At 61.3% G+C, this 57671-nt stretch carries 51 protein-coding genes and 7 pseudogenes (2 of these 58 running past the window's edge); 29 read left to right on the top strand and 29 right to left on the bottom strand.

Annotated elements, in window-relative coordinates; all coding sequences use genetic code 11:
• On the top strand, positions 1–135 hold the 3' end of the coding sequence (locus GR303_RS08840) for a VOC family protein (protein WP_161722320.1). It extends 234 nt beyond the left edge of the window; only the last 135 of its 369 coding nucleotides appear in the window; its start codon lies beyond the left edge, outside the window; the stop codon is at positions 133–135.
• A gap of 361 nt (positions 136–496) precedes the next feature.
• On the opposite strand, the gene GR303_RS08835 is transcribed toward GR303_RS08840, so the two are convergent.
• Entirely contained in the window at positions 497–838 is a 342-nt protein-coding gene (locus tag GR303_RS08835) for a hypothetical protein (protein WP_161722321.1), read from the bottom strand.
• 1021 nt (positions 839–1859) lie between these two features.
• Complete coding sequence (locus GR303_RS08830; protein ID WP_161722322.1) at positions 1860–2372, bottom strand: response regulator; 513 nt, start codon at positions 2370–2372, stop codon at positions 1860–1862.
• A 476-nt stretch (positions 2373–2848) separates the two neighbouring features.
• Between GR303_RS08830 and GR303_RS25440 the strand changes: the two are divergent.
• From GR303_RS25440 to GR303_RS08815, 3 genes and pseudogenes are all read left to right on the top strand, one after another.
• Positions 2849–3142: pseudogene (locus GR303_RS25440) on the top strand (PIG-L deacetylase family protein); the annotation flags it as partial.
• Positions 3143–3240: 98 nt separating this feature from the next.
• Complete coding sequence (locus GR303_RS24670) at positions 3241–3624, top strand: hypothetical protein (protein ID WP_246205422.1); 384 nt, start codon at positions 3241–3243, stop codon at positions 3622–3624.
• A 683-nt stretch (positions 3625–4307) separates the two neighbouring features.
• Positions 4308–4766, top strand: coding sequence for a translation initiation factor 2 (locus tag GR303_RS08815; protein WP_161722325.1), 459 nt, complete (start codon positions 4308–4310; stop codon positions 4764–4766).
• 1486 nt (positions 4767–6252) lie between these two features.
• Here GR303_RS08815 and GR303_RS08810 read toward each other — a convergent pair.
• Positions 6253–6495: a DUF6894 family protein gene (locus GR303_RS08810; RefSeq protein ID WP_161722326.1), complete on the bottom strand. Its 243-nt coding sequence runs from the start codon at positions 6493–6495 to the stop codon at positions 6253–6255.
• A gap of 429 nt (positions 6496–6924) precedes the next feature.
• On the opposite strand from GR303_RS08810, the gene GR303_RS08805 reads away from it, so the two are divergent.
• Positions 6925–7164 (top strand): hypothetical protein, encoded by a 240-nt coding sequence (locus tag GR303_RS08805; RefSeq protein WP_161722327.1) that lies wholly within the window; start codon positions 6925–6927, stop codon positions 7162–7164.
• A gap of 551 nt (positions 7165–7715) precedes the next feature.
• Positions 7716–8093, top strand: coding sequence for a hypothetical protein (locus tag GR303_RS08800; protein WP_161722328.1), 378 nt, complete (start codon positions 7716–7718; stop codon positions 8091–8093).
• Here GR303_RS08800 and GR303_RS08795 read toward each other — a convergent pair.
• The 4 genes from GR303_RS08795 to GR303_RS08780 form a co-directional block, all read right to left on the bottom strand.
• Positions 8079–8285 carry a hypothetical protein gene (locus GR303_RS08795; RefSeq protein WP_161722329.1) on the bottom strand — a complete coding sequence of 69 codons (207 nt, stop codon included), beginning with the start codon at positions 8283–8285 and terminating at the stop codon, positions 8079–8081. The two genes, GR303_RS08800 and GR303_RS08795, sit on opposite strands and share 15 nt — an antisense overlap.
• Before the next feature lie 290 nt (positions 8286–8575).
• Positions 8576–8815: a BrnA antitoxin family protein gene (locus GR303_RS08790; RefSeq protein ID WP_161722330.1), complete on the bottom strand. Its 240-nt coding sequence runs from the start codon at positions 8813–8815 to the stop codon at positions 8576–8578.
• 60 nt (positions 8816–8875) lie between these two features.
• Positions 8876–10534 carry a PAS domain-containing hybrid sensor histidine kinase/response regulator gene (locus tag GR303_RS08785; RefSeq protein ID WP_201751954.1) on the bottom strand — a complete coding sequence of 553 codons (1659 nt, stop codon included), beginning with the start codon at positions 10532–10534 and terminating at the stop codon, positions 8876–8878.
• A 5-nt stretch (positions 10535–10539) separates the two neighbouring features.
• Positions 10540–11361, bottom strand: a complete 822-nt coding sequence (locus GR303_RS08780) for an alpha/beta fold hydrolase (RefSeq protein WP_161722332.1) — start codon at positions 11359–11361, stop codon at positions 10540–10542.
• Positions 11362–11912: 551 nt separating this feature from the next.
• Between GR303_RS08780 and GR303_RS08775 the strand changes: the two genes are divergently transcribed.
• On the top strand, positions 11913–15170 hold the full coding sequence (locus tag GR303_RS08775; RefSeq protein WP_246205425.1) for a hybrid sensor histidine kinase/response regulator: 3258 nt from the start codon (positions 11913–11915) through the stop codon (positions 15168–15170).
• 314 nt (positions 15171–15484) lie between these two features.
• A pseudogene (locus GR303_RS24660) lies at positions 15485–15922 on the top strand (IS5/IS1182 family transposase); the annotation flags it as partial.
• Between the two features lie 31 nt (positions 15923–15953).
• Here GR303_RS24660 and GR303_RS08765 read toward each other — a convergent pair.
• Both GR303_RS08765 and GR303_RS08760 read right to left on the bottom strand, forming a co-directional pair.
• Positions 15954–16967 carry a magnesium and cobalt transport protein CorA gene (locus GR303_RS08765; RefSeq protein WP_161722335.1) on the bottom strand — a complete coding sequence of 338 codons (1014 nt, stop codon included), beginning with the start codon at positions 16965–16967 and terminating at the stop codon, positions 15954–15956.
• Positions 16968–17088: 121 nt separating this feature from the next.
• A pseudogene (locus tag GR303_RS08760) lies at positions 17089–17564 on the bottom strand (MgtC/SapB family protein).
• Positions 17565–17730: 166 nt separating this feature from the next.
• On the opposite strand from GR303_RS08760, the gene GR303_RS08755 reads away from it, so the two are divergent.
• Positions 17731–18774: a YihY/virulence factor BrkB family protein gene (locus GR303_RS08755; RefSeq protein ID WP_161722336.1), complete on the top strand. Its 1044-nt coding sequence runs from the start codon at positions 17731–17733 to the stop codon at positions 18772–18774.
• A 148-nt stretch (positions 18775–18922) separates the two neighbouring features.
• Here the strand turns inward: GR303_RS08755 and GR303_RS08750 are convergent, their stop codons facing one another.
• The gene (locus GR303_RS08750) at positions 18923–19750 is read right to left on the bottom strand and encodes an alpha/beta hydrolase (RefSeq protein WP_425515145.1); all 828 of its coding nucleotides are present in this window, start codon (positions 19748–19750) and stop codon (positions 18923–18925) included.
• On the opposite strand from GR303_RS08750, the gene GR303_RS25435 reads away from it, so the two are divergent.
• Both GR303_RS25435 and GR303_RS25430 read left to right on the top strand, forming a co-directional pair.
• A complete protein-coding gene (locus GR303_RS25435; RefSeq protein ID WP_425515146.1) occupies positions 19691–19885 on the top strand; it encodes a hypothetical protein in 195 nt (64 codons plus the stop codon). The genes GR303_RS08750 and GR303_RS25435 overlap by 60 nt on opposite strands.
• 189 nt (positions 19886–20074) lie before the next feature.
• Positions 20075–20521, top strand: a complete 447-nt coding sequence (locus GR303_RS25430; RefSeq protein WP_161722338.1) for a GFA family protein — start codon at positions 20075–20077, stop codon at positions 20519–20521.
• Between the two features lie 676 nt (positions 20522–21197).
• Here GR303_RS25430 and GR303_RS08740 read toward each other — a convergent pair.
• From GR303_RS08740 to GR303_RS08730, 3 genes are all read right to left on the bottom strand, one after another.
• Positions 21198–21506, bottom strand: coding sequence for a TFIIB-type zinc ribbon-containing protein (locus tag GR303_RS08740; protein ID WP_161722339.1), 309 nt, complete (start codon positions 21504–21506; stop codon positions 21198–21200).
• A gap of 202 nt (positions 21507–21708) precedes the next feature.
• Positions 21709–22185, bottom strand: coding sequence for an MgtC/SapB family protein (locus tag GR303_RS08735; RefSeq protein WP_161722340.1), 477 nt, complete (start codon positions 22183–22185; stop codon positions 21709–21711).
• A gap of 123 nt (positions 22186–22308) precedes the next feature.
• On the bottom strand, positions 22309–22530 hold the full coding sequence (locus GR303_RS08730; RefSeq protein WP_161722341.1) for a DUF2934 domain-containing protein: 222 nt from the start codon (positions 22528–22530) through the stop codon (positions 22309–22311).
• Between the two features lie 319 nt (positions 22531–22849).
• Between GR303_RS08730 and GR303_RS08725 the strand changes: the two genes are divergently transcribed.
• Positions 22850–23584 carry a PRC-barrel domain-containing protein gene (locus tag GR303_RS08725; protein WP_161722601.1) on the top strand — a complete coding sequence of 245 codons (735 nt, stop codon included), beginning with the start codon at positions 22850–22852 and terminating at the stop codon, positions 23582–23584.
• 56 nt (positions 23585–23640) lie between these two features.
• Here the strand turns inward: GR303_RS08725 and GR303_RS08720 are convergent, their stop codons facing one another.
• The 9 genes from GR303_RS08720 to GR303_RS08680 all read right to left on the bottom strand — a co-directional run bounded on the left by GR303_RS08720 (position 23641) and on the right by GR303_RS08680 (position 32662).
• Positions 23641–24048, bottom strand: a complete 408-nt coding sequence (locus GR303_RS08720) for a response regulator (RefSeq protein WP_343038411.1) — start codon at positions 24046–24048, stop codon at positions 23641–23643.
• 100 nt (positions 24049–24148) lie between these two features.
• Positions 24149–25297, bottom strand: a complete 1149-nt coding sequence (locus tag GR303_RS08715) for a PAS domain-containing sensor histidine kinase (RefSeq protein ID WP_161722342.1) — start codon at positions 25295–25297, stop codon at positions 24149–24151.
• 67 nt (positions 25298–25364) lie between these two features.
• Positions 25365–25742, bottom strand: coding sequence for a DUF6481 family protein (locus GR303_RS08710; protein WP_161722343.1), 378 nt, complete (start codon positions 25740–25742; stop codon positions 25365–25367).
• On the bottom strand, positions 25739–25930 hold the full coding sequence (locus GR303_RS08705; RefSeq protein WP_161722344.1) for a hypothetical protein: 192 nt from the start codon (positions 25928–25930) through the stop codon (positions 25739–25741). Before GR303_RS08705 ends, GR303_RS08710 begins: the two co-directional genes overlap by 4 nt.
• 119 nt (positions 25931–26049) lie before the next feature.
• A complete protein-coding gene (locus GR303_RS08700) occupies positions 26050–26259 on the bottom strand; it encodes a cold-shock protein (RefSeq protein WP_161722345.1) in 210 nt (69 codons plus the stop codon).
• A gap of 550 nt (positions 26260–26809) precedes the next feature.
• Positions 26810–27073 carry a helix-turn-helix domain-containing protein gene (locus GR303_RS08695; protein WP_161722346.1) on the bottom strand — a complete coding sequence of 88 codons (264 nt, stop codon included), beginning with the start codon at positions 27071–27073 and terminating at the stop codon, positions 26810–26812.
• Between the two features lie 315 nt (positions 27074–27388).
• Positions 27389–30796, bottom strand: coding sequence for a PIN domain-containing protein (locus GR303_RS08690; RefSeq protein ID WP_161722347.1), 3408 nt, complete (start codon positions 30794–30796; stop codon positions 27389–27391).
• Between the two features lie 233 nt (positions 30797–31029).
• Complete coding sequence (locus tag GR303_RS08685) at positions 31030–31500, bottom strand: hypothetical protein (RefSeq protein WP_161722348.1); 471 nt, start codon at positions 31498–31500, stop codon at positions 31030–31032.
• Between the two features lie 271 nt (positions 31501–31771).
• Positions 31772–32662, bottom strand: coding sequence for a LysR family transcriptional regulator (locus tag GR303_RS08680; RefSeq protein ID WP_161722349.1), 891 nt, complete (start codon positions 32660–32662; stop codon positions 31772–31774).
• Positions 32663–32792: 130 nt separating this feature from the next.
• Here GR303_RS08680 and GR303_RS08675 point away from each other — a divergent pair, with 130 nt between their 5' ends.
• From GR303_RS08675 to GR303_RS08635, 9 genes are all read left to right on the top strand, one after another.
• Entirely contained in the window at positions 32793–33782 is a 990-nt protein-coding gene (locus GR303_RS08675) for an aldo/keto reductase (RefSeq protein ID WP_161722350.1), read from the top strand.
• A 23-nt stretch (positions 33783–33805) separates the two neighbouring features.
• A complete protein-coding gene (locus tag GR303_RS08670) occupies positions 33806–34795 on the top strand; it encodes an aldo/keto reductase (protein WP_161722351.1) in 990 nt (329 codons plus the stop codon).
• A 19-nt stretch (positions 34796–34814) separates the two neighbouring features.
• On the top strand, positions 34815–35693 hold the full coding sequence (locus GR303_RS08665; protein WP_161722352.1) for an FAD:protein FMN transferase: 879 nt from the start codon (positions 34815–34817) through the stop codon (positions 35691–35693).
• A gap of 34 nt (positions 35694–35727) precedes the next feature.
• A complete protein-coding gene (locus GR303_RS08660) occupies positions 35728–36144 on the top strand; it encodes an FMN-binding protein (RefSeq protein ID WP_201751953.1) in 417 nt (138 codons plus the stop codon).
• Between the two features lie 168 nt (positions 36145–36312).
• Positions 36313–37404 (top strand): alpha/beta hydrolase, encoded by a 1092-nt coding sequence (locus tag GR303_RS08655; RefSeq protein ID WP_161722353.1) that lies wholly within the window; start codon positions 36313–36315, stop codon positions 37402–37404.
• A 190-nt stretch (positions 37405–37594) separates the two neighbouring features.
• Complete coding sequence (locus tag GR303_RS08650) at positions 37595–38695, top strand: aldo/keto reductase (RefSeq protein WP_246205458.1); 1101 nt, start codon at positions 37595–37597, stop codon at positions 38693–38695.
• Positions 38696–38838: 143 nt separating this feature from the next.
• The gene (locus GR303_RS08645; protein ID WP_161722604.1) at positions 38839–39267 is read left to right on the top strand and encodes a cytochrome P460 family protein; all 429 of its coding nucleotides are present in this window, start codon (positions 38839–38841) and stop codon (positions 39265–39267) included.
• Between the two features lie 25 nt (positions 39268–39292).
• The gene (locus GR303_RS08640) at positions 39293–40057 is read left to right on the top strand and encodes a DUF4405 domain-containing protein (RefSeq protein WP_201751974.1); all 765 of its coding nucleotides are present in this window, start codon (positions 39293–39295) and stop codon (positions 40055–40057) included.
• Between the two features lie 7 nt (positions 40058–40064).
• Complete coding sequence (locus GR303_RS08635) at positions 40065–41090, top strand: alpha/beta hydrolase (RefSeq protein WP_246205426.1); 1026 nt, start codon at positions 40065–40067, stop codon at positions 41088–41090.
• A 125-nt stretch (positions 41091–41215) separates the two neighbouring features.
• On the opposite strand, the gene GR303_RS08630 is transcribed toward GR303_RS08635, so the two are convergent.
• Positions 41216–42013, bottom strand: a complete 798-nt coding sequence (locus tag GR303_RS08630; RefSeq protein WP_161722356.1) for an AraC family transcriptional regulator — start codon at positions 42011–42013, stop codon at positions 41216–41218.
• Between the two features lie 121 nt (positions 42014–42134).
• Between GR303_RS08630 and GR303_RS08625 the strand changes: the two genes are divergently transcribed.
• The 4 genes from GR303_RS08625 (at position 42135) to GR303_RS08610 (ending at position 44986) form a co-directional block, all read left to right on the top strand.
• Complete coding sequence (locus GR303_RS08625; RefSeq protein ID WP_246205459.1) at positions 42135–43355, top strand: MFS transporter; 1221 nt, start codon at positions 42135–42137, stop codon at positions 43353–43355.
• Between the two features lie 78 nt (positions 43356–43433).
• Complete coding sequence (locus GR303_RS08620; protein WP_161722357.1) at positions 43434–44069, top strand: aminotransferase class V-fold PLP-dependent enzyme; 636 nt, start codon at positions 43434–43436, stop codon at positions 44067–44069.
• Positions 44070–44076: 7 nt separating this feature from the next.
• A complete protein-coding gene (locus GR303_RS08615; RefSeq protein WP_425515143.1) occupies positions 44077–44574 on the top strand; it encodes an aminotransferase class V-fold PLP-dependent enzyme in 498 nt (165 codons plus the stop codon).
• A gap of 82 nt (positions 44575–44656) precedes the next feature.
• Positions 44657–44986, top strand: coding sequence for a YciI family protein (locus tag GR303_RS08610; protein ID WP_161722359.1), 330 nt, complete (start codon positions 44657–44659; stop codon positions 44984–44986).
• Positions 44987–45281: 295 nt separating this feature from the next.
• On the opposite strand, the gene GR303_RS08605 is transcribed toward GR303_RS08610, so the two are convergent.
• Positions 45282–47051, bottom strand: coding sequence for an adenylate/guanylate cyclase domain-containing protein (locus GR303_RS08605; RefSeq protein WP_161722360.1), 1770 nt, complete (start codon positions 47049–47051; stop codon positions 45282–45284).
• 591 nt (positions 47052–47642) lie between these two features.
• Here GR303_RS08605 and GR303_RS08600 point away from each other — a divergent pair.
• Positions 47643–47944: pseudogene (locus GR303_RS08600) on the top strand (transposase); the annotation flags it as partial.
• A gap of 91 nt (positions 47945–48035) precedes the next feature.
• Here the strand turns inward: GR303_RS08600 and GR303_RS25425 are convergent.
• The 5 genes and pseudogenes from GR303_RS25425 to GR303_RS25420 all read right to left on the bottom strand — a co-directional run.
• A pseudogene (locus tag GR303_RS25425) lies at positions 48036–48742 on the bottom strand (transposase family protein); the annotation flags it as partial.
• A 194-nt stretch (positions 48743–48936) separates the two neighbouring features.
• Entirely contained in the window at positions 48937–51663 is a 2727-nt protein-coding gene (locus GR303_RS08590; protein WP_246205430.1) for a bifunctional diguanylate cyclase/phosphodiesterase, read from the bottom strand.
• Between the two features lie 337 nt (positions 51664–52000).
• Positions 52001–52858, bottom strand: coding sequence for a transposase (locus GR303_RS08585; protein WP_201751977.1), 858 nt, complete (start codon positions 52856–52858; stop codon positions 52001–52003).
• A 37-nt stretch (positions 52859–52895) separates the two neighbouring features.
• Positions 52896–53616, bottom strand: a pseudogene (locus GR303_RS08580) (IS5 family transposase); the annotation flags it as partial.
• Positions 53617–53677: 61 nt separating this feature from the next.
• Positions 53678–53884 (bottom strand): annotated as a pseudogene (locus tag GR303_RS25420) (integrase core domain-containing protein); the annotation flags it as partial.
• 691 nt (positions 53885–54575) lie between these two features.
• Here GR303_RS25420 and GR303_RS08570 point away from each other — a divergent pair.
• The 3 genes from GR303_RS08570 to GR303_RS08560 form a co-directional block, all read left to right on the top strand.
• The gene (locus GR303_RS08570; RefSeq protein ID WP_161722364.1) at positions 54576–56399 is read left to right on the top strand and encodes a hybrid sensor histidine kinase/response regulator; all 1824 of its coding nucleotides are present in this window, start codon (positions 54576–54578) and stop codon (positions 56397–56399) included.
• A gap of 26 nt (positions 56400–56425) precedes the next feature.
• Entirely contained in the window at positions 56426–57064 is a 639-nt protein-coding gene (locus GR303_RS08565) for a response regulator (protein ID WP_161722365.1), read from the top strand.
• Positions 57065–57484: 420 nt separating this feature from the next.
• A protein-coding gene (locus GR303_RS08560) for a hypothetical protein (RefSeq protein ID WP_161722366.1) crosses the window boundary here: on the top strand, positions 57485–57671 show its 5' portion. 116 nt of this gene lie beyond the right edge of the window; 187 of the gene's 303 nt are visible here — the first part of the coding sequence; it begins with the start codon at positions 57485–57487; the stop codon falls past the right edge of the window.

Genomic DNA, 57671 nt, shown 5'->3' with positions numbered 1-57671 from the left:
GCTCTGGAGGCGGGTGGCAAAGACAATGGTGCGCCTGGTCTGCGCCCGCACTACCACGCGAACTACTATGCCGCTTTCGTCATTGGTCCGGACGGGCACAACATCGAAATGGTTTGCCACAAACCCGAGGCCTAACCCTATCACTCATGTGATACGCGATCCTTCGTTCACCTGCGCCTGCTAAAACCCTACCTATGACTTACTCCCGTGACACCACCGCCGTATCAGAGCTCATCGGCCAGCCCGTCAGCACCTGGTCCGAGGAATGGCGGATCGAATGCGAGGCCGAGCTCTCCTGAAGACGCGGGACGCCTCCTTCAACGGCCGGAAGGACGAGAACGGCAAGTCCATCGACCGGACCTGATCGGCATCCAAGGATGGAAGGAGGCCGAGGAGACCCGGGCGGCGGGGAGCGGCTGCTGGAGGTGCGGTGTCACAACTGTTGAACTGTACGTTCCGCAACCCCCGTTCCGCGAAAATAGCTAGCTTAGAAGACCTACGATCCAGCAGGTCTCCTGAAGTGCGCAGGAACCTTCCGGACGCGGTGATACACGGCTAGTCCCACTCCCCAGACGATTAGAAGGCCAACGGCAAGCGCTAAGCCGAGGATGAACTGGACAGGCTCCTCGGCATACCGGACTGCCTCGCTCGAGCGGCGGAGGGTCAGGCGCCACACCTGGCCTGCCATAAGCGCCTGATAGATCTGGTAGCCGCACATGATCGGCAGCCCCACGATAAGGAAGATGAGGAATACGCCCGTTCGAACCGCCCTAAGGCGGCGGAACATGCGCTTGGCCCATTCAGGGGTTCCGTCGGTCTCGTCAATTAGCTCTGGCATGACCAGTCTACGCAAGTATTCAGCTGCTTTATGAGAGCAGCTTGCGAGGGGGGGGGTTAGACTGGCTGTCTACTAGGTTTCTGCCTCGACCGCCGCACAATTCTTCTGAATACGCCAGAAAGACACTCTATCCAGTTCCATAAAGGGGGTTATCGGAAATTTCGTGTGTCAGAGGCTAGTGCTTCTCCGGCCCCCAAATTCCGACATTGGTCATAATGAAAAACCACAGAAGCAGGACGCCCATGAGGGCGACATAGACGACCGCTCCGACTCCTCGACCAAGGATCTTCTTCCAAGCCGGTGCCGGAGAGGGGAAGATCATTAGTCCGACCACTCCGACAATAAGTCCGGGAACAATGGCCTGGAGCATTGGGTCCCATACATGGAAGATGGGCACTTTAGAATGGAAGCCCACCAGAGCGATCAAGACCCAAAGGAGCGGGAAGATCGCCATACATGCAACAGAGAGAACCACTCGGGCTGTAAGTGACGTCATGCGCCCTCTTGGAATTCCGTTACGTGAGCCCACTCGCTCACTCAAAGCTTAGCATAGGGGTAAGCAAACAGCCCTCAATCAATTGTCCGCAGTTCCATAAACGGCTTATGCGCACTTACGGCTTCTTCGTGTGAGCTACACATTGTTCAGGAACGCCCAGATTGTTCGACCATACTCGCGCAAGGAGTATCCCCTCGTCCGCAATGCGAACACTGCTCCGTAATAGGCGCCAACGAGAAGGCCGATGATTGCGAACAAGGGACTTATAGCAAATCCGTACCAAGCCACCTCGCGGACGCCGAACACGCCTTCCAGGATCCCGGCGATAACTATGAAAGCCGGAAAGCTGAGAACAATAGCTATCCCAGAGCACAGGAGAGCGCCGAGGACAACAAAGCAGGCAGTTTTCAGAGACAGCATGGATGAGGCGGCCGGTTCGACGCTCCATTATTGTACCATCGCAAGCGACAGGGCCACTCAGGTTTCGTAAACGGTCTTCTCAAAATTTTGCACCCGCTACAGGGTCTATTCCTCGGGCTCGGGAAGGGGCTGAGCCAGACCTCCGGCGGCGCCAATACCGGTGTGGGGCTGGCTGATCTTGATGGCAGCGGGAAGCACTTGGACCGAAGCTTCGGCAGAGACTGGGGGCTGGCCGGCAGGCAGCACCGTCCGCACGGCTGCCACCAAGTCTGCAGGCCTATATGGCTTGGGGATAAACAGCGCACCCGGCGGAAGATCGTTGGGCCCCGGTGCCATTCGGCCCGATGTCACTACAATGCCGATATGCGGCCATGCCTGCCTCACCACGCGGGCTAGGGTGAAGCCATCCAGGGAGCCTGGCATCTCCACATCGGTGACGAGGGCTCGAACGTCGGCAGTTGCCTCGAGCACGGTCAGGGCTTCATCTGCGTTGACCACCTCGACGACTTTGAAGCCGCCCTCCTCCCGGAGCACATCCGCGGCCATCATGCGAACGAGAGCCTCGTCCTCCGCCAGGAGGACAATCGCCGGCTGCAGGCCGTCCCGATTGATATTCATGGGCGCCCTCGTCCCCGTGTCCGCACACAGTCAGGAGTGCTGGGGCGCTCAGGGCTGGGTGGCTTGAAGCCTCAGCCTGCCGAGTGCAACCGGCGGCTGAACTCCTTTATAGCCCTCGAATTCGCTCCGAAGAAAGCGCGAAAGTGCCGCGCCCGATGGAGAGTTCCAAAAATGAGCTTATGCACAAAGCGCGGACTATCTTCTCACGCGCGCATGAGGTATGGCGCCCCCGAAAAGGGATCCAGAACATGCCTCACAACAGCGGGTAGCGTCATGAGCGCGAGCAGGAGCATCGGATCAAAGCCGTTCGAGCTCAACTGAATTGGGGAGAGCGAGCGACCCGCACCGGGCTGTTCTGGCTGACAATCATGGCGGCCATGGCATTCATGGCAGTGGGCTTCTGCCTCGTGAACTTGTAGAGGCCGAGGTCCTCCATCCGGCTCCTTTGCCTTACGAAGAAGAGCGATAAAGGCTACATGATTGCATCTCTGATGGGGCCATCCCTCTTCATCCAGCCGCACTACGATGACGTGCCGCTCTCCTGCGGCGGCACGGTGGCCCTGCTCGCGCAGGGTGGCTACCAGCCGCACATGGTAACGGTGTTTGCCAGCGAGCTGCTGCCGCAGATGGTGGGGGAGTTCGCCGCCTCGAAGCACGAACGCTGGAAGCTCACCGACCCCGATCAGGTGCTGGCGGCTCGCCGCAACGAGGATGCGGCCGCCGCCCGCGCCCTGGGCTGTGACGTGCGCTGGCTGGGGCTGCCGGATGCCATCTACCGCGACCGCTACACCTCTGACCGGGAGCTGTTTGGTCCGCTCCCGCCGAGGAGAAGGAACTCGCCTTCCATCTGGTCGAGGAGATCCGCGGCTTGCCCGAGTGGAGGGAGGGCAATCGTGTGTCCGTGCCGCTGGGCATCGGCTCACATGTGGACCACCAGCTTGTGTTCGAGGCCGGCCGCTGCCTGGCGGCCCTGGGGGTGGAGGTCTATGCCTATGAGGACTGCCCCTATGCCATCCACACGCCAGAAGGCCGGCATATCCGCCTGGCGGCGTTAGATGGTAAGGTGCGCGAGCCCGTTCTGGTGCCGATTGCCGAGACCCTGGAGCAGCGGCTGGAGGCGATTGCCTGCTATGCCAGCCAGGTGCCGGTGATCTTCCGCTTCACCCAGGATTTCCGCAGCGCTGTGAGAGAATTCGCACAGGAGGTCGGCGGAGAGCCTGGGCCGGCCGAGCGCTTCTGGCCCGTCACATAGACGGCCTTCTACGAACTATGATCGCACAATTCTGATCCTCAGTCTGGCTGCCATATGGCCATCGCCTGATTACAAGGAGGCGCTGGTGCAGCAATTGTGCTCTGATGGGGCTTGAAGGGAGAAGGTTGAAGACGATGCGCGCTGGCCCTAGGCTTCGACCCGGCGCCGAGCAGCTGCGCCTCAGGGACGAGGATCGGAGGGCGCGGGCCTGCCGCCTGAGGTGCGAGATCGCAATCTTTGTTGCTGGGCTCCTGCTCGCGACCATCCTTCACGGGCTGTGGGTGTATGCCGCCCGGACTGAGACGGTGGACGGCCGACGCATCGTCATCATCGACGGCGACACCATCGACGTTCACGGAGAACGGAGAACGCATCCTGAACATCGACGCCCCGCAGAGCTTCCGCTCGAGATGTGGCGCAGAGCTGAAGCTGGCCCTGCGCGCGAAAGAGCGTCTCGCCCAGCTCCTGCGCTCCGAGCCGGTTCAGATCGACCGGTTTTCTCGGGTATCGTCCGACCCTCAATGCCCAGCTCAGGAATGTATCCTGGAAAGCACAGACGCTCCAACAACGCGCAACGGCAGACATTATCACGTTGTCAGGACGATAATCCGCATTCTACCCTCCGGGTTGTAGGCTTCAGCTTGATGAATCAACCAAGAGCCGGGCCATCTTTGGGAGCGACAATGCGTCTTTCATTACTCACGGTCCTCGCAGGATCCCTGTCGTTGGGGGCCTGTGCCACGGTCACGCGTGGCACGACGGAACAGATCACCTTCGACTCCTCGCCTCCAGCCGCGATGCGGACCTCAACCGGGCTGACCTGCCCCACGACGCCTTGCACATTGCAAGTCGACCGCAAGTCAGAGTTCGTTGCGACGTTCTCCAAGGACGGCTACGAGAGCCAGGACGTGATGGTTCAGACCCGCGTTGCCGGCAGCGGCGCAGCAGGCTTTGCCGGCAATGTGCTTATCGGCGGCCTTGTTGGCATGGGCGTCGACGCGGCGACCGGAGCGACACTGGAGCACTATCCAAATCCTGTCACGGTAAGTCTCGTGCCCCTGGCGGTCTCCTCGAAGTACCGAGCCCGCAAACCCGCCCCTGCTCGAGGGCCGGTCAAGGAAGCCGCTCCTCCGACATCGTAGCCGATGAAGCTGCAACCTCAACAGCCCCGGTGACAAGCTGGGGCTTTCTTCTAGGCAAGCACCAGCAGGAGGGTGTCTCCCCCTCCTCAACTCTCTTCATCTCTCCACGCTACATTCTCGCCTTGGCCATAAGAGGATCCGCCATGTCTGACGAATCGGAACCGTCGCTGCCGATTGCCGGACGAGTTGTTACTTTTTGAACAAGAATAAGGGGCGGGCCTACTGTGATGACTGTATCAAAGACCATCTCGGATTAGCACGTCGTCAGCAGGCACAGCGCAATACCGAGCCGTTAAGCTTCACACCGCTGTACCGCCGCACTCAAGCCCCATGCGATAGCTGCGGGCGCGAGAAACTAGTCACCAAATCCGTTTGGCCTACTCCCGCGATACCGCCGGCAACTCTGAGTGCATCCGCTTTCCCGTGAACACCTCCTGAGGAATGGAGGATCGAGACCGGGGCCGCGCCGTCCTGAAGATGCCCAAGACTGAGCAGGGCGTGTTCTTCAACGACCGGAAGGACGAGAGGGGAAGGTGAACGACCGTGATCTGATCGGCATCCGGTGGCAGAAGGCGGCTGAAGGCCACTTGGAGACGATGCGCCGGCTGCAGGAGGCGCGGGAAGCCAAATCAGCCCTTTAGAGGTATGGTATTTTACATTTTCTACTTCTTACTGCCAAATAGAGATGCTTCGAAATGGAGGAGAAGTATGAGGATACTATCGATTCTCTTGTTCTGCCTTGCTGCAGTTGCTTCGGCGTCAGCTCAGAATCTTGAAGCCGATCTCGCTAAAATCCAGCAGCTCGAAACCACCAAGATCGAGAGCGAGCTCGGTCTACTAGCCGGCAAGTATTACCGTGGGCGCTGCTTCAGCCGCGACAGTGGCACTGACCTAGGTTTCGTATACGGCTCCTCCACTGGAGAACTCACGAATGAATGTCGTCGTTATGCCGTCAATCCAATAGTTGCCAATATCACAGAGATACCTTGTCCTCCTGATGGCTCACATGTTGGGTGTGAAGAGGGCATTGATGCCCAGCCCGTTTGTTCCCCTGGTAGCCCGGGTCAGAACTCGCAAACCGGCGCCAGAATAGCTGGCGTACTTCCCTTCCAAACTCGACGGGCCTGCGTCACAGTGCCGGGGAACATGCCAGTTAGGAAGGTGAGTTGTAGGATCGAGGGCGCTGGAAGAGACGAGTACTGCCGGTTTAGTCACGGAACTGACGGTTGCTCTTGGGCCGCCTCGCGCAGGTTTACCGTTGCTCAAGTCGGAGACAAGAAGACCTACTGCTGGACTGTTTGGAATGAATCCCACAACAGTGAGAGAGCAATAACGCTCTCCGTTGAATAGCTGAGCTTCCGGGTCCGTGACGAGCAATTCGTCACGGACCTACCTCCATATCCAGAGCATCCCTGAACACCCATGAGCACACACCCAAGGTGAAAGCGCAACCTACCCCTGAGCAACACGTATGGTATAGACATGGTTAAGCGCCCGGGCCCTGCTCCACCACCAGCGTCAGCCCCATGCGAAGCAGCACCCGACCGGTTTCATCCTTGACCACCGCCGCAAAGGTGCGTTGGTCGCCGTCCGGGAGAGCGTCCCGAGCCATTTCCGCGAGAGCCTTTTGAGCCTCCAGCTTGGCAGCCTCCAGGCTCGCAAGCTCGATCCCCTGCTGATCGGCAACGAAGAGCTCGCCGTCATCGGTATCGAAGAAGTAGCGCGGCATCGGCACCCCAGGGAACGGGACCTGTAGCCGTCAACTAACACGTGCGCCGGTTGTTCAGATTCCCGCGTCCTGACCTGGGCCATGCCCCCTCCCCGCACCCGAGGTGCGGTCCGCCTCTTGGCCGGCCTGATCGAGGGCCCGCGCCAGCTCGCCGAGCGACTGGGTCACAGCCTGTCTGCGAGCCAGCTCGGCCCGTGATTGCTCAACCCGGTGCAGCAGTTCGCCCGGTGGAGCTTGGTTTGCTCTGGAGTCGGTGCCGGAAGTCGTCGGCTGATCGGAGGAGTTCATCGTCGGTAGGGGGTGCAAACGCGGCAGTTGACGAGCGGGACCAGACCACCCGACGGGTCGAGGCATCAACAATGGCCAGACCCCCACGCGGCCGCGATTCCGCTCCTCAGCGTCATATCAAAAGCTCTGCCGGCTGGGGAGATGGAACCTCTGCAGGACGCCGAAACGCTGCAGGATCATCTCTCGGAGCCGTGCTTGATTTGGTGCGCTGCCACCATAGCTCAAAGCAAACTTATGTTAATCGATGCAGGCGGCAATCCATTGTTACTGCGGCTTCTCGAGATGCGGATGGTCCCGAAGAACCCTGTTGACCACGTGCTCCTGTGCATCGCGCTGGTGGCAGCCTTCGCGGCCGGGCTGATCTGCTCTGAACTCCCATGACCAGCCCGCGCGGGCTCCAGCCTCTCCGCTGCCATGGATGAGCGGCGTGGAGCGTCCTGGGACGCTTTCAGGTGTCCCCCAGACGGGCATTCTCCAGGCTGGGCACTGGCCTGATCTGTGCCTCCCAGACGAGGCGCCGCGAGCCGTCCTCTAAACAGCGGATGTGATACTGATACCCGGCGTCGCCCACCGGGAGCAGACGCTCGACGCGCCAAGTCCGATGCTCCTCCTGGGCCTCGACCTACGTCACGAGGTGGAGGAAGCTCTCCGCGGCGTTCTGTGGGGCTGTTTTCGGATTGAAGTGAACGCGATCATCGACCTTGAAGCGGTGCGGCATCGTCCTTCCCTGAGCAAAGCAGTCAGCCTTGGCACCTGGCGCACCATCTCCCTGGATCCAGGGCGGGTTAACCACTCCGGATCGCAGCTGGCGCTCAAGGCGGCGCAATGGGGGATCAGTGACGGAAAGCGGAGAAACAGTCTCGATCTTGCCCTCAAACGGCCTAGGTTCCCGATTTGCCTCAGCCCGAGATCCTGAGCGTCCCGGAGGTCCAATGCAGTCCGACCAGTCTCTCCCCGTCGAAGCGGTCCCGATCCGGGCTAGGCGCGCCCTTCTCGACGCCTTTGGCGCCCGCTGGCCCACAGTTCGTGAGGTGGCCCAGATCCCCGACAAGCAATGGCTTGCCACGCCTGGCGTGGGGCCCACCGTTCTCCGTTCCATCCGCCGGTTTGCTCCGTCGGCACACGAGCGGGACCATCTCCCCTGCGCCTGGCATCTTTCCGACGAGAAGCTGCTGGCGCGTCTTGAGCGCCTGCAGGACGAGTTTCGAAGCATTGAGCGGCTGGTCAGGATCAGGCTCGGCGAGCCGCCGCAAGGTGGGATCCGCAGCCGAAAGCCGAAGGTGCTCTCCGCCGGGTCACCGCTGGCTTGAGCGCACCGCCGTCCGTTCGGCATCGTCGAGCCTCTCGATGAGAACCATCAGCTGACGAGGGTGGTCCTCTTTGAGAATGTCCGCATAGATGCCTTGGAGAAGGTGTCCTATCACGGCCGCGGTATGGCTCGGCGGAAGCTCGAGGGTATTGGGAAGCCGCAGCCCCCGGATCTGCTCATCGTCAGCCAACATGGCCAGGCTCCACGTGCCTGGCATTCCCCTTGTCATCGGGGAGCCAACCCCGCTGGACGGATCGAGTTTCAGCGTAGCCGCCGGTATCAATCCTCGGCCTCGGAAGGCCTGCTCCGGAGCATGGCCCGGATCCTTCGCCAGAACCGTCTCTTGATGCGAGCAATCTCGCCACGGCGCCATCTGACGATACGCCTGGACCGGCGGTGGAAAGCCTCCCACTCATCGCCGTTGTTCTTCGAGCGGATGCTCCGGCGGGCCATAGCCTGACCTCCTGTTCCGGCTTCGTCGCCTCAGCCCTTGCCGGCGGCCTTGCGCAGGGCTGCGTTGATCCGCTCCTGCCAGCCCGGACCCTCCTCCTGGAAGAACTCCAGCACATCCTGGTCGATGCGCAGGGTGACGGTCTCCTTCACGCCAGGGACCGCGGCAGCCTTCGGAGGATCCTCGATCGGCTTCGTCGTGGCCTTCTTGAAGGCTGCCTCAGCGGCCTTCAAAGGATCGCTGGGGCGCCGTCCGCCTGGTGATCTCGACATCGCCTCTCTCCTGAACCTATCCTGCCCTAGGCTTTCTACTGCAACCTCGGCCGGGCCGGGTCAGCCCCTGTCGATCATCCGTCTCACCTTGGCGGCCAGTTCGGCATAGGTGAAGGGCTTTCCGATCAGGTGCATCCCGGGATCCAGTCGGCCATGGTGGACGATGGCGTTCGAGGTGTAGCCCGTGGTGAACAGAACCGGCAGTCCCGGCCTGCGCCGGGACACCTCGTCCGAAAGCGCGCGCCCGTTCATCCCTCCGGCCAGAACGACATCGGTGAAGAGCAGTTGGATCTCCGGATGCCGCTCGACGATTTCCAGAGCCCCTCGACCGTCGCCGGCCTCGAGGACGCGGTATCCGAGATCCCGCAGCGCCTCCGTGGTGTAGGTGCGCAGATCGGGCTCGTCCTCCACGACCAGAATGGTCTCCCCGGAGCCCTTCACCATCGCGGGGGCTTGAGAGGGGATCTCGGCAGGCTCCTCGTCGGAGCCGATCAGGCGGGGCAGGTAGATCTTGATGGTCGTGCCTTCGCCCAGCTCGCTGTAGATCCTCACATGGCCGTTGGACTGCCGGACGAACCCGTACACCTGGCTCAAGCCCAGCCCGGTTCCCTTGCCTGCTTCCTTGGTGGTGAAGAACGGCTCGAAGACCCTCTCCATCGTGGCCTTGTCCATCCCGGTCCCCGTGTCGGAAACGGCCACGAGCACATATTGTCCAGGCGGCACCGGCTCGGCCAGAGCTTCCACATAGGCCTCGTCCAGGCGGGCATTGGCCGTCTCGATGGTGAGCTTGCCGCCATCCGGCATGGCATCGCGGGCGTTCACGGCCAGATTGAGGATCGCATTTTCCAGCTGGTTCGGGTCCGCCTGGGAGCGCCAGAGGCCGCCGGCGAGAACGGTCTCCAGCACAACCACTTCCCCGAGCGTGCGCCTGAGAAGGTCGGACATGCCGGCCACAAGCTTGTTGACGTCGATGGGCTTGGGATCGAGCGGCTGACGCCGGGAGAAGGCCAGGAGCCGTTGGGTCAGAGTGGCTGCGCGTCGGGTCGCCTCCATGGCGTGAGTGGCGGCCCGCTGCAGGCGATCCGACCCCTCGGGCAGGCGGCGCTGGAGAAGCTCGATGTTGCCGACGATGATGGTGAGCAGGTTGTTGAAGTCGTGGGCGATGCCGCCGGTGAGCTGACCGATGGCCTCCATCTTCTGGGCCTGCCGGAGAGCCTCCTCGGCCTTCATGCGCTCGGCGACCTCCTGGGCCACGCGCTCCTCGAGGGTCTCGTTCAGGCGCTGGAGCGCCTGGGTGGCCTGCTCGGCCTTCTGGCGGGCCAGAAGCAGCTCCCGCTCATATTGGCGCCGGTCGGTGGCATTGAAGAGGGTGATGCGATGAACCATCGGGCGGCCATTCGCATCCCGCTTCTGGACCGTGTTGGCCAGAACCGGCAGGACGCGTCCGTCGGCGCAGGTCAGATCGAAGGCAATCTCGTTCACGAAACCCTGCATCCGCAGGAGCGGTGCGAGGTGCGTGTCATAGAAGATCCTGGCGCCGACGCTCAGGAGATCCTGGAAGCACTTGTTGCCGACGAGTTCCTTCCGGTCCATGCCGATCCAGGTGAGGAAGGTCTGGTTGGCTCTGATGATCGTGCCGTCCGGCAGGGTCGAGAGATAGCCGCAGGGCGCGCTCTCGTAGAGTTCCTCGGCCGTCTCGATCAGCAAGCCCTGGTCCATCGTCACTATGCGACAGCCTTTGCCGGAGCCGGATCGCTCAGGAATGCTTCCATGGCAGCGATCGTTTCCTCGGGCGCACTCAGGTTCGGGCAGTGCCCGGTCGCCCTCATCAGGACGAACTCGCTGCCAGAAAGGTTCTGGTGCATGTAGCGCCCGACCGACTCGGGAGCAATGGCATCCTGCGAGCACTGGAGAATGAGCGATTTGGTCTTCACGTTGGGCAGATCGGCCCGATTGTCCGACAGGAACGTTACGCGCGCGAAGTGCTTGGCGATCTCCGGATCGGTGCGGCAGAAGCTGTTGGTCAGCTCCTCGCCGAGCTCGGGCCGATCCGGGTTGCCCATGATCATCGGAGCCATGGTGCTCGACCAGCCGAGATGATTGCTGTCGAGGAAGTCGAGCAGGCCCTCGATATCCTCCTGCTTGAACCCGCCGACATAATCGCCGTCGTCGATGTAGCGCGGCGAGGGGCCGATCAGGACCAGCCGGTCGAACCGCTCCGGCTCCCTGATGGCGGCGAGAACTCCGATCATGGCGCTGACCGAGTGGCCGACGAAGACGACGTCCTTCAGATCCAGCTCATGGCAGATCGCCAGGACGTCTTCCGCGTAACCGTCCAGCGAGCCGTATCTCGCCCAGTCGAAGGCGACCGCACCCGACTGCCCATGACCGACATGATCGAAGAGGACGATCTTGTACCGGTCCTCGAAGGCCGGGGCAACGAGGCGCCACATGTTCTGGTCGCAGCCGTAGCCATGCGCAAAGAGCATGGGCTGCTCGCCATGTCCGAAGACCCTGACGTTGTGGCGTGTCAGAACGGTAGTCATGGGCGCTCCGTGCAATCAAAACCATGGGTAGGGGTCGCTGCCGACGTTGGCAGGTGCGAGCTTTGCAGTCCACGGAACGCATATAGATGAGTTGGTACGCTTTTCATCACACAATCTTCCGCACCAATGATGTTGATCGGATCTCCGAGCGTCGGTTTTCTGAAACATGGGTTAGGCTTTTGATATGACGTCCTCTGGGGAAATCAGCTGGATTTGGTCGGGATTTTAGAGCCTGGAACACAGCGCAACTTGGTATCATGAAAACATCCTGCTTCTTCGAGGCTCAGGCATCACGTCCGGGTCAATCCAGGAAATCCCTCACCACTTCAGAATGGTCCGGTGTTCCTCGGAACCGCAAAGCTAGAATGGCCTTCCTGTGCAACTCCTGACGTGACCGGCGGTAGTGCCAAGCTCTTGTCAACGCAGAGGCCGAACTTTAATTGTGCGCCGATTTTGGCCATCGGGTATCCGCTCCCATGTCATCGATCTCGACCATTTCTTCATCCGAGATAGCGATCGCCCTTGATCTCGAGTTTCTAGATAACAGCGAGATGGGCCGGCTGACCCGGAGCCATGATTGGTCACGTACTTCGCTCGGGCCGATCTCGGCATGGCCGCAGAGCCTGAAGACCACGGTCGGGATCCTCCTGCGCTCGCCGGTGCCTATCGTCCTGTTGTGGGGACCCGACGGGGTCATGATCTACAACGATGCCTATTCCAGCTTCGCAGGCGGCCGTCACCCGCTTCTCTTCGGCTCGAAGGTGCGCGAGGGCTGGCCGGAGGTCGCTGACTTCAACGATCATGTGATGAAGGTCGGCTTGAGCGGCGGTACTCTGTCGTACCGTGATCAGGAACTCACGCTCTACCGCAACGGTGCCCCCGAGCAGGTCTGGATGAACCTGGATTACAGCCCGGTCCTTGACGAGAGCGGCCGGCCAGCGGGTGTGCTCGCCGTCGTGGTGGAGACCACGGAGCGTGTCCTCGCCCAGCGGGCGCTGGCAAGGACTGAGGAACGCCTTTCGTATGCTCTCAATGCAGCGGGCATGGTGGGCACCTTCGACTGGCACATTCAAGCCGACACGTTCTATTCGGACGCGCGGTTCGCGGCCATGTTCTCGGTGGATCCCGACAAGGGTGAGACGGGAGCGCCGATCGGAGAGTACTTCGCGGGTATTCATCCAGAGGACAGGGAGAGGATCAGCGACGCCGTCAACCACGCCATTGCAACCGGGGAAAGGTACACGCAGGAGTACCGTCTGCTCCAGAAGGACGGCACGGTCCGCTGGATCGAGGCCCGCGGCGAGTGCCTTTACGATGAAGAGGGCAAGCCCGTGCGCTTCCCCGGCGTCGCAGTCGACATCACCGAGCGTCGGCGGACCGAAGCGACGTTGCGCGAGAGCGAGGAACGGTTCCGCAACGTCGCCGACAACTCGCCCGTGATGGTCTGGGTCACCGGGCCGGACGGCTCCTGCACCTTCCTCTCCCGCTCTTGGTACGAGTTCACCGGCCAGACCCCGGAGACGGCTCTCGGATTCGGCTGGCTCGATGCCACCCATCCGGACGACAAGGCGGAGGCCGAGCGGATCTTCCTCGCCGCCAACGCCAAGCGCGAGTCTTTCCGGCTGGAATACCGCCTCCGGCGCGCCGACGGCTCCTACGCCTGGGCGATCGACGCCGCAGCCCCACGCTTCGGCGAGGACGGCGAGTTCCTCGGCTATGTCGGATCGGTGGTTGATATTGACGAGCGCAAGCGCCTCGAGGTGCAACTAGCCGAGACCTCGCGCCGGCTCGATGCGATCCTGAACAACACTCAGATGGCGGTGTTCATGATGGATCACCGCCAGCATTGCGTCTACATGAACAAGGCGGCCGAGGATCTGACGGGCTACACGCTCGCCGAAGTGCAGGGCCGCCCCCTTCACGACGTCGTCCATCACACCCGTCCCGACGGCACGCCCTATCCCCTGTGCGAATGCCCCATCGACCGGGCTCTCCCCAAGAACAATCAGGAGCAGGGCGAAGAGATTTTCGTCCACAAGGATGGCAGATTCTACCCCGTGGCCTTCACTGCCAGCCCGATCCGCGACGAGGCAGGACGGCCCATCGGTACCGTGATCGAGGCGCGTAACATCGAGCAGGAGCTTCGGGCCAGGGCGGCTATGGAGGCATTCAATGCCACCTTGGAACAGCGCGTGACTGAGGCCATCGCCGAACGGGAGAAGGTGGAGGCCTTGCTTCGCCAATCCCAGAAGATGGAGGCGCTGGGCCAACTCACCGGCGGCGTCGCGCACGACTTCAACAACCTGCTCCAGGTGATCAGCGGCAACCTGCAACTCCTCGCCAAGGATATCGCCGGCAACGTGCGTGCTGAGACCCGGGTGCAGAATGCGTTGGCCGGTGTCTCGCGAGGCTCCAAGCTGGCTTCCCAGCTCCTCGCCTTCGGCCGTCGCCAGCCTTTGGAGCCGAAGGTTGTGAACATCGGCCGCTTCATCAAGGGTATGGACGACATGCTCCGCCGCACCCTGGGCGAGGAGATCGAGGTCGAGACGGTGGTTTCGGGCGGACTCTGGAACGCTCAGGTCGACCCGGGTCAGATCGAGAATGCCATCCTCAACTTGGCGATCAACGCGCGCGACGCCATGAACGGTCAGGGGCGCCTGACCATCGAGGCCGGCAACGCCCTGCTCGACGACCGCTATGCCCTCCAGCACGACGTGGCGGCGGGTCAATACGTCATGCTGGCCATCACCGATACCGGCTGTGGGATTCCACCCGAGATCCTGGACCGGGTGTTCGATCCCTTCTTCAGCACCAAGCCGGAGGGCAAGGGCACGGGCTTGGGCCTGTCGATGGTTTACGGCTTCGTCAAGCAGTCCGGTGGTCATATCAAGATCTACAGCGAGGTCGGCCAAGGCACGACGGTGCGGATCTACCTGCCGCGCGTCTATGAGCAGGAGGACGTTCTGACGGATCTCCGCACCGCGCCCGTACGGGGCGGGAGCGAGACCATCCTGGTGGTGGAAGACGACGAGGATGTACGCGAGACCGCGGTCGCGCTCCTGTCGGACCTCGGCTACCGGGTCCTCAAGGCCCGCGACGCCACGAGCGCCCTGAGCATCATCGAGAGCGGGCTGGAGATCGACCTGTTATTCACCGACGTGGTGATGCCCGGCCCGTTGCGCAGCCCGGAGCTTGCCCGCAAGGCGCGGGCCCGCCTGCCGCACATCGCGGTGCTGTTCACCTCCGGCTACACGGAGAACGCGATTGTCCACGGTGGACGCCTCGATCCCGGGGTAGAGCTATTGGCCAAGCCGTATTTGCGAGAGGACTTGGCACGGAAGATCCGCCACGTGCTGGCCAACCAGCAGCAGCGCAACCGAGTCGCATTGTCAGCGCCCGATGCTGCCCCCCCGGCCGCGCGGGTCGCGAGCACCAAGAGCTGGACCGTTCTGCTGGTCGAGGATGACGAGCTGATCCGGAGCAGCACGGCCGAGATGCTGACCGAGCTCGGCCATAGGGTGGTTCAGGCTGTGGACGCGACATCGGCGCTGAAGGCGCTGGAAGCGGATGCGGTCGACATCCTGGTCGCCGATGTTGGGCTTCCCGATCTGTCCGGCGCCGAGTTGGCGAAGCGTGCCCTGGAGCAACGGCCCGGCCTCGGAATCATCTTCGCGACCGGGGATGAAACCGTCTCGGCCGAGGACAGCCTGAAGCGGGCGGTGCTGTTGGTCAAGCCCTATGCCGAGCAGGAGCTGGCGCAGGCCTTGTCCAAGGCGGCCTCTCCCTCGCGTCTGGATGCAGCGGAGTAATCCACCGCTCCAACCCTGACGAAATGGAGTGCCGAGCAGCTCTGGTAATACAGGGACTGGAGATCGTCAGCAGAGGGCTGCTCCTCCAGTCCCGTGGGTGGCTCGCCGCTCTGAGTGCCGAGATCCTCGGGCTCAACGCCGGCTGTGGGTCAATAGACGAAGCCCCTGTCCTTCACCACGTCTGCTTACCCTGTGCAAGCAGACGCCCGCGTTAACATCCGAGACGTGCCGATACTGTTAATTTAGACGGGCATTGATCGGACTGCATTGGCGTAATTCCATTCTCCTGTTCCTTTGCGGAGGGCAGGACGGTAATGCGCGTGCAAGTGGCTCCGGCGCAGATCTTCTACGACTTCTGCCTTGATGTTCACGTTCCCGCCGATCACCTGCTGCGCCACATCGACCGCCTTCTTGGCCTAGAGAGCGTCCGCACGGCTCTGAAGCCGTTCTACAGCTCCATCGGACGGCCCTCTATTGATCCCGGTTGATGATGCGTATGCTGATCGTCGGATACTGCATGGTTCTGCGCTGGCGATGAGTGGATGGCTCAGGATCACGGCACCGATGCTTGCCGTGTCATTCAGGATTATCTTGCCACTCTGGATGATACTGCCGTCGGAGCCGCCAGTGAGAGCACGCCAAAGTTTGTCTCCCTGTCCGATCCGGTGGCGCACTGGACCGGCGCTCACAAAGAGCACGTGTTCTTCGCTCATGCAACCAACTACCTGATCGATACCCAGCATTGGTTGGTTCGGCGACGCATGGCTGAAGCATGCATGAGGCCTAAAGCCACCGATTCTGGCGGAACCTCCAATACAACCAGCCGCACACCGAGACAATGATCGCCAGCACGACGGCATAGCCGTATTGCCATCGCAGCTCGGGCATATGCTCGAAGTTCATGCCGTAGATCCCGGCCACGGCCGTCGGCACCGCCAGGATGGCCGCCCAAGCCGCCAGCTTGCGGGTGATCTCGGTCTGCTGCGCCTGTCCGGCCATTAGGCTGGTCTCGAACGCGAAGGCCAGCACCTCGCGCAAGGACTCGATCTCCTCCTGGACGCGGCGGATATGGTCAGAGACATCACGAAAATGCGGGGACATCACGGGGTCGATCCCCGGCAGCCCGGGTTGCTCCAAACGGCGGCAGACCTCTACCAGCGGAACCGCGGCATTGCGCAAGCGCAGGAGATCGCGCCGGAGTTGGTAAAGCCGTCGCACGTGAACTTGGGTTGAGGTCTCAGCCAGAATGCAGTCCTCGATCTCCTCGACCTCGGACTGGATTGCTTCGATCACCGGCATGTAGTTGTCGACGATGAAGTCGAGAATGGCATAGAGAATATAGTCCTCACCACCCGAGAGTGTCCCCGGATCGGCTTCGCAGCGCTCACGCACCGGGGTGTAGGTTGTCGAGGCGCCATGGCGCACGGACACGACGTAGCCATGCCCGACGAACAGATGGGTCTCGCCGAAGGCGATGCGCCCGTCCAGCATCTGGGCGGTCCGCGCCACCACGAACAAGGCCTCGCCATATTGTTCGAGCTTTGGCCGCTGGTGCGCCTTGAGCGCATCTTCAATTGCGAGGTCATGCAAACCGAACTCCGCCTGAAGCTGGCGCAGGAGAGCTAGGCCGGGCTCATGCAAACCGATCCAGACGACATGCCCCGGCCTCCGTGACCATTCGCCAACCTCCGCGATCGGAACCTCGGCCACGCGTCGGCCTTCCGCATATACGGCCGAGGCGATGATGCCTGGAGTGTCTTCCGGTTGAGCCAATACGAGCTTGAGGGATTTCGCCATGGTCGGCTAACGCACAGCCGCCTCATCCGGTGCCAAGGCCGATGCTGGAGCGCCTCCTCGTTCGAGCTATCCTCTCACACGTGATCGAGTCCAAGAGCCTGACATCCCAGGAACTCCCTTTTCACTGCGAGCCCGATGGTGGGCCAATATCGTCGTCAGGCGTCTTCTGGTGTTTCGCTGGGGACAGGACGCGGAAGGTAAAGATCCTGAACAGGGTGGCCAGGACAGCGACATCGTAGCTGCCAAGGCCAACCGCGGCCCCCACAGCTCCAGTCGCCCATAGCCCTGCCGCCGTGGCCGTTCCCTGTACAGCGCCGGACTGCTTGATGATGGCGCCGCCACCGATGAAGCCGACTCCGGTAATCAGGCCTTCGATGATCCGCGCCTGCGCCTCCGGCGAGTTCCCGGTAATGCCTTTGTGGCCTGAACGAAGTCGCAACTTGCAACCGCCACGAGCGGGAAGGTCCGCAAGCCAGCACTTCGTTCGCTTCGCTCACGATCCCATCCGGTAGGTACGGCAAGCGCATAGGCAATGGCCAGGGTGGCGACGTGAGGCAATACCCGCAGCGCCTCTAACAAGCGCTCAATTTGTTCCATTCAACATTTCCAAAGGTATCCAACCGACCCGGGGGAAGACCGCCAATCTGAAACGTGAGCTCCATGAGAGGCCTTTCGGGACTTACGGCAGTTCCAGTGCCGCGTCGGGTTGGAGCGGCGAGGAGCTTCCGAACGTGATACTCTGCCGAAATTGGATCGAGAAGCCATGGCTCCGATGAATGAACAGGCAGAGGATTGGCGCACCAGCGTCGGCGAGAAGGCAGCCCACGGCGAGCCACCGGACGATCTCGTCCGAGCCCGTGAGCCTGGCCGGGGGCGCGAAGCGAACACGCCCAGGGATATCCCGGCGCGGGGCTGGAAAGACATCCTCTGGCGCATGCTGTGGTCGATCCCGGAGAACCGGATCATGTCGACTTCGGGCGGGGTCGCGTTTTTCGCCCTGCTGGCGGTTTTCCCAGCAGTCGCCACGATCGTGTCGCTCTACGGGCTCTTTGCCGATACGAGCACGATCAGGGATCATCTGTCGCTTTTGGCAGGGATTTTGCCCGGCGGCGTACTCGAGCTCATCGGCGAGCAGATCAGCCTCATCATTGCCCAAGACAGCGACACGCTCAGTCTTGCTTTCGTGGTGGGCTTTCTGGTGGCGCTCTGGAGCGCGAACTCGGGCGTTGCGGCACTCTTCGATGCACTCAATGTGGTCTACGGTGAGAAGGAGAAGCGCAGTTTGCTGCGCTTCTACACCACGACGTTCCTTATCACGCTCGGCATGGCTGGCATCGTGATCCTGGCCATCAGTGCGGTCGTGGCAACTCCCGTCGTGCTTACCTTCATGGGCTTCGTCACCCCGGCCGGACGGCTCCTGAGCATTCTGCGCTGGCCGACCCTTCTCGTCGTGGTCTTTGCATGGCTTGCCGTCATCTACCGCTACGGCCCGAGCCGCCAAGATGCCAAGTGGGGTTGGGTGACCTGGGGCAGCGCCATGGCGGCCATGCTTTGGCTAGCGGCGTCGATGCTGTTCTCCTGGTACGTCGCCAACTTCGATAGCTACAACAAGACTTATGGCTCGCTCGGCGCCGGCGTTGGCTTCATGATTTGGATCTGGCTGTCGGTGGTGATTGTCTTGCTCGGCGCCGAGCTCAACGCCGAGATGGAGCACCAGACTGCCAAAGACAGCACGGAGGGCGCTCCCGTTCCGCTCGGGTCTCGGGGCGCCAATATGGCGGATCACATCGGTGCGTCGCACGCCTGATGCCGGCACACAGACAACGCGCGAGTTCATGGGAGACGGGCAGGCTGCTGACGTCGACCATGCAGCCCGACATCCCCGGATATGCCCAATCTCTGTTCCGAGTTGCCGAGCCAAAGTGACGGGAACGCCGGCACGAGCAAACGTGGGCTCATGGTATTGGCGTCACAGGGAGGGTTTGCCCTAGTTCCTGTACGTGCTCGACGAGGCTTTCCCTTGTCCGGGGATCCACAACGGCAACCGGCGCCGCAACAACGACCCCCGCGGCCCTTCCGACCGAAGACGCCAGGCCGGTAGTGGCGCCGATGATCACATCGCCTACGCCAACCCGGGAGTCGGTCAGGACCTGTCCGCCTGCAAGCTGCCGACCGATGATCTGGACGACCTCGGGGCTTTCTGCAAATTTGCCGTGGTTCAGGATGTCGCCGGAGTTCAGCTTGGTGAGGTTGAGAACCGTGATGTTCGATTGCCTCAGATCGGTTCGGTACGGCTCCTGATCCGGATCGATGGCCCCCAGCCTGACCGAACCGCCCCACACACGGCTCGATATCGCTAAAGCTCGGTCGTCCTGAGACACCAGGAGCGTGACGTTCGGGCGGTTGGGGTCCATGTTGCTCACGGCCTCCCGGGCAAGATCCACATCGACATCGGGCGCGGCGAGCACGACATTGCGGATCTTGGGAGCGACCCTGCCGTTCCGGATCGCCATCTGGCGCAGGGCCTCGAGGGTCACGACATTGCCCATCGAGTGCGCCAGAATCGAAATCTCGCCCACGGTGGGATCCTTGGCCAAGGCCTTCAGCACGTCCTCAAGCGCGTTGCGCGAATAGGTGCTGCTTTCACGATCATATCCATAGGCCAGGACACTGCCGCGGGACGGCCAGGTAAAGAGCACCGGAACCACCGGCACCTGGGATTCATGGATGATCTGAGCGAAGCGGAAGACCGCGTCATCAAACCGGTTGTTGAAGCCATGGATGAAGACGAGGACGCGGCGCTTCGGGACCTTGGCGACGGCACGATTGATGAAGTGATGCATAGGATCCGGGACAAAATGCTAGGCTTTTCCACCTTAGGAGCACTCGTTCAGCGAATCCGTCGTTACAGGAACTGAGACAACCTAGCGATTTGCTGACATTTTGAGACAAAAAGGCGAGTATGCACCGAGTTTCGGGCAAGGCTGCATCCCAAATCTCTGGCGCGACCGGCTGGGCTCGAGACCCGTGCCGGAACGCCGCCGCGCTTGAACGCGACCGCCAGCTATCGTATTCGTGTCGCAATCAGGAGCGCAGGGAGCGGGCACATGAAGGCGACTATAGAGGGAGGATGTGGCTGCGGTGCCGTGCGCTATGTCCTTGCTCTCGACCGGCTGCCACCGACCTATGCCTGCCATTGCCGTGATTGCCAGACCTGGTCCGGAAGTGCCTTCAACCAAGTGGCCCTCCTGCCCGAGGCTCTTCTCACCGTGTCCGGCCCCGTCGCGCTCTGTGAGGTGACTGGGCCGAGCGGCCGGGTGTCGCGTCAGCGGGTATGCGGGGTGTGCCACACCCGCCTCTACAGCACCAACAGCGCGCGACCAGGGCTTGTGGGCTTGCGCGCAGGCACTCTGGATAGGAGCGATGCCCTTGACGTGGTAGCGCACATCTGGGTCAAGCGAAAGCAGCCGTGGATCACAATCCCGGACGGCGTGCCGGCTTGGCCCGAAAGCGCTCCACCGGAGCAGTTTGCGCACGCTCTGGCACGCAGGTAACGAACCGTGCTGCATCAGCGATAAACCTGCGCTGTGCCGGCTTAACTCTCTCGGTTGACTATACTCCTTCTTGTCAGATGACCGGGTCGAAAGCACCGGGGCGGCATTGTCTCAATTACTTCGCAATGTCTCATCTGCTTTGCCATCGCCCAATTGAACCAGGCCATCGCCTGCTTCTGGTTGATGACGTCGGCCTTGAGCGTCACGAAATCGGTTGCGGGACTGCCTGGAACGCGGCTCGGCCACTGCACCTCCCCTACCCTGCGGGCGCTTTCCGGTGGGATCGAAACCGTGATGTTGGCGAAGGACAGGCATGATCCACGGGCGCCGGAGAACATCTCGGAGGGCTCGGTAGGACTGCGCGTGGTCGCAACCAGCATGTCGACCTGGCTCGCCCCCGGAGCAGCGGCAGGAACCGGGACAAGAGCGCCCCTGAGGGTCGAACAACCGCCGAGAGCGAGTGCGACAGCAAGACCTACGCAGAACTTGAGGGAGGCTGAGGTCATGAACGGGTCCAACGCCAGTAATGGCGATCATTTCGATATCACATGCAGCAGCTTTCGGAACTTTCCCCTTGCGGAGACCATTGGGCGCACCGCGGACTGATCCACTCGCCTGACCCAAACATATAAAAGGCCCCAGAACGGGGCCTTTCCCATTTATCGTCCGAAGCGTCTCAATCGAATAGTTCTTCGAGGAAGGACTTCTTTCGCTTCGGGTGGCCGTGCCGATGGCCGTTCCCGTATGGCTGAGCGTACCCTCGATCGTGGCCCTGATCATACTGCGGCCTTGGAAAGGAGGGCTGTTGTACTGGAGGGGCGGCTGGTGCGTCTTGGGCACTTCGCTCGAGGATCTTGTCGAGTTCCCCGCGGTCGAGCCAAACGCCCCGGCATTGGGGGCAATAGTCAATCTCGACGCCCTGTCGTTCACTCATCACGAGCGAGACACGACAGACGGGACACGGCATGCCGGCAGCACTGGTCATAGGCGGGCCTCCTGAGGCTGGTAACAGCATAACGAACAATGAACTCAGAGTGCCAATCAGTCCTACAGTGATCAGCACCAGGCATTCTCGCTGCGGTCCGACATCACAGCCACGCGATGGTGCCTGTCAGAGGGGCCCGGCCCGCAAAGAACACATGGGCGCGCGGAGAGCAGCCTTCAAGCCTGGCGACATAGGGACTGCTTCATGAGGAGCCTGATGGAGGCCCGATATCGTCGCGGGGCGTCTTCTGCTGTTTCACCGGAGACAGGATGCGGAATGTGAAGATGGTGAACAGGGTGACCACGATGGCAACATCGTAGCTGCCAAGGCCCACGGCAGCTCCAACTGCGCCGGTCGCCCATAAGCCTGCGGCTGTGGCGGTCCCTTGCACGGCGCCGGATTGCTTGATGATCGCACCTCCACCAATGAAGCCGATGCCGGTAATCAGCCCCTCGATGATCCGCGCCTGCGCCTCTGGCGAATTCCCCGTGATGCCCTCCGTTGCCTGAACGAATCCGCAGCTTGCAACAGCGACAAGAGGAAAGGTTCGTAGGCCGGCACTTCGTTCATTGCGCTCACGATCCCATCCGATCGGCAAGGCAAGCACATAGGCAAAGGCTAACGCGGCGGCGTGAGGCAATACCCGAAGCGACTCCAGCAGCTGTTCAATCTGTTCCATTCAACCTCCTCCCACGACATCAAATCGACTCCGGGGAAAGACTGAGGACTCAAAGCCATAGTTCCATGAGTGGCGACCTATGGAGACAGGATTATCAACCCCAGCCTGCCATTTCTCCAGAAATCACGCCTTTCCTGGACCATCCGATCCGGAGCCGCTCCTGGCGGAGGAAGCGTTCGCGCTGATGCCTCTGCTGGTGTCGCTGCTGCTCTCTTCGCCCTTCAGTTCACGTTCGGCCTGGTGCCAAAACTCCGTCTCATGGCCTGCAGACCGACCGTGTTGCTCCCAAAGCTCGTAGGCGCGCTGTCTGATCCGGTCCTGTGTCTCGTCGGCATGCTGTTCCATATCATTGTCCTTCCTGCATTTTCTTCCCGAAGAATACGATCTGCACGATGGCTTATTGATGACGTTCATGATGTTTTACCAATAAAATTAAAGTATTTTTAGATATATAATTTACTGAAAGCATGTATGATGCATAGACAGATCTTTTTAGATAATATGCACTTATTGGAGATTTGCTTGCATTATCGCAGCATCACTCCTGAAGTGACCATATAAATCCTGCCGGCATCGCGATGCGGCTTACTGCTCCAGACGGTATGGCTGGCGGCAGAAGGTGGCCATGTCTGGCAACCTGCCTTTCCTACAGATCGGACCAATGATGAAATCAGCACAAATTCTCCTCGCGACTACTCTCCTCAGCCTGCTCGGTGTCACACAAGCGATCGCCGACTGCCAGATCGCGGATGCCAAACTCGAGGAAGCCATCCTGCAAAAGCCCGAACTTCGCGGGAAGGCCAATCGCCAGACCGTGCGCGATCTGCGCAACTTGCGCGACGCGGCGATCACGCTCAGGTCTTACGGGCGTCATGATGACTGCGAGCGCCTCCTGGGCAATATCCGCGAACTTCTCGCCGGCCCTCCGATAAACTCCTTGGGTGGCAACGACGAGGAGGATGCGGAGACGCAGATGAGCGCGCGAGAACCAAAGGTCCAGCGGGGCGCTGTCCAGGGCCGTCGTACTGACAAGGATGCCAAGCCGCTCGTCAACATCGACGAGCTTGCTCCAGGCTTGAGGGCTGACCAGATCCTCGGCGCCGAGGTGCGAAGTGCCGACGACAAGATTGTGGGAGAAGTCAGAAACGTCGTGTTCGGCACCAAGGATCGTCGCGACTATGCCATTGTCGCGTCAGGAGGGTTCTTCACGCCCGGCAAGGACAGCATCGTCGTGCCGATCCGTTCCCTCAAGGTCTCACAGGAGCGCGACAGCTTCTTCCTTCCCATGCCCGAGGCGAAGGTAAAGACCATCCCGCTCATGCCCGATCAGGATTACAAGTGGCTGTCGGACGAAGCATGGCGCACCCGGAACGATGCGCTCTTTGCCGGTCGCCCGTAACCGAGTACAGGCTTGCGCCGACGCTTAAGCGGCACGAGCGCTCGCCCGTGGCGCTCTCAGCCCTCCCGAAGCAGCGCTCGGATCAGCTCAAGCAGTCTTTCAGGACGAACGGGCTTTTCGACAAAATAGGCGCCTTCCGGCAAGTCCCCGGGAGCGGGGGCAACGCGCCCGGATGCGATCACGACACCAATATCCTGTCGATCATCCCGCACTCTGCGGGCCAGCTCGAAGCCGTTGATGCTCCCGCGGGGCATTTCCACGTCCGTAACGACCACCTGGACGTCCGGAGCAGCCGCGAGAATATGGAGCGCCTCGTCCGCGTGGGCCGCCTCCATAACCTTGAAGCCAGCATCGTCCAGCACGTCCACCAGCATCATGCGGACGAGCGCCTCGTCCTCGACGACGAGAACGAGCGCGCGGATGTCGGGTTTCCTCTCAGGCATGTCGATTCGAATGGCGATCAATCCTCTTCGTTCCTAAGGGCAAGATCATATTCGCCCGGCGCGGACCACATCTTTAATCCGCGTCACCACCTATCACACCATCTGTACTGTGTTCCGGCGCCTACTGGGACGCCTCCGGGAACGAGAGCGTCACCACGAGCCCAGCCTCGTTCCGAATATCGATCTCACCTCGGATCTGCTGAATGAGCGACCGGACCAGGCCATAGCCGAGCGATCCTTCCCGAAGGCTCGACAGCCCGATCCCATCATCCCGGACGACCACCTCAACCCAACCCGGCTGGCTACGGCTTGCCTGAATGAGGATCATGCCTGAGCGTGGGGCGGGGAAAGCATATTTCACCGCGTTGGTGACGAGTTCCGTCAGCACAATGCCAAGTGGAACCGCCGTGTCAGCATCTACCAGGATCCCGTCTTCCATCTTTGCCTCAAGGCGGATGCGGTCGTCGTTCTCCGTAATCGGCCTCAAGGCCTCGCACAGGTCTGCCACGTACACAGACACGTCGACGCGCTGAGCCTTCTCCGACTTGCTCAGGAGATCGTGCACCCGGGCCATGGCATTGAGACGGTCCTGAGCCTCCTCGAACAGAGCCCTGACGGCCGGATCCGGCTGCCGCCGCCCCTGGATCGCCAGCAGAGAGGCGGCAATGGCAAGGCTGTTCTTGGCCCGGTGGTTGACCTCGACCAGCAGCATTTCCCTCTCAGTGACCAAAGCCGATAGCTTGGCGTTGACGGCTTCCAGCTCCCGGGTTCTGGCGGCCACGCGGGCTTCCAGTTCCGAAGTAAGATTCCGAAGGTCCTCTTCGGCGTCATAACGCCGGGTGATGTCCAAGTAGGAAAGAAAATGATTGGTAACGGTGCCCTGGCCGTCATCAATGGGACTGGCAAACAGCATCGCCCGAAACGGGGTGCCGTCCTTGCGGTACTGAAGGATCTCCAGGGTTTCGTCCCGCCCCTCCAGGATCGCGACCTCATAGCGCCGGATGGCCTCAGGGTCTGTGCCTTCGCCATTCATGAAGTGCGAATCTTGCCCGAGCAGCTCGTCCATGGTGTAGCCGGACAGATCGACGAAGGACTGGTTGGCAAAAACGATGGGATTGCCGGGCAGGGTGGCGTCGGTCACGAGCATTGGCATGCGGGTCCGGCGAACGGCCTCGACGAACAGGCCACCCTGCTGCCGTACGGCTTCGATGTGCCGTTCAGAGATGGTTCGCTCGGGGGTATCCGTCTTGTTCTCCTGGAACTCGTTCATGGCCAATCCGATGTGATGGAGGTGTGGTGAAAGGCTGTCAGGCGTTTGGCGGATGCCGCGGATTAGCTCACTTGCGCGCCTTTCGGGCGGCATAGCGGGCGTCCCGGGCTGCCTTTTGCTCTGCTTCCAGAGCAACCTGACGCTCGGCCTTCTCCGCGCGTTCAGCGGCCTCAGCTACTTCCTGAGAAAGCCGCTGCTCATGGGCGGCCGCTTGCTGCGCCTCCCGCTCTGCTGCCTCGCGGGCCTGCTCGGCGATCTTGGCGGCCTCGCGTTCCGCCAGCCGCGCCTCACGGGCGGTGCTGATCGCCTGTCGAGTTGCTCTGCGTTCGGCCACAGCCGGATCGTCGGCACCCGGCTTGGCCCGGACGCGCTCCAGCATGGCCTTGCGGGCGTTCTCGGCCGTGCTCAGCCGGTCACCGAAGTCCTTGTCTCGGAAACCACTCATGCTCTGATCTCGCTCTCGCGGACGGCGCGCTCCGTAACACCCGATTTGATCCGGTAGGAGACTTCGCCGGTCTCGTCGGCCGGCATGAGGCGAACGACCTCGTAGACGCCGCTGCCAGCGGCGCGACTGTCAGAAATCGGCGCACGCACGAGGCGCACCATCTGTCGGATCTTGTATCGATGAAGCATGTCGGTTCTCCAGCGTGACACTGCGCAGTGGCAGCACCACAGATGCAAACAAAAAGCCGCTCCCATGGGAGCGGCCTCGATGGCGCAGTACAGATAAGCCTGCACCGGAGAGACGCGCTTTATGCGTTCTCGATGTTGTTGACGGCGATCTTGCCGGAGCGGCGGTCTTCCGCCGTATCAAAGGCAACCTTCTGGCCTTCGACGAGGCCGCGCATGCCGGCGCGCTCCAGAGCGGTGGCATGGACGAACACGTCCTTGCTACCGTTGCTCGGTTGGATGAAGCCGAAGCCTTTTTGATCGTTGTAGAATTTTACGGTGCCCGTGTTCATGGCAGTATCCTTGGGTATGTGTGAGTGCACGTGAGCTCAAGGGCATGCGGAAGCACAACCTTGTACTCGGGTTCGTCGATGTTTGGGGAGAGTGTCTGAACGTGCGCCCGGCAGTACCAAGGCGAAACGGCCCGATTGTTCGGCCAAAGTCGATAAAGTGAATATGGGGCTTCCATACCGGATTGCAAGGTCGGACGGGAAAGATACCCGGCCCAGCCCCACAGGGTCTGGGCCGGGTTCCTCTGAGCACCGCCATCGGCATTGGCATGTCGTCTGATGAGCACCGGAATGCGATGCCGATGGAGCTGTTTGATCGGTCAGTCTAGCATCTGGCCTTCGAGACCTTGCTGGGCGCAATCCTTGCTGCCCAGCAAGTTTATTGGGCACAGCTGGGTGATGGTCCGGTCCAGTTCGTGGGAGGACAGATCACATCCAAGGTCAGCGCCGGGTCGATCTGAGCGTTTACGCGTGGCCGTGCGAAGGTCGGCTTAGCGGCCGGCAGTTGCCCTTAACTTCATGTCCGTTGGAGCCGCCTGCGCTCGGGCACTCCTTAGACGATGCCCCACGCGCGAAAACGCCGACGCCCCGTAAGCTCCCTTGGCAGAGCCCCGCCAAGCTGTGCCAGCATGAGGTCGACCGCCTTCGGCGTGACACCTATCAACTTGGAGGCGATTGCCACCGACACGAGCGGACGCGACAGGAACACCTCGATGAGCTGCGGCAGACGTGAGTTGCTGCGGCAGTCCTTCGCCCGCCGAATCATGCTCGCGCGCGCGAGGGTCAGCCGCTGCAGATCCTTCTGGCCCTGACCCACCGCCTCGTCAATGATCCGGGCGAAGGCCTCGACCTTCTCGACGCCCCCTTCCCTGCCCTGGGGTCAGCTTGGCCTAGCTTGCTGTAGCCTTCTTGCAGGAGCGGATGCCCTAGACCTCACTCCAATCCAAACTGAGATACCGAAGGAGAGCAGCATCGTGATGCTCAGCATGAGGCAAGGGAGATCCCCGAAATTGCGATAAAGGTTTGTGGTGACTGCCTGTTGTGGAATCTGGATAGATGCTCCGCTGAAGGTGCCAAGCGGACACACCTTGACACCGTGGCTCGCCGCAGCTGTCCCAAACCTGGCAGGCAACTATCGCGAATTCTGTTCCCAGGGTCCGATATTATTGCCTCGCCAAGTGGTCGAGAGCAGTCTAAGCCGAGGGCTCCTTCGCAGGCGCCGACGCTGAATAAACTCGCCTACTCTGGGGCGCTCCTCACTGTTGAGAAGGCTGTGAACACTCTCTTCAAGGACGTTCAATGGCAAGAGATGTCCTATGACCCAGTCCAAAACGAACGAAGTGGCCCGTCTATTTCCCGAGAGCCCATAAAGCAGCATCGCGACTAACCGGCCCCATTCGGTGCGGTAGTTGCGCAACAGGTTGTCTAGCAGAATTGAAACGGCTTGGCGCTCCTTGGGTCCAGGGTGGTCCGCGCCAATCCAGAGGCCGTCGATGAAGCTGCCGGCGACCGCGATGTGGGATCTCAGGTCCGCGTCACGGCTGCCAATATAATGTGAGATGGCCCGGAACTCCCACAGTTCGTTGTCCGCTTGGCCTAGCACCTCCCGGAGCAGGTCAGCGTCGAATGTGACGAAGCCGTGGCGCCGCCCCGCCAGTCCGATCACAGCCTTGGCGTAAGACGCCAGGCCGAGATGGCCCCCCTCGTTCATGCGGTAGAGGACGGCCTGTAGCCAGACGCCCTCGACTGTGGTGGCATACCAGGCGAAGACGCGGTAGTTGAGGTCGTCGGACAGGAGAGCACAGCCCTTCTCCTTGGCCAGGAAGGCGGCGTCGAGAAACCGGGATCCGAAAATGTCTAGGGTCTGCCGGACTTCCGGGCCTAGGTCGTCAGGAAGCAGCACCGTCTCGATCTGACAGCCCGCCTCGATCTTCTCCTTGACCGCCTCCACGGCCGCGATCTGTCCGGCGACGCGTTCCGGGGTAATATCGTCCCGGTAGAACTGCCCATCCCGCCAGCCCATCGTCATCTGGCTGCTGCCGTAGTTCTCCTGCAGGTTCGCTTTCATGCGGTCGGCCATTCGCAAGGTCGATGCCGGCGTGTAGACCGTGCCGAACCACTCCTTGAGGACGGGGAAAAGGTCCAACTCGGCGGCAATCCAGGCCGTGTACGGATCGAGCACAACGCCCTTGCCTCGGCTCGCTCCAACGATCCTGAACGCCTCGGCGCGCTCGGCCGCGGTGCCGATGCACGTGCGGATTTCCTCGCCGAGGCTGCGGAGATACCAGGCGAATCCGACCGGGTCACCGCCGAGGCGGCGGGCCAACGCGGCGAGCGGCATGCCTTCGCGGTGTAGCAGCGCCATCCTGCGCTGCGCCTCGGACGTCTCCTTGACCACCTGCAGTGCAGCGTCCACGTTGCCGTCCTGCATGACGAAGCGCGTGAGCCCCGGTTTTCCCGGATAGCGTTGCTCGTACTCCTCGCTGATCACGAGGTGGATATGCAAGTATTTGCTCCTGACCTCGGCGACCCTCCATTCTTCAGGCTCGCCCACTGCCTTGGGGATGGTGAACGTGTCTCCGGCGCGCTTGCCCGTCACCATGACCGCCAGGCTGTGGTCCGGGGGATAGACCGTGGTCCCGAAAAGGTCTGGCCCCTCGTCAATGACGAACGCGCGACTTTCGCCGTTCGGGCCGGTGATCGAGACCCATGTGTCCGGGCCGGCCACCGAGGACTGGAGAAGCTCACTCTGGCTGGCCGACGAGAATACTAGGTAGACCAGAGACAAGGCTGCGACATGGTCGTCAGGGTGCCGCCGCTCGAGATTATAGGCCGCGACGAGCGCGCGGTCTGGCTCGCCCGCCTTAGCGACCTCATGGATAACGGCCGCCTGCTGCTGGACGTGTCCGGTGAGCCGGTCGAGCTTAAGGCCTTTGAAGACATTGCGCGCCTTGCCGGGCTTCCTGAGCCGACGATATGTCTCGGCGAGCCGATAGGCGACGTACGGGTCGTTTGGATCCTCCTTGTGGAGGCGGCGGAACATCCGTTGCGCGTCGAGAAGCCTGTTAGCGTTCAATAGGACCGTGGCGTGTGCCACCGCGACGCTACGCTTTGCCTGGAGGTCCGGCCGCACGTTTTCGAAGAAGTTCAGGTTCCGCTTCCGTGGCGGATACTCCTGGGCGTGCGCCATGGCGAGCCAGATGTATTCCTTCTCAAAGCCGTGGGCCGGCAAATACCCGTCGAGCAGGTCGATGACGTCGCTCGGCGAGCCGGATTGCTCCGCATAGTTCGCGACCATCAGGCGGGCGGCGATGTGGCTTTCGGGCGTGATGGCGGCGAGGGCGGCTCGATACGCCTCATCGGCGATGTCGGTCTCGCCCAGCATCATGGCTGTCTGCGCCACGAGCACCGATTGGCGCGGATGGCCTATGGCGGCCCGCTGGATAGCTTTCAACGCGTCGATGCCCGGATGCGTCTCCGGCTTTCGGAACGGCACCAGTGCGAGAGCGGTCTCGACCATCCCGCGCTCGTGCTCGGGGATGTTAGCCCGGCCGAAGGCCTCGACAGCGCCGTCGTCGTCTCCCAGTTGCATCAACAGGAGGCCGCGGTTGAACGCCAAATCGGGATCGTCCGGGAGAACATCGAGCAGCCGCCGGGCCAGATCGTATTTCCGGTTGTCCAGGGCAACGTAAACCGCGTTGGCTAAGACCTCCTTCTCGCCGATCTTCCGGTCGGCGATCTCAGTCGCCAGACCGAGCGCTTTCTCCTTGTCGTGCAGGAGATGGTACGCCACCATTGCTCCCGCGAGTGCCGGGACAGCGTCGTCATACTGCCGGGTCAGGAATGCGCTCGGCTTTGAGCGCCAGTAGGCGTCAAGCACCGTGGCAGCCGTCTTAAGCTCGTTCCGTATTGAGTCATTAATAATCCGGGTGCGTTGGATCTCCTCGTCCGCAACCGCTTGGTCGAGCGTCGCATAGGCGCTATAGACCTTCAGGGTCTCGCTGTCCGGATAAAGCTCAAGGCCGCGGCGCACCTTGGCATGCCAGATCTTGGATGCGCCACGACTACGCAAGAAGATGATCTCGCCGGCGATCACGGATTCCCGCTCGCGTAGGCCCAACGGGATGCCCTCGAGGCCGTCCTCGATCTCGGGGACCATGGCGGCGGCCTGCGGGATGTACGAAGCGGCAAGCTCATTCGCTGGATCAGCCCGCAAGACGGACCGGCCGAATTCTACGGCGGCCAGCGGGTCGCCACCCATCCACAAGCCCAGGATCTTGTTAGCGGCGGCACGCGGATCCTGTGGGGCGTGGTCATAAGCCTCAAGCCACCAGCGCGACGCCGCCTCGAGGTTGTCGCTGGCGAAATGCTGGAAAGCGATGTTGGCCTTGATCCGGAATAGGATCATTCCGCTCGGATTGGAAGGAAGGCGTGCCAGCAGCCCCTCGAAATCCTTGAGGGCCTCGCGAGGATCCTTGTGGCGCGCTTCGTCCCTGAGCCGGTCGATTTCCTGATTCAGGAACGCTTCGAACGGGTTCAATGACGGAGGTCCGTCTCCAGATACAATGCGCGCGTCCGCTCCATGCGTGGCGAAGAGGCCTCGTTGCAGCATCTGATTAACGACGGCCGTCGCGACATCGTCGGGATTGACGCCGGTCCCAATCTGGATCGTGCTGGCACCGCCGTTCGTGGAGACCGAGACGCTTGCGTTGATGGTCTGGACAAGATGGAAGGAGGTCGGCGCGCCGTCGACGTCCTCCGACGGCGCGCCGGTCAGTTTCCCGGCTTGTCCCGGTTCCCCATTGTCAGGTCGCTGAGCGTGAAGTCTCCGCCGACCTTTGCCTTGACGCCAATGTCCTGGGCGTTCTTGATGTTCGTCAGGAGGACATTTCCGGCGACGTCCAGATCCAGGTCGATCTGGGCCCGCTGGACGGCAGCCTGGGCGTTCGGATCTGCCTTCAGCGCCGAAAGGAGTGCTTGGACGCTCTCCTGTAATTCGAACGTGTCCTCGTTTGGAATGGTGGTAATCGCGGCCGCGAGTTCAGCGCGTCCTTCCTCGCGAGTTGCCTCATTACCAATCTTGTCGGCGGCTCGCCCCACCGATCGACCGAAGATACCAGCGAGGGTGGTCTTAAACTTGTTATAGATGTCTTTTGTCGCTTCTTCGACCGTAGCCGACGCAGCTACGATCGCACCTGCCTCAACTGCTTTGAGCAGCAGGGGAATATCGATGGCTTCAATCATGCAGAGGAACTCAGAAAAGGTTACCCAAGTCCATATAATGGCTGGCGAAACGAAATAGAAGGACGTTGGGACGGCTCACGGCCAAGAAGTCCTGGTAAGTCTCGCGGGTCACGCAGTGAGAATCAGCTAGATCGATCTTTGAGCCGTCGCGCCGGGTGCTCTTGATCAAGGGGCGCCTATTAGACGAGATTACGCAAAGGATAAGTTCTACAATAACACCACAAACACGCCATTACAAACTTCTTATTGGACTGATGATCGCGTCTCCTGTTTAACCGCGATAACGCAGCGCATCGACCAGCAGGGAGAAGGCCGGCGTGGGTTGGCGACGGCTCGGATAGTACAGGTGATAGCCTGAGAACGGCGGGCACCAGTCCTCCAGAACCCCGACCAGCCGTCCATCGGCAACACAGGCCTGAACCCGATCCTCGAGCAGGTACGCCAAGCCATACCCGGCCACTGCCGCCTCAAGGGCCATGAGCGAGGTGTTGAACACGAGCCGCCCTTCGACCTTCACGTTCACTTCCCGGCCGCCCTTCTCGAACTCCCATGTCAGGAGACCACCGGATTGCATACGCAGACCGATGCAGTCGTGCGCGGTCAGGTCCTCCGGTGTCTTGGGCTGCGATCGACTTGCAAGGTAGGACGGTGCGCCGACGACCGCCATGCGCGTGTCTGGCCCGATCCGGACGGCCACCATGTCCTTTGCCACCTGTTCGCCGAGCCGTACGCCGGCATCGTATCGCCCCGCCACGATGTCGGTCAGGCCGTTGTTGATGTCGATTTCTACCTTGATGTCCGGATAGTCCGGCAGCAGCCGCTCCAACGCAGGCCAGAGAACAGTATGAGCCGCGTGCTCGCCCGCCGTGATGCGGATGGTCCCCGCAGGCCTCTCCCGGAACTCGCTCAGGGCCGCCAACCCGGCCTCGATCTCGTCAAGGAGCGGCCCCATCGTCATGAGCAGGCGCTCCCCCGCCGGGGTTGGCGCGACGCTGCGGGTGGTGCGGGTCAGGAGCCGAAGTCCGAGCTGTGCCTCGAGCCCGCGCACCGTGTGGCTCAGCGCCGACTGTGAGACGCCGAGCTTCGTCGCCGCCTTCGTGAAGCTCTGCTCCCGCGCCACGGCCACGAAGGCTTGGAGGTCGTTGATGGTATCCCGCGGCATTCATGAAAGTCCTTCATAGGTTCATGCGTTTTTTAGCAGGTAGTTGGGGGTAGTCCCAATCACTAGATCGTTGGCTGTCACCTCATCTGCCGCCCTTGCGCTCCTGAGGCTCACCCAACGGAGAATGGACATGCAAAAGCGAACACTCGGCAGGACCGGGCTGGAAGTCTCCGCGCTCGGCCTCGGCTGCATGGGCCTGAGCCACGGCTACGGCCCCGCCACGGACACCCAAGATGCGGTCAGGCTCATCCGCACCGCCTTCGAGCGCGGTGTGACCTTCTTCGACACCGCGCAGGTCTACGGCCCGTTCACCAACGAAGAGGTGGTCGGCGAGGCGCTGGAGCCGATCCGCGGCCAAGTGGTGATCGCCACCAAGTTCGGCTTCGAGCTGCCCAGCCCCGACGGGCAGCAGAACCTGAACAGCCACCCGGACACCATCCGGCAGTCCGTCGACGGGTCGCTGAAGCGCCTGCGGACCGACGTGATCGACCTCCTCTACCAGCACCGGGTCGATCCGAATGTCCCGATCGAGGATGTCGCCGGGACCGTGAAGGACCTGATCGCCGAGGGCAAGGTCAGGCACTTCGGCCTGTCGGAGGCCGGCCCCGGAACAGTCCGCCGGGCGCATGCCGTCCAACCCGTCACCGCCCTGCAAAGCGAGTATTCCCTGTGGTGGCGCGAGCCGGAGAACGAAATCATCCCGACGCTGGAGGAGCTGGGCATCGGCCTGGTGCCGTTCAGCCCGTTGGGCAAGGGCTTCCTCACGGGGACCATCAACGCCGACACCCAGTTCGACGGCAAGGACTTCCGTACCGTCGTGCCCCGCTTCTCGCAAGAAGCCCGCAAGGCAAACCAGGGGCTTATCGATCTCCTCGGGCGGATCGCATCCGAGAAGCAGGTCACCCCGGCCCAGATCGCCCTGGCCTGGCTGCTGGCGCGCAAGCCCTGGATCGTGCCGATCCCCGGAACGACGAAGCTCCATCGACTCGACGAGAACATCGGCGCGGCCGATGTCGAACTGACCCCCGACGAGTTGCAGAGGATCGATGAAGCCCTCTCCACGCTCACGGTGCACGGAGACCGCTATCCGGCTCACCTGCAAGCGCGCGTCGGCCGCTGAACCAGACACATAGGATACAGGATATGCAAAAGCGTAAGATCGGGAACCTTGAGGTCTCCGCGCTCGGTCTCGGCTGCATGGGCATGAGCGCCAATTATGGTCCGCCCGCAGACAGGCAGGCGATGATCGGCCTCATCCGGACAGCGGTGGAGCGTGGCGTTACCTTCTTCGACACCGCCGAGGTGTATGGCCCGTTCACCAATGAGGAGCTGGTTGGCGAGGCGCTCGCGCCTGTCAGGAGCCAGGTGGTTGTTGCGACCAAGTTCAGCTTCGAGCTCGACCCGGCCACCAAGGAGCGCCGCGGTGGCGTCAACAGCCGGCCCGAGCACATCAAGGCCGTCGCGGATGCCTCCCTCAAGCGCCTGAACACCGACGTGATCGACCTCCTCTACCAGCACCGGGTCGATCCAAACGTACCGATCGAGGACGTCGCCGGCGCGGTCCAGGACCTGATCCAGGCCGGCAAGGTTCGGGCCTTCGGGCTCTCGGAGGCCGGGGCGCAGACAATCCGCCGTGCCCACGCCGTCCAGCCGGTGGCGGCGGTCCAGAGCGAGTATTCCCTCTGGTACCGGGGGCCGGAGACGGAGATCCTGCCGACCCTTGAGGAGCTCGGCATTGGGTTCGTGCCCTTCAGCCCGTTGGGCGCGGGCTTCCTCACCGGCAGGATCGACACCTCCACGACGTTCGACAGCTCGGACTTCCGCAACAGCGTTCCTCGCTTCTCGCCCGAAGCCCGGGAGGCGAACCTCGCACTCGTCGACCTCCTCAAGGACGTGGCCGCGAGGAAGGGCGCTACGCCCGCCCAGATCGCACTCGCATGGCTGCTCGCGCAGAAGCCCTGGATCGTGCCGATCCCCGGCACCACCAAGCTGCATCGTCTGGAGGAGAATCTCGGATCGACCGAGGTCGAGCTCACGGCCGACGATCTCAGCGAGATCGATGCCGCTGCGTCACGGATCGAACTCAAGGGCGAACGGCTGCCTGAGGGTGCACTGAAGATGACCGGGCTCTGATCGCACGCGAGCCAGGATGATGCTCCGGTTCTCATTCGATGCCATCGGAAGCACCTGGGAGATCGATACGCCGTCGCCGCTGGAGATCCACACGCGACGGCGGATCCTCAAACGGATTGAGCGGTTCGACGTGACTTACTCGCGGTTCCGGCCGGACTCGCTGGTCTCGCGGATTGCGTCTGCGCCTGACGGTGGGAGCTTCACCTTCGCAGAGGACGCGGTCGCTCTCTTCGATCTCTATGATCGGCTGCATGCCTGCACAGACGGTGCGGTCGATCCGCTGATCGGGCGTGACCTCGAACTGCTCGGCTACGACCGGACCTACTCCCTGACGCCGGACATGGCCGGGCTGCACAGCCATTCCCGCGCGAGGTCACGCTGGTCCAGGGATGTCCGACGCGCAGGCAGAACACTGATCACCCGGAGTCCGCTCGTCATCGACGTCGGTGCGGCCGGCAAGGGATACCTCATCGACATCGTCGCCGACATCCTGCGCGAGGAAGGATTCACGAGCTTCCTCGTCGACGGCAGCGGAGACCTGCGCCATGCAGGCGACGATGCCCTACGGATCGGACTGGAGCATCCCCTCGACGCCGGGCTCGCCATCGGCGTGGCGCACCTGAAGGATCGCGCCCTGTGCGCCTCGGCCGTGAACCGACGTGCGTGGGGAGACGGCCTGCATCACGTGATCGACGGGCGCACCGGAGCGCCAACCCGCGACGTGATCGCGACTTGGGTCGTCGCGGACGACACGGCGACAGCCGACGGGCTGGCGACGGCGCTCTTCTTCGTTCCGGCAGAGCGCCTCGCGCCTGCATTCCGGTTCTCCTGGGCACGGATGTTCGCCGACGGGCGTGCCGAAATCTCCACCGACTTCGACGGCGAACTCTTCACCTGAACGGAAGGACAGCGACGTGACGATCGGAAACAGAATGAAGCGGATGACCATGATCCCGGCGGCCCTGCTGCTGGCCGGAGCCTTGAGCTCCGAGCCGAGAGCGGAGGCAGCGCCAACAACCACCCGGGTAGGCATACCCGCGCCTCAGTCCCAGCGGAACCGCTATGCGGACGGCACCTACACCGCGACCGGACAGTATGGCGGCGGACCCTCCTTCATCACGGTCAAGGCGACCCTGGCCAACGGCGTCATCACCGCCGTGGAGGTGATCCCGCACGCGACCGTTCCCCGGTCGCTCGAGTTGCAGCGGCGTTTCGCGGCAGCCGTGCCGAGGGTCGTCGTCGGCAGGCCGATCGATCAGGTGAACGTCGGCAAGCTCGCGGGATCCAGCAACACGCCCAAGGGATTCAATGCCGCGATCCGGCAGATCAGGGACCAGGCCGCCCGATGATCGGCATGGATACCTACCGGGCGTCTCATGAAAGATCTTCATAGGCTCATGCGGCATTCCATGTCTAATCGATCGCAGTCACCGTGGTTACATTTGAACCAGGCCACCTACGCTCCCGCAGTCATTCGCAGGGGAAGCAGCCCACAGCCATCGGTTGAGAGGACATCCATGAGATCGAAGAACCGGACATTGTCCGCTGCCCTCCTGCTGTTCTCCACCGGCATCGTCGCATCGGCTGGAGTCAATGCCCAGCAAGCGAACAGGCCCGAGCCGCTGGCGATCCAGGAGCAGGGTAGCTTCGCCGCCGGTGGAACGGTCACGACGAACCCGGGCACCTTCAATCCCCTGAAGCCGCTGGATCCTGCCGGGCAAACCTATCACGGCGATCATGCCTACGCGTTCTACCAGGTTCCTGTGAATGCCCGGAGACTTCCGCTCGTCATGTGGCACGGCGCCGGACAGTCCGCGAAGACGTGGGAGACGACGCCGGACGGCCGTGAGGGCTTCCAGAACATCTTTCTGCGCCGCCGCTTTGCCACCTATCTCGTTGACCAACCGCGCCGTGGCGATGCGGGACGGAGCATGGTCGAGGCCACCGTCAAGCCGACCCCCGACGAGCAGTTGTGGTTCAACCAGTTCCGCGTCGGCCTCTGGCCGAACTACTTCGACGGCGTGCAGTTCGCCCGCGATCCCGAGACCCTCAACCAGTACTTCCGCGCGATGACGCCGAACACCGGACCGTTCGACATGAACGTCGTCTCCGACGGGGTCTCCGCCCTGTTCGGCCGGATCGGTCCGGGCATCCTTGTCACGCACTCGCAGAGCGGCGGCCCCGGTTGGCTGACCGCGATCAAGAACCCGAACGTCAAGGCCATTGTGTCCTTCGAGCCCGGCAGCAGCTTCGTGTTCCCGGAGGGCGAGGTGCCACCTCCGATGCAGGATGCCTTCGACACCCTCCAGGGCGTATCCGTTCCCATGTCCGAGTTCATGGCCCTGACGCGGATCCCGATCGTCATCTACTACGGGGACAACATTCCCGATCAACCGATGACCATGCCGGCGCAGGACAGTTGGCGTGCGCGCTTGGCCATGGCCAGGCTCTGGCGGGATACGGTCAACAGGCATGGGGGCGACGTGACCGTCGTGCACCTGCCGGAGATCGGTATCAGGGGCAATACCCACTTCCCGTTCTCTGACCTTAACAACATTCAGATCGCCGATCAGGTGTCGAAGTTCCTGACCGAGAAGAAGCTGGACTGACCCACCTCTGCGGGCCCGCTGGGCCCTTCGAGAGCAGCCGTAAAGTGGGGCCGCCATACATCCAATGGAGCCAAACATGAAAAAGTCAGAAACCTTCAAGGCCGATGAAGCAACGGCTCGTCCAAGCCGCACGGCTGATCCCAACCGTCGCAGCTTCCTGTTCGCGGCAGCGGGTGTGGCCGCAGCGCCAATGGTCGCTGGCACGTCTTTCCCGGCGAGCGCCCAGCAGGGCGCGCAAGGTGCCGGCAATCGCGGCCAGGGTTCCGTCGCTGCAACCGTGACGGGCCGCCGCAAGCTCGGCTCGTTGGAGGTCTCCAGCATCGGCCTCGGCGTCCAGAACATGCATCGGACCTACCAGACGACGATCCCCAGCCGGCCCGAGATGATCAACATCATCCGGACGGCCTTCGACCGGGGCGTTACCTTCTTCGACACGGCGGAGGCTTACGGCCCCCACGAGTGCGAGCGGATCCTCGGCGAAGCCATCGCATCGTTCCGCGACAAGGTTGTCATCACATCCAAGTTCGGCTGGGACGTCGATCTGGAGACCGGAGAGCGGCGCCCGGGTCTCGTCAGCCGTCCGGAGCGCATCAAGGCGGCCGTCGAGGGCATGCTGAAGCGCCTGCGGACCGATCGCATCGATCTTCTCTACCAGCACCGCGTCGATCCGCAGGTGCCAATCGAGGATGTCGCCGGCGCGGTCAAGGAGCTGATGGCGCAAGGCAAGGTCCTGCACTGGGGCCTGTCCGAGATGGGGCTGAACACGCTGCGCCGGGCTCATGCGGCGCTGCCCGTCACCGCCGTTCAGAACGAATACTCGATGCTGTGGCGCGGACCGGAGGAAGCGGTCATCCCGCTCTGCGAGGAGCTCGGCATCGGCTTCGTGCCGTGGAGCCCGCTCGGCGTGGGCTTCCTGACCGGTGCCATCGATGCCAGGACGCGGTTTGCGCAAGGCGACATCCGCGGGATTGAATCCCGCTTCTCACCGGAGAACCTGCCCCACAATCTGGCGCTCGTTGCGCTGCTGAAGAGCTGGGCCGAACGCAAGCAGGCCACTCCGGCGCAGATCGCCCTGGCCTGGCTGATGGCGCAGAAGCCCTGGATCGTTCCGATCCCGGGCACGACCCAGATGGCGCACATGCTCGAGAACATCGGCGCGTCCGCGGTGCAGTTCACGGCGTCCGAGTTGACCGAATTGAACCGCGCCGTCTCCGCGATCCAGGTCCGGGGCGCGCGTCTCCCCGACGCAGTGCTGGTCTTCTCGGGCGTGGAAGCGCCTCCAAGGACCTGAACCACTCCTGACGATGAAGAGATCATGAAGGGGCGTACCGAGGATGCTCCTTCCAACCTTTCTTGACGCCAACCGATGCGAGGTCCTTTGTGAAGTCCCCGAGAGTACGTCTTCCGTTGATTGCCCTAACCTCTGCCGCCGTCATGCTGGCCGCCTGGCAGGCCACTGCCGAGAGCAATCGCGTGACGTTTCCGAGCCTTGAGAAGCTGGTCCACTACACGACGGTCCGGCGCGGCAACGTGACGGAACACATCATGACCACGCCGGAAGCCATCGAGGCGGTCAAGAAAGGGCAGCCGATCCCGACAGGGACGCACTTCGTGCTGGTCGACTACCGCGAGGGCGAGGTCTTCCGGTACTTCGTCATGCAGAAGGGTGACGGATGGGGCGGGGATTACGACGAACGCCGCCGCACCGGCGACTGGCAGTTCCAGTGGTTCAAGCCCGACAGGACCATCAACATGAGCGAGAACACCGCCCGTTGCCAGTCCTGCCACCAGAGCCAGGCTGCAAGCGAGTACCTTTACACGGGCTACCGCATTCCCCGGTTCAACGGCACGCCGATCGAATGAACCCGGGAGGCAAACCGTGAGCTCCATGTTCCTGACGCGGCTGGCGTTCGACCTGATCGCCGCCGGCCTGCTGCTGCTCGGCCTCGCCTACTGGTGGCTGGGCAACACGGCGCACGAGCTGACCGGCACGGGGATGTTCCTGCTCGTTATCATGCACAACGTCTTCAATCGGCGGTGGTACGGCAGGATTTCCAAGGAGAAACGTCATGGGCGCGGGCTATTCAACATCGGGGTCACCCTGCTGCTGCTGGTCGCGATGCTGGCGCTGCTCGTGACAAGCGTCCTGATCTCCAACACGCTGTCGGGCTTCATGTCTGCCTATGGCGGCTTCACCGTGCGGCAGATCCATACCCTCGCCGCCTACTGGGTCCTCGTCATCGTCTCCGTTCATCTAGGCCTGCGCTGGCCAATGATCGTGGGATTGATGCGCAACTTGTTCGGCATCTCGAAGGCGAGCACCGTACGAACCACCGCACTTCGGGCAGCAGCCTTCGCCATCGCGATCCATGGCGTCTGGAGTTCCTTCGAGCTGGGACTCGGCACCAAGCTTGCCATGCAGGTCACCCTCGACTGGTGGAACTTCGAGGAGTCGGTCCTGGGCTTCTTCGTCCACTGCATCGCGGTCGCAGGGCTCTACATGGCCCTGACCTACTACGGGATGAAATGGCTCCAGCACCGGAGGAGCATGACCTCATCGATCGGGCCCGGGACGGAGATCACGCGAGGGCTGAAGACCGCCACGCACCCCGACCGCTCGACGGCGGTCAACGATCAACAGGCTATCGGGTAAATCGCACATGGGCATCCTCGCATTGCCGTCCGCCACCATAGCGCTCTCCCTGTTCCTGGTGTCGGCCTGCGCGGCGGCGAAAGCAACCGAGGCCGCCTTGGCGCATGACAAGCCCGGTGGGAGCAGAGAGCAGGCGACGGGCGGAGCCAGGGCGGCCTCCTTGTCCGCCACCAGCCGCATCCGGGACATCCTGAACAATCCGGCGTTCGCCGGATTCGGTCGGCGGATATTGCCTTGGGACGACCGTCCCTATGACGAGAACATGCCGCTGGCCGAGATCGGCTCGCTCCTACCGTACCACACGCAGGTCCGTCCCGAGACCGTGGTGGGATCGTTGAACCGCATGATCGACGATGTCGGCAAGGGCAGGACCGTCTTCTACGACATCTACACCGAGGCGCAGAAGCGGGCCGATCCGACGAAGGAACATACCGGGCTGTTCTTCTTCAGCGGCAGGCCGGGAGCACCTTTCGCGGTGATTTCGCCCGGGGGCGGGTTTTCTTATGTCGGCTCCGTCCACGAAGGCTTCCCATATGCCGCCGAGATCAGCCGCAAGGGCTACAATGCCTTCGTCTTGAAGTACCGGGCCGGACAAGGCGGCGCGATTGCCACCCAGGATCTGGCTGCGGCCATCACGTACATCTTCGAGAATGCCGAAGCCCTCGGGGTTGGTACTCAAGGCTATTCCCTGTGGGGCAGTTCCGCGGGAGCGAGAATGGCAGCATCGATCGGCTCGCACGGCGTCGCCCGTTTCGGCGGCAAGGACCTGCCGAAGCCATCGGCCGTTGTTATGGCCTACACGGCCCATTCAGACCACTCAGCCGACGAGCCTCCGACCTTCGTGGCCGTCGGCGAGCAGGATGGGATCGCCCCTCACTCTGCGATGGAACGGCGGATTGCGGCGCTGCGCAAGTCCGGCACGGAGGTGGAATACCGGAAGTACCCGAACCTCGGACACGGCTTCGGACCTGGCACCGGTACGAGTGCCGAAGGGTGGCTCGTCGATGCCATCCGGTTCTGGGAACGACAATAGTCGATCGACGTCTCACCGATAGTTCTAGGGTGGCAGAGGCCATCCAGAGTCAGCACTGGGTCGACCTGGGAAATCTGCTGCCCCTTTCGGAAGGTCTAGTATTCCTGTCTGAAGCGGGCATTGGATCAGGCAGGTGCCGTAGGGGCGCGATTGTTTCGGAGCCCAAGGTAGGCCAAGGGCGGACTGCCGAACGCGCGCTTGAACATGATCGTGAATGCCGCCGGGTTCTCGTACCCCAGATCCATCGCCACCGTGGTCACGGCTTCGCCGGCAGCCAGGCGCGGCATGGCGCACAGCAGGCAGGCTTGCTGCCGCCAGGCCATGAAGCTCAGGCCGGTCTCGCGTCGGAAGAGCCGCGTGAAGGCGCGCCTGCTCATGCCGAGGGCCGTGCTCCAGTCGTCGATGGTCTCGTGGACGGCCGGCTGCTGAATGAATTGCCGACAGCGCTCCGCCAGAGGGCCGTCGGTTGGATAGTGCAGCGACAGCGGCAGGATCGGCAGTTGCTGCATCTCGTGCCGGATCAATTCCATCAGCGCTCCGGCACGACCGTCCAGCTCGTACTCCAGGGGCAGGTTCAGGGCCTCAGTCATGAGGCTGCGCATGAACGGCGAGATGCCAACCACCTGGCAGCGCTCCGGCATGCCGGAAACCGCATCCGGCTCCGGATACAGGCTCTGCATGCTGACCGTCCCGACCATCCGCACGTGATGCACGGTCCCGGGCGGGATCCACATCCCCCGCTGTGGCGGCATGACGTAGGTGCCCTCCGGCGTCGTCAGCACGATCACGCCTGACGCGCTGGAGATTAGTTGGCCGCGCCGATGATGGTGCGGCTTGATGGTGAACCGATCCGGATAGACGCGGCCGAGGGCAAGGATCGGCCGGGGCACGTGGTCAACCGTGTCAATGTGGAGGTTCCGCATGTGGCCCACTCTCATACTACTTAGGCCCAACAGTGGTGGCAGGCCGTATCTGCGCTCTGTATCGTGGTGTCACGTCGGCCGCAAGTGCTTTGCCCAAACCATCCCGTGATCGAGAGAAGAACTGAACGTGTCCAGCGAAGCATTACCCCTGAGCGCAAAACCAAAAGGAACGGTTTTTCCGGTCCTCATCTCTGCCAGCGTCTGCCATATGCTGAACGATATGCTTCAGGCCTTGCTGCCTGCTGTATATCCGATCTTGCAGGGTGACTTTAATCTCAGCTTCGCGCAGATCGGGTTGCTGACCTTTGTCTATCAGCTCACGGCGTCGATCTTTCAGCCGTTCATTGGCCTCTACACGGACCGGCGGCCGATGCCCTACTCGCTGCCGCTCGCCATGGTGTCCTCGATGAGCGGGCTGCTCACACTCGCCTTCGCGACGAACTATGAGACCCTGCTCGCCGGGGCCGTGCTGCTGGGCCTTGGCTCATCCATCTTCCACCCTGAAACCTCGCGGATTGCCCGCCTGTCCTCCGGCGGGGCGCACGGCCTGGCTCAGTCCCTGTTCCAGGTTGGGGGCAACTTCGGCTCAGCGCTGGGTCCGCTGGCCGCCGCGTTCATCGTCCTGCCGCGCGGCCAGCACGGCCTCGTATGGTTCGCCATTGCCGCCGTGGCGGGCATCATCCTCCTGACCGGGCTGGCCCATTGGTACCAGTCGAACGGGCACGCAGTTCGCCCGGCGAACAAGGCGCCCGCGCGTCATCCCACGCTAACGCGGGGACAGGTCTCACGCGCCATGGCGATCCTGCTCGCGCTGCTGTTCTCGAAATGGGTTTATCTGGCGCTGTTCACCAACTACTACACGTTCTTCCTGATCGAGCGTTTCCAGCTCTCCACCAAGAACGCGCAAATCCTTCAGTTCGTGTTCTTCGCAGCCGTGGCGGGTGGCACGATCGCGGGCGGTCCGATCGGCGACAGGCTCGGCCGCAAGGTCGTGATCTGGGTCTCGATCCTCGGGGTGCTGCCCTTCACGCTGATCCTGCCGCATGTCGGCCTGACAGCGACGGTGCTCCTGAGTGTGGTCATTGGCCTTCTCATGTCATCGGCGTTCCCGGCGATCGTGGTCTACGGGCAGGAGCTGATGCCCGGCCGCGTCGGCATGGTCTCTGGCCTGTTCTTCGGGTTCATCTTCGGGGTCGGCGGCATTGGCGCAGCCTTGCTGGGATGGGTGGCCGACTGGAAGGGTCTGTGGTTTGCCTTCCTGATCTGCTCGTTCCTGCCGGCAATCGGAATCCTGACAGCCTTCCTGCCGAACCTCCATGAGCCCAAGCCCAAAATGTCCTAGACGGTGACGACAGCGCTCGGATTTGCCCGCCTGAACGGACACACGAGACTTGATCGGTGAAGAAACCAGACCTGTAACGTGACGCACAAGCAGAAACTGAATGATGCGAGAGATGACATCCCCTTCCTGAAGAACGAGATCTACGTCGACAACGCCTCGGTGTCGCCATTGCCAAGGCGCGTTCAGGCCGCGAGCGAGCATTGCAATACGATCATCTCGGAACAGCTCCGGGACGCCAAGGAGATCGCGAAGCCTTACTTCGACAGGGGCCGGACGCTCGCGGCAAAGCTTGTGGGTTCGTCACCGCAGAATGTCGCCTATTTCCAGAATACGTCCCACGGCCTCCCCCTGGTGGCCCTCGGTGTCGATTGGCGCCCCGGCGACAACCTGATCGTCTGCGCACAGGAGTTCCCGGCGAACTATCTGTGCTGGATCCAGTTAGCCGCGATGGGCGTCGAGGTTCGGCAGGTAACCTCTCCCGGCGGGAGGCTGGAGCCAGACCTCATTCGGGAAGCCATGGATGACCGTACCCGCGTCGTCGCCGTGAGCCATGTCCAGTTCTACAGCGGCTTTCGGGTCGACGTGTCTGCCTTGGGAGACCTCTGCTCCGAGTGCGGCGCACTGCTGGTCGTCGACGGCACCCAGTCAGTCGGGGCCCTTCAACCTCGATGTCGGAGCCGCGGGAATAGACGTCCTGGTGGTGAATGCCCATAAGTGGCTCATGGGTCCTCGCGGCATTGGCTTCGCGACGTTTTCCGACCGAGCACTTGAGCAGGTCACGCCCAGGGTCGTGGGCTGGATGAGCGTCAATAATCCGTTCGCGTGGAATCGGGCGCTGGATTTCTTGCCTGATTCGCGGCGGTTCGAGTCGGGAACGCCGAGCGGAACCGGCATCTTCAGGCTCACCGAACGCCTGGCCCAGATCGACGAGTTCGGGATTGACTGGATCGAGGACAGGATCCTCCGGTTGAACGAGCTGCTCTGCGAGCAAGCGCTGCGCCAGGGAATCCAGCCGGTCTACCAGTTCGAGCGCTCGAACCGGTCAGGGATTACCCTTTTGCAGAACCCAGGGACAGCCGTCGCGGAGCTGCATTCGTTGCTGGCGGCGAACGGAGTCTATGCCAGCATCCGCAGCGGCGCGATCAGGATAGCACCTCATTACTACAACACATTCGAGGAGATGGAGCGCATCATCTTCATCATGACCTATGCGAACTAGGTCTCGCGGTGAAAACCTTGGGTAACGAGGCGGGACTGAATTGCTCTTTACGCTTGCCGCCAGCCCGCTGGAAACCTGACCCATGCTGTTTGCCGTTCTTCTGCAAGATGACCCGGAGCGCCTGCACCTTCGGGAAGGTCACCGTGACGAGCATCTGGCCTATGTCGCTGCCCAAGGCGGCAGGATCATTGCCGTCGGGGCCCTTCGCCCGCAGCCCGAGGATGAGCCGCAAGGGGCCTTGTGGCTCGTCCATGCTGACACGAAGGAAGCGGCACAAGCACTCGTGGAGGGCGACCCGTTCTTCAAGTTGGGGCTGCGCCGATCCGTCTATATTTTCCACTGGAGAAAAGGCGTCTGGTCGGAGCCGTTTGCCCGGTGCATGAGCACGATAGACGGCGAGACCAATACCTGAGTTGTGCCGGAGCTAATGTCGGTTCAGGGTCAAAGTGTAACGTTGGGTGGACCAAATGAACGTCCGCTCGTCGCGCTTGTGCAGAAATTCAGTGTACTTCCGGAACGTGCCAGAAGCGGCCGTTCGTAACGCCACGTCAGCAAAGACCAACAGACTTGATCCAGCCCGTCGGCTGGACTCGGCCTTCATTCCTGCAGCCGGGACAACAAGCTGCCTTAGAGTTCCGGAGGCCATTGATGGACTGTCGAGTGTCAACTCATGTGGATGGAGCGAGGGGACGACAGCCTGCCGAGCACTATTCCGGGATTCCAGCCGTTCTCAAAGCCGCGAAGAGCCGCTCGCGAAACTGCCGGTCTTGGTGCGGGATCTGGCGGTCCGCGACAGTGATCGTCTGCTTTGGGTCCTGCGCAAGCAGCCTCTGCCCGACCACTCGCGCCTCCTCCACCCGGCCAAGCTCAACCAGGGTCACTATGAGAGCTCGCAGCCCCGCCAGGAAGTTAGGTAGCTCCTGAACTGCCTTACGAGCCCACGTCAACGCTTCCTCAGGGCGGCCAGCCCCCAGCAGCGCGAGGCTGTGTCCCACGGAATAGCCCATCAAGGGATCAAATGGGCTCAGGCGGTTCTCTCTTTCGAAGTGGTCTATCGACGTGATCCAATCCCCCACCCAGGCACGTATCAAGCCGCTGTTTCCGTAAGCCGATGCTAAGTTCGGATTCAGCATTAGCGCGCGGTCAATTGCGGCGAGCGCGGTCTCAAAATCACGCGCCAGAAATGCCACCGCAGTTCCCGCTCTGCTCAAGGTCGTCGGATCGTCGTGATGGTCAGCCAACGCTTCTCGGGCCAACTGAATGCCTGCCTCAACTTCCGCCTGGTCTGCCCAGTTTTGTGCAAATCGAAGGTTATAGATGACGGCGCCCAGAGCTTTGGCCGAGGAGTAGTTCGGGTTCAGCTCCAGAGCGCGACCGAGCAGCCGCAGGGCCTCGTCACTCGCAGGTTTGGTGTGCGCATAATAATGGGCCAGGGCCTGCATGTAGAGGTCGTAGGCGTCGAGATCATGGGTCGGCTTCGCGGAGGCCCGCTCGATCTCCGCCCGGCTGATGCTCGGCTCAATGGCTCCGACGACACTCTCCGTGATGCGGTCCTGCAAGTCGAAGATGTCGGCGAGTTCGCCGTCGAACCTGTCAGCCCAGACGTGCCGCCCATTGGCTGCTTCAATCAATTGCCCCGTGACCCGAACCCTGCTCCCGGCCTTGCGGATGGAACCCTCCAGCACGTAGCGCACGCCGAGTTCCCGGCCGACCTGTCGGATATCCACGGACCGGCCCTTATAAGTGAAGGACGAGTTCCGGGCGATCACGAAGAACCAGCGCACGCGGGACAGGGCGGTGATGATGTCTTCGACCACTCCATCGGCAAAGTACTCCTGCTCCGGGTCGCCACTCATGTTGGTGAAGGGCAGGACGGCCAAGGAAGGCCGGTCAGGAAGGGGCAGGGCCGGCCGCGTGTTGGGGCTACCGGTATTCGTAGGAGCGGCCCGAAGGCTATAGATCCTCACCGGCCTGGTGATGTTCTTGACCTGCTGCTCCCCGCGGTCCTCGAAGGAGTACGGCAGCTTGTCCCGGACCTCCTCGTAGACCTTACCCGAAACCCAGATTCCTCCAGGCTCCGCCAACTGCTCCAGTCGGGCTGCGACATTCACCCCGTCGCCGTAGATGTCCCCATCGGCTTCAATGATGATGTCGCCCAGGTTAATACCGATCCGGAGCTCGAGGGCCTTGGAAGATTCCCCGGAGCCCGCGGCAGCAAGGCACTCCTGAATCTCTTTGGCGCATCGGACGGCCTCGACGGGGCTGGAGAACTCGACCAGGATGCCGTCGCCAGTGGTCTTTACCACGCGCCCTAGGTGGTCATGGACCTTCGGCTCGAGCACCTCCCGACGCAGGTCCTTGATCCTCGACAAGGTTCCTTCCTCGTCCTGCCCCATCATGACGGAAAAACCCACCACGTCAGCCGCGAGGACCGCCGCAAGTCGCCTTTGGGTCTTCTGATCCGCAGGAGTTGCCATCCTATCCTGCCATGCACGTTTCGAGGGTCGATCGTGCTTCGCCAGACGCGCTCCGTCCAGAGGCAATATGGTGGCATCTCTCGGCGGCTTCGGGACGGCGAGGTTCGGAATCGCCCCCTGCCAGCGGTGCCTTGCAAGATCAAAATCCCTCTTCTCTCCAGGCACTTACTGGCTGCGCCGTGGTCTTTGCTGCCGAATGCCGCAAGGTAGCGCGTGAGGGTCCGCGCGATGAGCAGGAATAAGTTACGGCTATAGAGCCGATTGGAAGCATCGCTCCGAATCGAAAGCCGTGAAGGTCCGGAAGGGGTCAACCTGAGCCGTTGGGCGTGGCCTTATGAAGATCAGCTTACCCTTTGGCTACGGAAGTTCGGCTTACTTCCGCCTCGTGCCATCAACCGACATTCGTAGCATCGTCGCCCTGGATGTGGGCGCCCCAAGTTCCCCGGGATTGCATCGAAGTCGCGTTGCTCCCTTCGCTACGGTCCATCTACGCTCGCAGCCCGGCCAAGCGCAGTGGTCCTGACCCGTTAAATTGGTCCATTGGGAGGACAACATTTTCGGGCATTTTGATCCATGAGGAGGGTCAGTGCCATGAAGAAGTCGCGCTACACGGAGGAGCAGATCGCCTTTGCGCTGCGGCAGGCGGAGAGCGGTACGCCAGTGGCCGAGGTGATCCGCAAGATGTGCATCACCGAGCCCACCTTCTACCGCTGGAAGAAGCAGTTTGCCGGCATAGGCGTGGCCGAGATCCAGCGTCTGAAGCAGCTTGAGGATAAGAATGCCCGGCTTAAGCGGCTCGTGGCGGATCTGACCCTCGACAAGACCATGCTGCAGGACGTGCTCAAAAGAAAGTGGTGAAGCCCGTCGTTCGACGTGAGGTCGCAGGCCAGATGAGAGGTAGTCGCACGGCAACTACCCATATCGCAATCATGCAGTAGGCTCTCAATGCGCCTGGTCCAAAACCCCGGTCAGGTCAATGGTTCAATTAATCCGTTCAACCTGACCATTGGTCCAGGGATGCCTCGGCCGGGTCAAGCTATGGTCCACATCGGTTCGGACACAGACATACTCAGAGGCATGGGCCCGGAAGAGCTCGCCTCGGTGCGTCGCATTCTTGGTCAGTGGGGCTGCAGAAGCAGTGTTGCAAGGTGGGGTGAAGTGAATGCTATAGTCGGTCAGGACGGTATGGTTCTCGTAAGGCACCGCCTTGACCAGAGCGCGCAGGAAGTCGCCACCGATTGCGGTCGTCACCTTCTCGTGCATCTTCACGAGCACGAACTTGCTGGCGCGATCAATTGCAACCTTTAGATAGAGCCTTTCCTCCTCAGTGCGCACTACAGCGATGTCCATGTGGAAATTGCCGCTAGGATAGGCTCTGAACTTCTTCTTGGTCGGCTTTTCGCCGATCATTCAGGTAGGCGGCTGACACCGTGCCACTGCAGGCAACGATGACGCGATAAACGCGTCAGGTGCGGGATCATTGCTTGCAGTGCATTGAGCCAGTCATCCAGCAGCAGCAGGGTGTGCCGGCGGAAGGCAACGATGATCGCCTCTTCCGTAACCGATAGCGCCGTGGAATGCGGTGCTACCGGGCCCGTCGGGCAATCTGCGGTGATGTCCCGCTTCTTCCATGTGGCGACGGCCTTCGGGTCGATGCTATGGCGTTCGGTTAAGGCTCTCAGGCTCGCTTGTCAACTTTGCATTGCTCGCTATAGCGCCTCTGGCGTTGTGCGCTCCCATGGAGAGCGTGGCCCATAGCGCGTCCCTCTATTCTGAGGATAATATCGCACCGTCAAACCCTGGGATCAAACATCTAGCTGTCGTCCGACCGCGTAGCTCAAACAGGCATAGTCAGCAGCCTACGAGCAAAATCGTCACCTAATGATTAGATCCGTCCGGTGGTCAGCATGGATCGGACTTCTGGTCGTCCATGATCGACATACAAGCGTTCAACAGCCTCCGCTGACATTGCTGGGGCAAACGCGTGGCCCTGAAGTACGTGGCAACCAAAAGTTCCGAGAAGCTCAGCGTGCTGCATAGTCTCGACACCCTCTGCCACGATCTCGATGTTCAGAGAATGTCCAATGTCGATTATCGACCTTACAAGTCTTTTCTGTACAGGAGAGGAAACTATGGGAGACACCAGCTGGCGATCAATCTTCAACCGGCGCGGCTTGATTTTGAGTAGGCTAACAATTGACGCATAGCCCGTTCCAAAGTCGTCGATCTCGATGTCGATACCAAGTTCTTTGATCCGCTCGATATTTCGCACGACTACATCATCGTTTTCATCGAGATAGGTTGATTCGACTAATTCAAAAGAGATTCTATTGCTTGGTATATCCAGCGCTTGCAGCTGCAGAATTAAGCTTTCATCGTGAATGCGCTTCGATGAAACGTTAACAGATGTCTTTGCTATCCGCATCCCAGATCGATCCCACTCTTTCAGCTGAGCAAGAACTTGCTTGAGAATCGAATGGTCAATTGCGTCGACAACGTTTAGGTCCTCGGCCACAGTAAGAAAGTAGCTTGGCGGCAGGATGCCAAGTACCGGATGGTCCCAACGCACTAGTGCCTCCAAACCTACAACTTCTAAGGTTCGTGCGTTAAATTGCGGCTGAAAAAAAGGAATAAACTCATTCTTCTCTAGGCCAGACAGAATCTCATCTGCTATTCGTTTTGTCCTTACAATCTCACTATGCAGCGCTTCCGTGAACATCTCAAATCTGTGCCGCCCAAGACTCTTGGCTCGATACAGAGCAATATCGGCGTTCATCAAAAGACGCTGAGGATTGAAACGCTTAACTGGTTCTATGGCGATGCCAATACTAGCACCAAACCGACATTCGTGCCTCTCATAAAAGACTGGTCGGCGCATTTCCTCGATGATGGTGGTCGCAAAAGCGGAAATATGCTCAGGCTCGTTCTCGGAGACGCGGACAATGACGAATTCATCGCCACCCGTACGTGCCGCGAAATCGCCCTGTCGAAGTTTGGCTTCGATCACCTTCGCAGCGTGGATTAGCATGGCATCTCCAGCAGGGTGACCGAGAGTATCATTGATCTGCTTAAAGCGATCTAGGTCGATATGAAGAAGCGCAATCCACTCTGAGCTTTCGGTGCCGCTGGCCGCGATCTTCTCTAAAATGTTATCCAAATACCACCGATTGGGCATTTTAGTTAATGGGTCATGGAGAGCATTGTATTCGATGCGACTTCGTGCGGCTTCCAGTTCAGCCTGTCTTGCCTCTGCAATTGCTTTCGCTTGTCGCAGATTCTCGTTCAATGCAACGTCAGTCGACACGTCCCAGGCGACACCGATCATTCGGAGCTTCTGGTCAGGCTCCGAGTAGACGGCTCCCATTACCCGGAGATGACGAGCAATCTCACCAGCTATAAGAATGCGGCAATTACTGTTGACACGACCTCGTGATGCGGCAGCGTTGCTGAGCTCTGCTTCGAAACGTTGCCTGTCATCTTTATGCACAGCCTCCATCCAGAAACCCAAAGGAACTTGCTTGCTCTCTGGATGCAAATTGAACATTTCACTCATACGATCATCAAGATGAAACGTATTGGTCTCGATATCCCACTCCCAAATTCCTATTTTTGAACTGTCTAATGCTAAGCCAAGGCGTTGTGAGATGCCTGCAACCTGCTTCTCGCGATGGCTCAGGACTCTAATATGCCGCTGACGTTCGTCGACAAGACGTCCAGTTATCCAGATTGGGACGACGATAAGCATTCCAGCGACGAAAATCGCCATCCGCAGTTCCAAGACATTGTCTGGCTCAACTCTCCAACCTTGCTTAGGAATCGCGGCAATCATCCAGGATCCGGAAGGAAGGGTTACATCTGAGGCAACGGGATTCGCTGCCAAGATCTCCGAAGGGCCGAAGAAATGCTCTCCTGATGATCCGTTGCCGTCTACACCAACTAATGCGATATCGATGCTCAGTTTCGGATCTCTCAGGCCACTGGCCTCGTAGAGTTTCTCGATATCGATTACGGCTGAGACGAGTCCCCAAAATTTCTTGCCAGACGTATCGTTTGGAGCAAAGACAGGGAATCGAGCGATAAGGCCTTGTCCGCCCTGTACCAATTCAACCGGACCGGCAAGAACAGCCGTACCTGTATGCTCTGCATATAATGCCGCCTCACGCTGCTTCTCGTTTTTCCGATAGTCGAGCCCTATTGCGCTTTCATTGCCTTTGATCGGATGCATGAGAGAAATTACTAGGCCGGGGGCGGCTGCAATGCCTCTGAGTTGTCGCCCCTCTTTGAGCAGTCCGTCCGCTAACTGGGCAAACCTCGTCTGATCCATATTGGGTTCAGTCGCAATGACGGGAATGAGGCCGCGAACGAGTTGAAAATTGCTGTAGATATTGGCCTCAAGCTTCGCTCGGACCGAACTCATCTGCTCGAAGGCAAGTGCGCGTTGGCTCTGCTCGAAATATAGCTTGTTTCGTGTGTCAATATAATGCGCTGCAGCAGCTACAACTATAAAAGCTATTGCAGCCGGAATGTTCGACTTGCGAATGACATATTTTCGCATAATCTGATAACCTTGGCAGTAGTACCTTAAGGACATTTTTGGGTTCTGGCGCGTCATAGAAGAACTGTCATCGGGTGTCAGTGCACAAGTTAGATTAATACTGTTTTGTTAATGAATCAGATACATTGGGCGATGGCTCGAAATGTAGTTACTATAGAATAGAGTTAAGGTGGGAAAGAGTAGCGTTTAAGCAAGTTCTCATGAAGAGCTAGAGCGTGCAGTGATTGCGTGGAATCGGGATAGCTGGTTCCATAGGGTTGTGGTTGGCCGGGAGGCGTCTCATCCCAGTTCCTCTGTCCCGAGGCTTGTGTGAGCGGGTCGGGCGTGCGTTGGAAGGGGGGATACTCCATCCATCAGGCGACCCTACGCTTTGAGGTGAGCCCCTCCGCAGCTGTTAAACTGATGCGATGGTTTCGGGAGAGTGGCGCCTAGCTCCGGCCCGCTTTGGCGGGCCGCCGTTCCATCTTCGAGCCGCATGAGACACTCGTGCGGGGTCTCTGTAATGCCAAGGCTGACATCTCACTGCGGGAGATCCAAGCCGACCTGCACGCGGTAGGTCCGGCACCACATAGGTGTGGAACAACCCGCGGCGATAGCTGCGCGTGACCTTCAGAAAATGATCGAAGGCCTCCGCCAGCGTTCCGGCCTTTTCACGGTACCGCTGCATCGGGTCCTGCACCCCGTTCACCCGCCGCACCACGGTGTGCACGAACCGGTAGGCGTACTCCACGTCTGGCCACAGAGAGACGGTGCGCTCCAGCGCACGAGCGATCATCTGGCACAAGCGCGTGAGCGCCGGTGCGAAGCCCCACTTTTGCTGCACCCGGGCAAGGCTATCGGCCACCTTCTCCAGCCGCTGCCTCAGCTTGAGGCCTGAGGCGGCAAGCGGCGCCCGACTATCATCGGTAATCGCGCTGCGCACCGCCGCACAATACGCCAGCACGATCGTGGCTTCGGGATCATCCCGCTCCTCCACGGCTCGTTCGATCCGGCGGATGCCGCGCACCTGATTCTTGAGTTCCTTCTTGGCATGCCGGTCAGCCTCAAAGATCGGATGAGCCGTCTCGCGCAGGAAATGGAATTGGCACAGCTGATACGACACGCCCGGCAGCGCCTCGGCGATGACTTGGCGAATGGAGGTCTGGCCCTCGCTGATCACGCCGACAACGGGAACGCCCACCGCGTCCACCGCCTCCCGTAGCAGGGCTACCAGATCCTGGGCCCAGCCAAAGAGCAGGCTGCGGGCCGTCACGATGATGTCGGATAGGCAGTCGCAGATGAGGTAAATGCTCGCAATCGCGCACGAGCCGACAAAAACGGGTAGCCCGGGCGAAGGTCCGCTCCACCACCCAGTGCTGGAGCAGCAACACGAAGCCTCGCTTGGTCTCAGGCAGCTTGACCACCTCCAACTCAATCCCATGCTCCCGGGCGGCATCCGCGGCCTTTTCGCCCGTGTAGCCCTGATCGACATAAGCCAGATCGACACTCTCACGGGTGGCAACCGGCATGGCTTGGGCCAACTGTCCCACTTCGGCTCGATCATCAGCCGTGGCGGGGGTGACGTGAGCGGCCAGCAGATAACCCCAGCGTGTCCACCGCCATGTGCAGCTTAGAGCCCTTCTTGCGCTTGGCCCCGTCGTATCCGGCTCGCGCACCGCTCTCCGGCGTGGAGCGCAGCGTGCGGCTGTCGAGCACGGCGGCGGAGGGCTCCGCATCGCGACCAGAGGCCAAGCGCAGCACGGCGCGAAGGTCGTGCGCCAGCTCCTCGAAGCAACCGGCTTTCAGTCAGCGCTGGGCCTGCTGGTACACTGCCGCCCAGGGCGGCAGGTCGTTAGACATCCAGCGCCAGGGCACCCCTGTTTTGATAATGTAGCGCAGCCGGTTGAACACCTCGCGCAGAGAGTGCTCCCTCTGGCCCGCCTCTTCGGGCAGAGGTGTCAGGTAGGGCGCCACCAGCGCCCATTCCTCATCGAAGACATCGGAGGGGTAAGATTTGCGAGCAGAAGTCATCCTGCCAGAACGCCGATGACCTCAGCCAAGGTCCTTAACAGCCTCTAGGTGTGAATTCTGCTCAGGCTGTTCCGGCGAGGGCCTGAGCCGGTGTTCGTCGGCCGCGACTACCATGCGGGCGCTGCTGATGGTACCAGGACAGCCACCGCGGCAGGTCGGCTGCATTTGCATATGATGAACTGAACGGGACCTTATGAGTCCATTCGCGCAAAAGCGTCTGGATGAAGCGCCCGGCCTTGCCGTTGGTTTTCGGGTGTACGGGCGGGTGCGGATGTGCCGGAACCCGGGTCTCCCCAGCGCCTTCCGGAACCTTCGCGCGACATAATCAGACCCTTTGTCTGTTCGCACCCGCTCGACCCGAATCTCTCGTGCTCTGAACCAGCGCAGCGCCCGCACGAGGAAGGCCGTGATGGAGCGGGGCAGGCCCATCAGTCGACATTCCTTTGAGACGGAGAGCCAATAGGGCCTGTCATGGTGGATTTAGGCGATTCGCGGCCGGTGTGTTCGTGCTACAGAGCCTCCTTTAGAAATTCCAATTCGATAGCCAGCTTGCCGACCAGTCGCTCGAGGGGAGCAATCTAAGCCTTGGACTCTTGGAGCAGTGCTCCCGTCGCGATATTTTCCTCAAGGGCGCCTGCCTCGTATCTTCGGGTCCAGGTCCGGACCAGGTTGCGCAACAGTTCATAGCATTTGGCGAGGCTGTGCAGGGTATCGTCTACAAGGTCATTTTGCGCGACCTGCCGTTAGAATTAGATGCTGTGAGTGTAGTGCTTCGCCATAGGGGTCCAGTTCCGCAAGCCCGGCAGCCCCGCTTAATTCTTGAATGCCGATCTACCTCGTGGGGCGCACTCCATCTTCACCGGCAACACAAAAGAGCACCGCGACGCCCATAGCGTATCTGCCTCAAGAGAGTAGAATAGATCACCGCCTTATGCCGTAACTGCAAGGAGGAGCGCCACTTGAAATTGCAATGGCCAAGGTTCAACCTTCCCTTGGTTCCGGCACTCATCCTCGCTATTGGTATTATGCTGCTCGGAGCCTTCGAACTCTGGCGCGGCTACCGGGATGCTACTGGACGCGCCGAAGAGGCAGCCCAGAATCTCGTCCATGTCCTTGCCGAGCAGACGGAGCGGACCATCCAGTCCATTGACTTTACGCTGCAGGGTATCAGTGACACCTTGGAAGCCAGTCCTGGTCTCCCCGCCCATGACGAGCGCTTTCGAGAGACCCTGAACAAACGGCTGAGTGCGTTGCCGTATGTTCGGGCTCTTTTTGTCGTCGGGCCGGACGGCTCCCCAATCCACGACACAGGTTACCCTGCCACGCCAAGGCTCAACGCACTGGACCGCCCCTACTTCCACGCTCATCAGAACAGTTCCAGCCTTGGTCTGCACATCGGGCAGCCCCTCAGAAGCCGGTCAACCAATACCTGGTTTGTGAGCTTTAGTCGAAGGGTCAGCCAGCCTGACGCAATCTTCGGGGGCGTGATCGTTGCTGCGGTTGAACCCTCATACTTCGAACACTTCTACCGTGGCTTATCTGTCGGAGAAGGCGGCTTCATTGCCCTCTTGCTGCGTGATGGAACGATTCTGGCTCGCAGCCCTGCCGACGGTGCCATTGGGCGCTCGTTTGCAGACGCCGAGCCGATTTTCAGCCTCGTAGGCAAAAATCCGAAGGGTGTGTACTGGGCCACCAGCCCGGTTGACGGCACGCCCCGGGTTGTTGGCTATCGCGCCTTGGGCAACTCGCCCGTCGTAGTGTTGGTTGGGCTCGCTCAAGCAACTGTGTTTCAACCATGGCGTCAGCATGCCACCGTTGTTGTTGTCGCTGCCGCAATCCTTCTCTGTCTGATCAGTGTTCTGATCTTTCTCGTTCACGAAAGCCGTAAGCGTGAACTGGGGGAGCAGGCGCGGCTGAACCGCGCGCACCGTTTGGAGGCGCTGGGCCGCATCGCCGGCGGGATTGCGCACGATTTCGGCAACACCCTGCGGATCATGCATTCGACCTGCATGCTCCTGAAGCCGCACTTGGTCGGGAATTCCGATGCCCTCTCAGTCATCGGCGAGGCAGATCATTCCCTCAGAAGCGCAAGAGCCATGATCCAGCGCTTGTTGGCCTTTGCGCGCCGGCAGGAACTCCATCCCAAGCCAGCTGTCATCGACGAGCTGATTTCTGGGTTCACACCCATCCTGAGACAAGCGGCCGGCCCGCGTGCCTCCCTTGAGATCAGGTTAGCCAGCAGCAATGCTGCATGTCTGCTCGACCCAGTTCATTTCGAAGCAAGTCTGTTGAACCTTATTCTCAACGCCCGGGACGCCATGCCTCGCGGGGGCACAATCACTGTAGAGACGGCAGCCATCCCGCCGCCTGGAAAGGCTGAGGGAAAGGGTCGCTCATGGGTACAGGTGGTCGTCAGGGACACTGGGGCCGGCATGCCTCCTGCGGTAGTAGAGCAGGCGTTTGAGCCATTCTTCACCACAAAGCAGTCCGAAGAGGGGAATGGGCTGGGTCTCAGCCAAGTCTTGGGTTTTGTCCAACAGAGTGCCGGTGACGTGCAGCTGGAAAGTCAGGAAGGGCATGGAACGACCGTGCGCCTTATGTTCCCTGCGCTTGCCGATGAGCCCCGAACCGCCAGCGCCGGTGTTCTTCTGCCATCCGCACAGACATCTGAAAATGACCATTGTGCTCCGAAAACAGCAGGACCCAAGCGGAATAGGGTAAGGAAACCCCTGAGCACTGCCTCAGGTCATCGCCTGATGGGCTCGGAAGATCAACAAAGGTAGCATCGCCAGCATTCGTATGGGCGGCCATGACCATCAAACTCATCGTTGCAGACGATCATTCCATTGTGCGCCGGGGCTTGCGGCTTGTGCTGGAAGCGCAGGCCGGTTGGGGCGTGTGTGCTGAGGCAGAGAATGGCCAGAGGGCAGTCGACATCGCCGTCCAGCACCAGCCTGACGTCGCAATCCTCGATTATTCCTTGCCTCTGCTCAACGGCCTGGAGGCGACGCGCCAGATCCGCCGCGCATGCCCGAAGACAGAGGTGCTGATCTACACGATGCACAACAATGAGGATGTGATCCGCGACATCCTCCACGCTGGAGCCCGTGGCTACCTGCTAAAAACGGAGGACGATGCCGAGATCACCCGGGCCGTGCACGCCCTGCTACGCAAGCAGCCCTACTTCTCGCCTCAGGTTGCTCAGACCCTGCTCGACACCTTCTTGAGTGGGGGCAAGACGGTCGCCTCGGAGACCCTGACCTCTCGTGAACGGGAGGTGATCCAACTGGTGGCGGAAGGCCACAGCAACCGCGATATAGCCGAGCGCTGGCAGGTCAGCATCAAGACTGTCGAGACGCATCGAACGTCAGCGATGCGCAAGCTGAATCTGCGCTCGGGGGTGGAACTCGCCCTCTATGCGGTTCGCAACAAGCTGATCGAGCCCTGACTGGCTGTCCCATAGCAGGGCAATCCTGACCTCCTCCTCCGGTCTTCACCTGATTCCCATCCAAGCGTCTATGCGGTTTCCTGCATGGCACTGACGCCTTTGGGGTCTCGAGAGTGATGCCTCTTCCGGTTGATAAAGGGCGAGAGGCCGTCGTTCGGGGCGGTGGGCAACGAAGTCGCAACCAAAGTGCGTCCGCCATGGCGGCTGAGGAAGAGGCAATGCCGGTATGGCTTGGCAAGCGCCTGCTGGACCTGTGGCGGACGGCAGGTGCACGGATCGACCAGCTTATCCTCGCATGGGCGGTCGGACGTATTAAGGCGATAACCGAGGAAGCGGACACCCGCTCCCGGCAATGCGGAGAGCACGATGCTTGGGATACTCGGGAAAATAGGAATTCCCATCAGTCTCATGGAAACCGGGATGAGCCCCGATGAAATCGAAGCACGCATCGTCCGTGCTTATGTCCAGCTGGCCTGTACGCCCGAGACGGACGGCTCCCGCACCGTGACCATTGCCCGGTTCGGCGCGTTGGAGGCCCGTCTGACTGAGGTTCCGGAGACGCAAAGGCTTCCCAGTCTGCCGTGGTTCTGGCTCGAACTGTATTCGA

This window comes from Microvirga arsenatis (assembly GCF_009910705.1).
Taxonomy (GTDB): Bacteria; Pseudomonadota; Alphaproteobacteria; order Rhizobiales; family Beijerinckiaceae; genus Microvirga; species Microvirga arsenatis.
This window is presented reverse-complemented; position numbering and strand designations above follow the sequence as displayed.

Excerpts from the sequence above, each read along its gene's own strand:
- GR303_RS08835 (WP_161722321.1), bottom strand. The coding sequence starts at position 838 with ATGCCAGAGCTAATTGACGAGACCGACGGAACCCCTGAATGGGCCAAG.
- GR303_RS08830 (WP_161722322.1), bottom strand. The coding sequence starts at position 2,372 with ATGAATATCAATCGGGACGGCCTGCAGCCGGCGATTGTCCTCCTGGCG.
- GR303_RS08815 (WP_161722325.1), top strand. The coding sequence starts at position 4,308 with ATGCGTCTTTCATTACTCACGGTCCTCGCAGGATCCCTGTCGTTGGGG.
- GR303_RS08810 (WP_161722326.1), bottom strand. The coding sequence starts at position 6,495 with ATGCCGCGCTACTTCTTCGATACCGATGACGGCGAGCTCTTCGTTGCC.
- GR303_RS08805 (WP_161722327.1), top strand. The coding sequence starts at position 6,925 with ATGGAACCTCTGCAGGACGCCGAAACGCTGCAGGATCATCTCTCGGAG.
- GR303_RS08800 (WP_161722328.1), top strand. The coding sequence starts at position 7,716 with ATGCAGTCCGACCAGTCTCTCCCCGTCGAAGCGGTCCCGATCCGGGCT.
- GR303_RS08795 (WP_161722329.1), bottom strand. The coding sequence starts at position 8,285 with ATGTTGGCTGACGATGAGCAGATCCGGGGGCTGCGGCTTCCCAATACC.
- GR303_RS08790 (WP_161722330.1), bottom strand. The coding sequence starts at position 8,815 with ATGTCGAGATCACCAGGCGGACGGCGCCCCAGCGATCCTTTGAAGGCC.
- GR303_RS08785 (WP_201751954.1), bottom strand. The coding sequence starts at position 10,534 with ATGGACCAGGGCTTGCTGATCGAGACGGCCGAGGAACTCTACGAGAGC.
- GR303_RS08780 (WP_161722332.1), bottom strand. The coding sequence starts at position 11,361 with ATGACTACCGTTCTGACACGCCACAACGTCAGGGTCTTCGGACATGGC.
- GR303_RS08775 (WP_246205425.1), top strand. The coding sequence starts at position 11,913 with ATGGGCCGGCTGACCCGGAGCCATGATTGGTCACGTACTTCGCTCGGG.
- GR303_RS08765 (WP_161722335.1), bottom strand. The coding sequence starts at position 16,967 with ATGGCGAAATCCCTCAAGCTCGTATTGGCTCAACCGGAAGACACTCCA.
- GR303_RS08755 (WP_161722336.1), top strand. The coding sequence starts at position 17,731 with ATGGCTCCGATGAATGAACAGGCAGAGGATTGGCGCACCAGCGTCGGC.
- GR303_RS25435 (WP_425515146.1), top strand. The coding sequence starts at position 19,691 with ATGGATGATCTGAGCGAAGCGGAAGACCGCGTCATCAAACCGGTTGTT.
- GR303_RS25430 (WP_161722338.1), top strand. The coding sequence starts at position 20,075 with ATGAAGGCGACTATAGAGGGAGGATGTGGCTGCGGTGCCGTGCGCTAT.
- GR303_RS08740 (WP_161722339.1), bottom strand. The coding sequence starts at position 21,506 with ATGACCAGTGCTGCCGGCATGCCGTGTCCCGTCTGTCGTGTCTCGCTC.
- GR303_RS08735 (WP_161722340.1), bottom strand. The coding sequence starts at position 22,185 with ATGGAACAGATTGAACAGCTGCTGGAGTCGCTTCGGGTATTGCCTCAC.
- GR303_RS08730 (WP_161722341.1), bottom strand. The coding sequence starts at position 22,530 with ATGGAACAGCATGCCGACGAGACACAGGACCGGATCAGACAGCGCGCC.
- GR303_RS08725 (WP_161722601.1), top strand. The coding sequence starts at position 22,850 with ATGAAATCAGCACAAATTCTCCTCGCGACTACTCTCCTCAGCCTGCTC.
- GR303_RS08715 (WP_161722342.1), bottom strand. The coding sequence starts at position 25,297 with ATGAACGAGTTCCAGGAGAACAAGACGGATACCCCCGAGCGAACCATC.
- GR303_RS08710 (WP_161722343.1), bottom strand. The coding sequence starts at position 25,742 with ATGAGTGGTTTCCGAGACAAGGACTTCGGTGACCGGCTGAGCACGGCC.
- GR303_RS08705 (WP_161722344.1), bottom strand. The coding sequence starts at position 25,930 with ATGCTTCATCGATACAAGATCCGACAGATGGTGCGCCTCGTGCGTGCG.
- GR303_RS08700 (WP_161722345.1), bottom strand. The coding sequence starts at position 26,259 with ATGAACACGGGCACCGTAAAATTCTACAACGATCAAAAAGGCTTCGGC.
- GR303_RS08685 (WP_161722348.1), bottom strand. The coding sequence starts at position 31,500 with ATGATTGAAGCCATCGATATTCCCCTGCTGCTCAAAGCAGTTGAGGCA.
- GR303_RS08680 (WP_161722349.1), bottom strand. The coding sequence starts at position 32,662 with ATGCCGCGGGATACCATCAACGACCTCCAAGCCTTCGTGGCCGTGGCG.
- GR303_RS08675 (WP_161722350.1), top strand. The coding sequence starts at position 32,793 with ATGCAAAAGCGAACACTCGGCAGGACCGGGCTGGAAGTCTCCGCGCTC.
- GR303_RS08670 (WP_161722351.1), top strand. The coding sequence starts at position 33,806 with ATGCAAAAGCGTAAGATCGGGAACCTTGAGGTCTCCGCGCTCGGTCTC.
- GR303_RS08665 (WP_161722352.1), top strand. The coding sequence starts at position 34,815 with ATGCTCCGGTTCTCATTCGATGCCATCGGAAGCACCTGGGAGATCGAT.
- GR303_RS08660 (WP_201751953.1), top strand. The coding sequence starts at position 35,728 with ATGAAGCGGATGACCATGATCCCGGCGGCCCTGCTGCTGGCCGGAGCC.
- GR303_RS08655 (WP_161722353.1), top strand. The coding sequence starts at position 36,313 with ATGAGATCGAAGAACCGGACATTGTCCGCTGCCCTCCTGCTGTTCTCC.
- GR303_RS08650 (WP_246205458.1), top strand. The coding sequence starts at position 37,595 with ATGGTCGCTGGCACGTCTTTCCCGGCGAGCGCCCAGCAGGGCGCGCAA.
- GR303_RS08645 (WP_161722604.1), top strand. The coding sequence starts at position 38,839 with ATGCTGGCCGCCTGGCAGGCCACTGCCGAGAGCAATCGCGTGACGTTT.
- GR303_RS08640 (WP_201751974.1), top strand. The coding sequence starts at position 39,293 with ATGTTCCTGACGCGGCTGGCGTTCGACCTGATCGCCGCCGGCCTGCTG.
- GR303_RS08635 (WP_246205426.1), top strand. The coding sequence starts at position 40,065 with ATGGGCATCCTCGCATTGCCGTCCGCCACCATAGCGCTCTCCCTGTTC.
- GR303_RS08630 (WP_161722356.1), bottom strand. The coding sequence starts at position 42,013 with ATGCGGAACCTCCACATTGACACGGTTGACCACGTGCCCCGGCCGATC.
- GR303_RS08615 (WP_425515143.1), top strand. The coding sequence starts at position 44,077 with ATGGGTCCTCGCGGCATTGGCTTCGCGACGTTTTCCGACCGAGCACTT.
- GR303_RS08610 (WP_161722359.1), top strand. The coding sequence starts at position 44,657 with ATGCTGTTTGCCGTTCTTCTGCAAGATGACCCGGAGCGCCTGCACCTT.
- GR303_RS08605 (WP_161722360.1), bottom strand. The coding sequence starts at position 47,051 with ATGGCAACTCCTGCGGATCAGAAGACCCAAAGGCGACTTGCGGCGGTC.
- GR303_RS08590 (WP_246205430.1), bottom strand. The coding sequence starts at position 51,663 with ATGACGCGCCAGAACCCAAAAATGTCCTTAAGGTACTACTGCCAAGGT.
- GR303_RS08565 (WP_161722365.1), top strand. The coding sequence starts at position 56,426 with ATGACCATCAAACTCATCGTTGCAGACGATCATTCCATTGTGCGCCGG.